This window comes from Leifsonia sp. Leaf336 (assembly GCF_001423695.1).
Lineage (GTDB): Bacteria > Actinomycetota > Actinomycetes > Actinomycetales > Microbacteriaceae > Leifsonia.
Genome location: NZ_LMOZ01000002.1, coordinates 679,309 through 734,668 on the forward strand (window position 1 = coordinate 679,309; position 55,360 = coordinate 734,668).

Below are 55,360 nucleotides of genomic sequence, written 5' to 3' on the forward strand. Positions count from 1 at the left end.
CCGCTCGGCAGCTTCGCGCAGGCCGCCGTCGCCGCCTACCTGGTGCGCGCGCGCCCGGTGCTCTCGGCGCGAGGCCGGGCCACGCCCGCGCTCTTCCTCGGGATGCGCGGCGCCCGGCTGTCGCGCCAGAACGTCTGGCTGATCATCCGCGCGGCCGCGGAGCGCTCCAACCTCGGCATCGAGATCTCGCCGCACACCCTCCGGCACTCGTTCGCCACCCACCTGCTCGCCGGGGGCGCCGACGTGCGCGTCGTGCAGGAGCTGCTGGGCCATTCGTCGGTGGCGACGACGCAGATCTACACGCTGGTGACGGCCGATGCGCTCCGCGATGTGTACGTGTCGGCTCACCCGCGGGCGCGGTGACGCCCCCGCGGCGCCTTGCGGTAGAGCCAGACCAGTACCTTCGGCCCCTCGCCGGTGACCCGTGACGGCGTGAAGCCCAGCTTGTCCAGCACCCGGAACGACGGCGCGTTCCACCTCTCGACGGTCGCCCACAGCACGGGGATGCCGCTCTCGAACGCGGCGTCGGCGACCGCGGCCGCCGCCTCGGTCGCGTAACCACTGCCGACATGACGGCGCAGCAGCTCGTAGGCGAGTTCCGGCTGGGCGGCTGTCGCCCGCCCGATCACCAGGCCGCAGTAGCCGACGGCCTCACCGGTGTCGGCCACCTCGATCGTATAGAGGCCGAAGCCGACCTCCTCGGCCGCGTGGCGCTGAGCGTCGAGCCGGTCGCGCTCCTGGTCGAGCGGCAGCAGCTCGCGCGACGGGGTCTCGGCGATGAGCTCCCGGTTCCACTCGGCGTCCCGACCGTCGCGGAGGCGCAGGCGCAGACGTTCGGTGGTGAGCTCGGGCGGCATCGTCGGCACGCGCACAGCGTACGCCCTGAGGACCCGCCGCCGTCACGCCGACGTAGCCGTGAGCACGCGGATAGGATGGACGGAAGTGAACAGGCCTGCAACGGCCGCCGATCGACAGAGGACGAGGAACAGCCAGGTGACGCGCAACGACGAGGTCAGGACGGAGCTTCCCGGCATGGACACCGCAGCCCTCGCCGCACCGCTCGGACCCACCGGACGACCCCTGCGCGCGTTCCCGGCACCGGCCGAGCTGACCCAGCACGGGCCGGCCAAGATCGTCGCGCTGTGCAATCAGAAGGGCGGGGTCGGCAAGACCACGACCTCCATCAACCTCGGCGCCTCCCTCGCGGAGTACGGCCGTCGCGTGCTCGCCGTCGACTTCGACCCGCAGGGCGCCCTGTCGGCCGGCCTCGGAGCGCAGACCCACGACGTCACGACCATCTACGACCTGCTGCTGAACCGGCACGCCGACGTGCAGGAGGCCATCCAGTCGACCGGCACGCCCGGCCTCGACATCATCCCGGCGAACATCGACCTCTCGGCCGCCGAGGTGCACCTGGTCAACGAGGTGGCGCGCGAGCAGATCCTCGCCGGCGTTCTGCGCAAGGTCTCCGCCGACTACGACGTCATCCTGATCGACTGCCAGCCGTCGCTCGGCATCCTCACCGTCAACGCGCTGACCGCCAGCCACGGCGTCCTCATCCCGTTGGAGTGCGAGTACTTCGCGCTGCGCGGTGTCGCCCTCCTCATCGAGACCATCGACAAGGTGCGCGAGCGGCTCAACCCGGCGATCGAGCTCGACGGCATCCTGGCCACGATGTACGACTCCCGCACGCTGCACTCGCGCGAAGTGCTCGAGCGCGTCGTCGACGCCTTCGGCGACCGCGTGCTCGAGACCGTGATCTCGCGCACGGTGAAGTTCCCGGACGCGTCGGTCGCGGCCACCCCGATCACGCAGTTCGCGCCGGAGCACCAGGCGGCGGAGGCCTACCGCCAGCTGGCGAGGGAACTGATCTTCCGTGGCGCCGTCGCCTGACGACCTCCCCGCCGAACCCGCGGTGACGCCGAAGGGCACGTCGTTGTCACTTCCGGAGGCCGAAAGCGACAACAACGTGCCCCTCGCCGAGGCCGACAGCGGGTTCCGCGTCGCGGTGGGAACCTTCGAAGGGCCTTTCGACCTGCTGCTGTCGCTGATCAGCAAGCACGAACTCGACATCACCGAGATCTCGCTGAGCCGCGTCACCGACGAGTTCATCGCGTACCTGCGCCGGCTCGACGCCGACGAGAGCCTCGACGAGGCGAGCGAGTTCCTGCTCGTCGCGGCGACCCTCCTCGACCTCAAGATCGCGGGCCTCCTGCCGCAGGGCGAGCTCGTCGACGCGGAGGACGTGGCGCTGCTGGAGGCGCGCGACCTGCTGTTCGCGCGCCTGCTGCAGTACCGCGCGTTCAAGGAGGCCTCGGCCTGGTTCTCGGCACGGCTCGACACGGAGGCCGCTCGGCACGCGCGCACGGTGCGGTTGGAGGACAAGTACCGCCAGCGCACGCCCGAGCTGGTCTGGACCCTCACCGCCGACGATTTCGCGGCCCTCGCGACGCTGGCGATGACGCCGCGCGAGATCCCCGTCGTCGGGCTCGACCACCTGCACGCGCCGCTCGTGAGCATTCGCGAGCAGGCGGCGGTGGTGGTCGGGATGCTGCGCAGCGGCGATCAGCTGTCGTTCCGGCAGCTCGTCGCCGGCGCCGAGCAGAAGGGCGTCGTGATCGCGCGGTTCCTCGCCGTGCTCGAGCTGTACAGGCACGCGGCCATCGCGTTCGAGCAGCTGGAGCCGCTGGGCGAGCTGACGCTGCGGTGGACGGCCGAGCACTGGTCGGAGGAGAACCTGTCGAACCTGGGAGCGGATTATGACGGTTGACGGAACCGAGCTGGAGACCGAGCCGGCAGGCGTGGAGGACGCGCAGATCGAGCGCGCGCTGGAGGCGATCCTGATGGTCGCCGACGAGCCGATGAGCCTCGTGACGCTGGCGACGGCCGTCGGCGCGCCCGTCAAGCGCGTGCGCGCGGCCATCGACACGCTGGTCGCCGACTACGACGGCGAGGCCGACGCCGACGGGAGGCCGGGCGTGCGCCGCGGCTTCGAGCTGCGGGAGGTGGGCGGCGGCTGGCGCGTCTACGTGCGACCCGAGTTCGACGCCGTCGTCTCCGGCTACGTGCTGCAGCAGAACCCGACCCGGCTCTCGCAGGCCGCGCTCGAGACGCTGGCCGTGATCGCGTACAAGCAGCCGATCAGCCGCGGGGCCATCGCCTCCATCCGCGCCGTCAATGTGGACTCGGTGGTGCGCACCCTGCTCGGCCGCGGCCTCATCACCGAGCTGTTCACCGACAGCGAGACCGGCGCGATCAACTACGGCACGACCGACCTGCTGCTGACCCAGCTCGGCATCAACTCGGTCGACGAGCTGCCCAAGATCTCCCCGCTGCTGGCGGACGGCGCAGACGGGTTCGACGATGTCCGGTGACGCGGGCGGCGGCCAGGCCGCGCAGGGCGAGCGGCTGCAGAAGGTGATGGCGGCGGCCGGAGTGGCCTCCCGCCGCGTCTCGGAGGACCTGATCGTCGCAGGCCGGGTGACCGTGAACGGCCAGGTGGTCACCGAGCTCGGCCGGCGCGTCGACCCGGCGACCGACCGGGTCGCCGTCGACGGCACCGCGGTGCAGCTCGACACCTCCCGCCGCTACGTCATGCTCAACAAGCCGGTGGGCGTGGTGAGCTCGATGCGCGACGAGCAGGGCCGCCCTGATCTGTCCCGGTTCACGGCCGGCTACGCCGAGCGGCTGTTCAACGTCGGGCGGCTCGACGCCGAGACCTCGGGCCTCCTCATCCTCACCAACGACGGGGAGCTCGCCCACGTGCTCGCCCATCCCAGCTTCGGCGTGACCAAGACCTACATCGCGCGCGTGCGCGGCACCGTGACCCCCCAGACCATCGGGCGCCTGACGAAGGGCGTCGAACTGGAGGACGGCCCGATCGCGGCAGACAAGGCTCGGCTGCTGCAATCGCGCTCGGGCGGCGGCGACAGCCTCGTCGAGCTGACGCTGCACTCGGGCCGCAACCGCATCGTCCGCCGCATGATGGCCGAGGTCGGGCACCCGGTGATCGAGCTCGTCCGGCGGCAGTTCGGGCCGCTGCACCTCGGCACCCTGAAGATCGGCGCCATGCGCGACCTGACGAAGGACGAACTGGGCGCGCTGCTGACCATCTCGCGCGAGGGGGAGCGCAGCTGACGCGGCCGAGCGTGGCCGTGCCCACTGACTAAGGTGGATCCGTGAACGATTCCCCCTCGCGCCTCGCCGGGCCGGTCCGCGTCGTCGGGGCCGGGCTCCTCGGGGCCTCCGTCGGGCTGGGGCTGCGCGCCCGCGGCGTCGACGTGCTCCTCGCCGACGCCTCGCCCGCCCACCTGCGGCTGGCGGCCGATTATGGCGCGGGCCGACCGGACGACGGGGGAGCGGAGCCGGCGCTGATCGTGGTGGCCGTGCCGCCGGACCTCGTGTCGCGCGTCGTCGCGGAGGAGCTCGCCGCGCATCCCGCGGCAGTGGTCACCGACGTCGCCAGCGTCAAGGGCGCGCCGCTCGCCGAGCTGCAGGAGACCGGGCTCGACCTCTCCCGCTACGTGGGGTCGCACCCGCTCGCCGGCCGTGAGCGCGGCGGCCCGAGCGCCGCGCGCGCCGACCTGTTCATCGGCCGCCCGTGGGTGGTCTCGGCCCGCCCGGAGAACCCGCGCTCCGCGGTCAACCTGGTGGAGGCGCTCATCCTCGACCTCGGCGCGACACCGATCGAGATGGCCGCCGCCGACCACGACGCCGCCGTCGCACTCGTTTCGCACACCCCGCAGATCGTGTCGTCCCTGATGGCGAAGCGGCTCGCGGCCTCTACTGACGCAGCCCTGGGGCTCGCCGGACAGGGCGTGCGCGACGTGACGCGCATCGCCGCGAGCGAGCCAGAGCTGTGGGTGCAGATCCTCGGCGCCAACGCGCCGGCGATCGTGCAGATCCTGCGCGCCTACCGCGACGACCTCGACCACGTGCTCTCGGCCCTCGACGACGTCGACGCCGCCGGCTCCCGCCGCGCCATCGCCGAGGAGATCGCCGGAGGCAACCTCGGCGTCTCCCGCCTCCCGGGCAAGCACGGCCAGGACAAGCGCTTCTCGAGCCTGATCGTCATGGTCGACGACCGCCCCGGCGAGCTGGCGCGGCTGCTCGCCGAACTCGGCGAGCTCGACGTGAACCTGGAGGACCTCCGCCTGGAGCACTCCCCGGGCGCCCCGTTCGGTCTGGCGGAGATCGCCGTGCTCCCCGAGGTGTGGCAGCGCACCGTGACCGACTTGACCGACCGCGGCTGGAGGCTCGCAGGATGACCGACTCGCACACCCGCATCGACGCAGACGGCCCGATCGTCGTCGCCGTCGACGGCCCCGCCGGCAGCGGCAAGTCGTCGGTCTCGAAGTCGGCGGCGCACCGGCTCGGCTGGTCGTACCTCGACACCGGAGCCGCCTACCGCGCGCTCAGCTGGTACGTCGTGCAGCGCAAGCTCGACCCCACCGACAGCGCGACGGTGATCGACTCGCTCCCCGACTTCGACTACCGCATCGGCACCGACCCCGACACGTACCACGTGTTCGTCGGCGACCACGATGTCACGCACGAGATCCGCGAGCCCGGGGTGACCGCCGTCGTCAGCGCCATCGCGCGCGTCCCGGAGGTGCGGGAGTTCCTCACCGGCCTGTTCCGGTCGATCGTGGCCCGCACGCAGAAGCCGGGCATCGTGGTCGAGGGCCGTGACATCACGACCGTCGTCTGCCCGGATGCGCACGTGCGCATCCTGCTCACCGCGGACGAAGAGGTTAGAATAGCGAGGCGTTCCGCAGAACTCGCAGACCATTCCGCCGCTCACGTGGGCGAGGCGCTGCGCAGGCGTGACGCGGCCGACTCCCGGGTCGTGGACTTCATGAACGCCGCAGACGGCGTGACCACCGTCGACTCCACCGACCTCGACTTCGACCAGACCGTCGACGCGGTCATCGCGGTCGTACAGAAAGAGACCCATGTCTGACATCGACAACGAGCCCACTGGGGCCGACGATCTCGTCGAGCGCCTCGCGGGCCTCGACGACACCCTCGCGGTGCAGCGCGCCGCCGCCCTCCGCAGTGGCCTGGAGGAGTACGAGCTCGACGAAACCGACCTCGACCTCCTCGGCACGGCCACCGAGAACCCGGACGAGATCCGCTATCTGCCCGCCCTGCCGGTCCTGGCCATCGTCGGCCGTCCGAACGTGGGCAAGTCGGCGCTCGTCAACCGCATCCTCGGCCGCCGCGAGGCCGTCGTGGAGGACACCCCTGGTGTCACGCGCGACCGCGTCTCGTACCAGGCCGAGTGGAACGGGCGCCGGTTCACCGTCGTCGACACCGGCGGCTGGGAGCCCGACGCCCGCGGCATCGACGCGTCGGTCGCCGCGCAGGCGGAGGTCGCGATCGATCTGGCCGACGCCGTGCTGTTCGTCGTCGACGCGACGGTGGGCGCGACCTCCACCGACGAGCACGTCGTGCGTCTGCTGCGCAAGACGGACAAGCCGGTCTTCCTCGCCGCCAACAAGGTGGACGATGCGCGCCAGGAGCCGTACGCGACCGAGCTGTGGTCGCTGGGCCTCGGCGAGCCGTGGCCGGTCTCGGCGCTGCACGGCCGTGGCGTCGCCGATCTGCTCGACCAGCTCCTGAAGGCGCTGCCCGAGGTCTCGGCCGTCGCCAAGCAGGAGGTCGGCGGCCCGCGCCGGGTCGCGATCGTCGGCCGCCCGAACGTGGGCAAGTCGTCGCTGCTCAACAAGGCCGCGGGGGAGGAGCGGGTCGTCGTCAACGAGCTCGCCGGCACCACGCGCGACCCCGTCGACGAGCAGGTCGAGCTGGGCGGCAAGGTGTGGCGCTTCGTCGACACCGCCGGCATCCGCCGACGCGTGCACCTGCAGCAGGGCGCCGACTTCTACGCGTCGCTGCGCACCTCCACCGCGCTCGAGAAGGCGGAGGTCGCGGTCGTCGTGCTCGACGTCTCCGAGCCGATCAGCGAGCAGGACGTGCGCATCATCGACCTGGTGCTCGAGTCTGGTCGCGCGCTCGTGCTCGCGTTCAACAAGTGGGACCTCCTCGACGACGAGCGCCGCCGCTACCTGGAGCGCGAGATCGAGCAGGATCTCGCCCACGTGTCGTGGGCGCCGCGCGTCAACATCTCCGCCCGCACCGGGCGGCACCTCGAGAAGCTGGTGCCCGCGCTGGAGCTGGCGCTCGAGTCGTGGGACACCCGCATCCCGACCGGCAAGTTCAACGCGTTCCTCGCCGAGCTCACCGCGGCCCACCCGCACCCGGTTCGTGGAGGCAAGCAGCCGCGCATCCTGTTCGGCACCCAGGCGTCGAGCCGGCCGCCGACATTCGTCGTGTTCACCACGGGTTTCCTCGACCCCGGCTACCGGCGTTACATCATCCGCCGCCTCCGCGAGGTCTACGGCTTCGAGGGCACCCCGATCGTGCTGAACATGCGGGTGCGCGAGAAGCGCAAGCGTTAACCCGCCTGCCGTGCCGGTCGGCTCGTCAAATCGACGCGCCGACCGCAATGGTGAACAGATGGGTACACGTCACCCCCAGTGAGGGGGCGACCATATTGGGGGTATTTGTACCCCGGCTTGTCCTCACTAATGTGGACAATCGACGGAGCTACCCGACCGCGCTACCCGAAGGCGCGGGCTCTGTCCAATAGAGGACGCATACCCGACCATGAGTTCTACAAGTACATATTCGCCTGCCCGGAAACGGCAGTGGGGCTCCGAGCGCCGCACCGAACCGCTTCCGACCGTCCACCCGAAGCCCTCCGATCGCACGATCACCTGGAGCCGTGTCGCCATCGTCGCGACCATCGTGTTCTGGGCCATCTACGTCGTGACGACGGTCATCCGTCAGTTCCTCGTGCTCGGCACGCAGGACTTCCGGTTCACGATGGAGGCCATCGGCTACACCGTCGTCGTCACCTTCCTCACGTTCTCCGCGCTGATGTACCTCGTCGCCCGTCAGGGCGCGCTGCAGCGGTTCCAGAAGCACGTGCGCGTTCCCCGCGCCGAGCTTGACCGCCACTTCGCGCAGAACCAGCCCTCCATCACCGTGCTCGTGCCCTCCTATGCGGAGGAGCCCGAGGTCGTGCGGATGACGCTGCTCTCCGCCGCCCTGCAGGAGTTCCCTTCCATGCGGGTCGTGCTGCTGGTCGACGACAACCCGAACCCGACCGACCCGGCCGTCGCCGAGAAGCTCGACGCCACCCGCGACCTCGCCGACAGCATCACCGGTCAGCTCGCGGAGCCGCGCTTCCGCTTCTCCGACGCCTTGATGCGGCACGAGCTCGGCGACGAGCGCGCCTTCGTCTCCGACGAGACCGCCCTCGAGCTGGCCGAGCACTACCGCTGGGCCGCCGAGTGGCTGTACGCCCAGGCCGACGCGCACGGCATCGACGACCACGTCGACGTCTTCTTCGCCGACCAGGTGCTCCGCGCCCTCGGCGACGAGCTGGCGCTGACGGCGGAGGCCGTGAAGGCCGCCGTCGCGGAGGGCGCCGAGCTGTCCTCCGAGCGGGTCGCCCAGCTGTACCGCCGTCTGGCGTGGACGTTCGACGCCGAGCTGATGGTGTTCGAGCGCAAGAAGTGGGCCTCCCTGTCGCACGAGGCCAACAAGGCGATGAACCTGAACGCGTACATCGGCCTGATGGGCGGCACCTACCGCGTCGAGCAGACGCCGGACGGCCCCATCCTGAACCCGGTGCCCGCCGGCTCGCGCAAGCCCGGCGACATCGAGATCCCTGACAGCGACTTCCTGCTGACGCTGGACGCCGACTCCATCCTGCTGCGCGAGTACTGCCTGCGGCTGACTTACTTCTTGCAGCAGCCGGACAACGCGCGCGTCGCCGTCACGCAGACGCCGTACTCCTCATTCCGTGGTGCGGGCACCCGCATCGAGCGCCTCGCCGGGGCGACGACCGACATCCAGCACATCCTCCACCAGGGCAAGAGCTACTACGGCGCGACGTTCTGGGTGGGCGCGAACGCGGTGATCCGCAAGCGCGCGCTGGAGGACATCGTCGAGACCGAATGGGTCGGCGGCTTCGAGGTGCGCCGGTACATCCAGGACCGCACCGTCATCGAGGACACCGAGTCGAGCATCGACCTCGGCACCCACGGCTGGACGCTCGTCAACTACCCGGAGCGCCTCAGCTACTCCGCCACCCCGCCGGACTTCGGCTCGCTGATCGTTCAGCGCCGCCGCTGGGCGAACGGCGGTCTGCTGATCCTCCCGAAGCTGTGGAAGCAGGTTCGCGAGCGCAAGCGCCGCGGTGAGAACGTGTCGCGCATCGAGCTGCTGCTGCGCGTGAACTACATGGCCTCCATCTGCTGGGCGAGCTTCGGACTCGTGTTCCTGCTGGCGTACCCGTACGACGGGCGGCTGCTGAGCCCGATGGTCCTCCTGGCCGCGCTGCCGTACTTCATCAGCCAGGCCAGCGACCTCCGCTACGCCGGCTACAAGGGCACGGACATCTTCCGGATCTACGGCTTCAACCTGATCCTGCTCCCGGTGAACCTGGCCGGCGTGCTCAAGTCGATCCAGCAGTCGCTGACCGGCAAGAAGATCCCGTTCGCCCGCACGCCGAAGGTCAAGAACCGCACCGCGTCGCCGCTGCTGTACGTGATCGCGCCGATGGCGATCATCGCCTTCTCGCTGTTCACGCTGTGGCGCGACTGGAATGCACACAACTGGGGCAACGCCGCGTTCGCCGCGTTCAACGCCACCCTCGCGATCTGGTCGCTCGTCGCCTACATCGGCATCTGGAACTCGATCGTCGACATCTGGCTCGGTCTGACCAAGCCGCTGTACGTCGACAAGAAGCGCAAGCGCTCGGCCCCGGCTTCCGCTCCGGTGACCGAGTCGATCGACTGGCGCTCGGTGCTATACCACGGCCACGCCGGCGGGGAGGTGCCGCACCTGGAGCGCACCGCGCTGCGGGACGGCGCCGTCGTTGCCTCCGACGCCCCGGTCTCCGACGCTCCGGTCTCCGACGGCCAGAGACAGGCCGCCTGATGGCTCGCTCGGACAAGAAGGCGGCCAAGAAGGCCGCCGCCGCCGAAGCCGCCGCCGCTCAGACCGACCGGCTGCAGGCTCCCGAGTCGGACTCCGGCCGCCGGCTCTCGCCGTTGCGTGTCATCGGTGCCGCCCTGGTCGCGATCGTCGTCGTCTCCGGCGGTGTCGTCGGCTTCCAGTGGTGGAGCGCACGCGCCTCGGTCGACCTGAAGCCGTGGTTCGCCTCCTTCGTGGATGTGACCGCGACCCCGAAGTACGCGTTCGAGAACCTCGGGTCGACCTCCACCAAGGACGCCGTGCTGTCGTTCATCGTCTCCAGTCCGTCGGACGCCTGCACGCCTTCGTGGGGCGGTGCCTACACGATGGACCAGGCGCGCGGCTCGCTCGATCTGGACCGCCGGATCGCCCGGCTGCAGCAGCAGGGCGGCGACGTCGCGGTGTCGTTCGGCGGCCAGGCGAACGAAGAGCTCGCCCTCGGCTGCACGGATGACGCCGCGCTGAAGAAGGCCTACGCCTCGGTCGTCGAGCGCTACAAGGTCGGCACCATCGACCTCGACCTGGAGGGCGACGGCCTGGTGAACGCCGACGCCGCCTCCCGCCGGGCCACCGTCATCGCCGAACTGCAGAAGGAGCGCCGTGCGGCGGGCAAGAGCCTCGCCGTCTGGCTGACCCTGCCGGTGGCGCCGACCGGTATGACCACCGACGGCACCAATGCCATCGAGGCGATGCTGAAGGCCAAGGTGGATATCGCCGGCGTCAATCTGATGACCATGGACTACGGGCAGGCCAAGGACGCCAAGAAGTCGATGGCCGCCACCGCGGAGGCCGCCCTGACGGCCGCGCAACGCCAACTCGGCGTGCTCTACAACCGCGCCGGCATCCACCAGTCCGACCCGAGCCTGTGGGCGAAGATCGGCGCCACCCCGATGATCGGCCAGAACGACGACCAGGACCAGATCTTCGGCCTCGCCGACGCCAAGGCCCTGAACGCTTGGGCCGTCTCCACCGGCCTCGGCCGGATGTCGATGTGGTCGGCGAACCGCGACAAGACCTGCGGATCCAACTATGTGGACCTGACCGTCGTCTCCGACGCCTGCAGCGGTGTGAACCAGGGCAAGCAGACCTTCGCCGGTCTCCTGTCGAAGGGCTTCGACGGCCGCATCGCGCTGGGGGAGGGCGCCGTGACCACCGCGGAGCCGACCTCCGCCGCCACCACCGACGACCCCGCGCACTCGCCGTACCCGATCTGGACCGCCACCAACTCGTACCTCAAGGGCACCAAGGTCACCTGGCACCACAACGTGTACCAGGCCAAGTGGTGGACCAAGGGCGACGTGCCGGACAACCCCGTGCTCAACCAGTGGGAGACCCCCTGGGAGCTGGTGGGCCCCGTGATGCCCGGCGAGACGCCGATCCCGCAGCCGACCCTCCCCGCAGGCACCTACCCGAACTGGGCAGGCACTGCCGCTTATGACAAGGGCGCGCGCGTGCTCTTCGACGGCGTGCCGTTCGAGGCCAAGTGGTGGACGCAGGGCGACAGCCCGGAGGCCGCCAGCTCCAACCCCGACTCGTCCCCCTGGGCCCCGCTCACCCAGGACGAGATCGACACCATTCTGGGCGGTGACACCGCCCAGAAGTGACTCGGCGGCGGGATGCAGCCTCCCCGCGCATCCCGTCGCCGACCCACTCGGACCAACCGCTGCGGGGCGGGACGTCCGTGGCGCGTGCGCACCACCGCTCGTCGGGAGGGATGTGCGCGGCGCCGGTGCTGGCGGGGCCAACAGTGGCTTTCGGGTTGGTCACGACCGGCCTCGCCAGCACGCTAAGATAGACGAGTTGTCTCATTTGGCGCCCCCCGGCCTGGGTGGGACAGCAACGGGCTGTGGCGCAGCTTGGTAGCGCACTTGACTGGGGGTCAAGGGGTCGCAGGTTCAAATCCTGTCAGCCCGACCAACAAAAAGCCCCGGAATTACGCGGATCTCGCGTGTTCCGGGGCTTTCCTTTTTGTCGCGGTTAGGCCTTCAATTCGGGCTGTGTGTGCAGTGTGTGTGCATCGCCGGATTTGCGGGGGATCATTGCCGCTGCTCGTTCGGATGCGTCGAGAGCTGCGGACCCGATCAGGTGAGAGTAGATGTCGGCCGTCACACTCACCGACGAGTGTCCGAGCATCTTCGACACGACTGCGATGTCAGCTCCGCCCGACAGCAGCAGGGAGGCGTTCTCGTGCCTCTGGCCGTGGAACGTCATCCTGGGCAGTCCTGCCGAAGCCCTGATCTTGTCGAACAGACGCGTGGCGTACTGCGGCTTCAGCGGCTGCCCGTCCTCGTAGGTGAACACGTAACCGGTGTCAGTCCACACCTCTTTGAAAGCTTCCGCCTCCTCTTGCTGTCGAAGCTTCCACGCCACCAGGGCACCCACTACAGCGTCAGACATGCTGAGTACCCGATTGTCGCCCGCATCCGTTTTGGCGGTGCCCTCAACGATGGTCCGGCCAGCCTGCGTGCGGTTGTTGCGGACCGTGATGGTGCGGCGCGTCAGGTCTACGTCGTCCCATCGAAGCCCGATCGCCTCGCCCCGACGAAGGCCGGTCAGGATTGCGAGTTCGAAGAGCGCACCGAGGCGATGCTGGGAGGCGGCGTCGAGGAAGGTACCCACCTGTTCGGGCTGCCACGGCTGGAACTTCTTCTTGGGCACCACTGGCAGTTTGATGCCTACTCCGGGGTTGTGGTCGATCAGATCGTCATGCCAGGCGGCCTTCAGCGACCCCTGAACCACTGCGGCGATGCGGCGTACGGTCGTCGCCCCTCGGCCTGCTTCGGTCAGGTCTGACACGAAGTCGTTGATGTGGAACCGTCGAATGTCGGTGAGCTTCATGCGTCCCAACGAGCTGGGCTGAATGTCGTCTCTGATGTACCTGGCGTAGTTGTCCGCCGTGGTGGGTTTGAGGCCTCTACCGGTCGTCTGACGGCGCTGGAACCACTTGTCCAGGTACTCCGCGTAGGTCTGCTTTGTGGGCGCCACGTAGGTTCCGGAGTCGACCTTGCTTGCGGCAGCGTTCCGCGCCTTTTGGGCGGCTTGTTTGGTGGCGAAGCCTGCGCGCCTTACCTGGCGTCGTCGACCGGTCTTGGGGTCGATGCCGGCAGCCAGGTAGAACGCCCAGGTTCCGTGTTTGGGGTCGGTGGCGAGCTTCGGGCATGTGGTCCCGTACTGTCGGCCCGCGTCGTCGCGGCAACCGCAACGGCGATAGATATCAGCCATTGGTGTTCCTTTCGGGGTTGGTCCAACTCCAGGAGTCGTTCCAGTCGTGAAGCGTGTAGAAGCGCTCAACGGGAATTTCGAAAATGGCGGCGATCGACCAAAGCTCTTCGGCGGATACCTTGCGCTTGTGGTTCCAGATCGGGTGCACGGCGTTGTAGCTGATACCGAGCATCGTGGCGAGGTCGCGTCGTGTGACTTCTCGCGTGCAGCAGAGGATGCGGATGTTCTCGCAGACGATTTCACGCATTGAGGGCGTGGGGGTTCGGAACTGAACCCCCACGCTTGGAGCGACCGTCGCGGTGTGGAGCAGGCGCGGGGTCGAGGGCATCATTGGCTTACTCGGCCGGAAGCACCTGGAGGGTGCGGAGAACCAGCTTGGAAGGCTCGAGGTGCAGCTTCTTGGCCGCCCAGTACACGTCGCCCAACGTGTCCTCGCGGGTGAAGGTGCGTGCCGCCTTCTGGTAGCGTGCGGCGGTCGGAAGGTCAGTGAGAGCACGGATGCCGTCGTTGGCCCGGGCGGTAGCCTTGTTGGTGTTCATGATGCGTTCCTTTCATGTTGTGCATCGTGGGCTGCCCTCGTGCCTGTTCCAGCAGGCGCGAGGGCCTTTTTTTATCCGCGGATCAGTCGTCCGTGGAAGTTGTTGTTTCGCCGCCCCTAGAGCCGTCAGCCGGCCCGAGGTGGCCGCGCTTGCGGGATTCACCGACCCAGCGAGCAGCGGTCGAGTAGGGCTTCTGGTAGTGGCGGGCGACAGCTTGTGTTGGATTCTCGCCAGCCTCCCAAGCGGTTCGGTAAATCCCCGCAATTTCTTCGCTGAACACGTCCGACATTCGTCGGCGAGACTGGCTGCCAGACTGCGAAGGGTGGCGCTCTTTCGCGTACTCCTTTGATACCTCCTCTCGGCCGACCTCCTCTTGGTCCAGGTCAAAGATCGCGCCTAAGAAATCGCGCTTGTCGTCGGCGGAAACACGGTCCTTTGAGAACGCAAGGCCAAGAATGCCCTGCTGCTTCCACCAGGCGAGGGGTCGAACAGAGCTAATCCTGTCGATCGCGTCGTCAGTGTCCATGGCTGACGAAAGGACAGCAGCCAAGTGGATGTCGTTCGAATTGGTGTCAGCCAGGAACATGACCAGGCAAGCAAAGTCATCAGCGGTCGAAGTCACGTACGTCTCGAAGCGCTTGGGATACGTTGCGGCCCCTACTTGGACGTCGATCACATCCGTCTTGTCTCCCGGGACGACCGTCCATCCGCGGGATACGAACGTGAGGTAGTCGTCCGGATCTCCGAAGTCGTATGCGAAGTCAAGAGGCTTTGCCATGCGCCCATGCTCTCACATGACGCGCTACTGGTAAAGAAGTGAACCTGGGAAAATGCCCATAAGTGGTAAGGAAAGGCAATAAGCGGCACGTTAATGGGTAGGTTCTGGTAAGGTAAAAATGTGGACACCAGCGACCTGCAAAAAATCGCGGAGGCGCACCAAGCGCTAGCGACTGGCGATGCGCGAGCGCTGCGCCAGTCGCTACGCATGAGCGTGCTTGACCTCGGCGCAACTGTTGGCGTCTCCGGAGCAGCTATTTCGCGATGGGAATGCGGCAAGCGCACACCCCACGGCGATACGGCTCTGAGATACGCACGAGTGCTGGACATGCTCCGAAGGGTTGCAGCATCGGTGGAGGTGCAGAAATGACCTTCGAGCGGACGAAGCCCACTAACACCGCTGACGACACGGCCGAGTGGCTCGGCGTCGACCGAAAGACCGTTTACGCAGGCGTCAACGCCGGCACCATCCCGGCAATAAGGCTGGGCCGGAAGGTGCTCATCCTCACCCAGCCGCTCATAGAACTTGTCGGTGCGTGAGGAGCACCGACAGCTAACAGCAGGGAACCGACAACAGGCGGTCGTGACAGCTCTCGTCAACACCCAGACGACTTGCCTCACCGATGAACCGGAGAGCAAGAACCGCAATGAATACAGGCCCCATCGTCCCGTTGGGACGCTTCTACGCCGAGTTCGATGAAGTAACTGGCGAACCCCTACCCACCCCCGAAGAGCGCGAAGCTCCCGCTGAGGACATCGCTAGAGCATTCGCCACCCACAAGTTTCTCGAGCACCTAGCCGCTGCACGCGGCAAGCGAATCGACCAGCTCGCACGCAACGAAGTTCACCCCGACGACATCACCAACGCGCGTGCAGATCGTGGGACACACGCAGACCCGGTGCTAGACGAGGTGATCGCCCGCTGGAACAACTGGCATAGGCGCCCAACGCGCCGGCTGCGCTTCAAAGACGGCCGCCTCGCCATCACTCTGGACGACATCCAACGTCTTGCGGAGGCTGGCTACCGCAGTCCTCACGACAGAATGAACGTCACTCGTGCGCAAGTGCGCGCCTTTCTCTCTGGGCACGGCTGGTGAGCGCGGGCTTCATGACGCGCGCTGAGCGTGCGGCGCTCCAAGGTGCCGACCCCCTGACGTGCCGATCATGTGGTGAGGGGCTTCAGGCGTGGCAGGTGCCGATCGCTATGCACCCGACGTGTGCGCGCAGCGCTATCCGCAAGGTCGACATGAGCAGTCTGAGCATGCGCGAATCGCTCATCTATTCGGCTGCATACAGCGAAGCGATTGCGGACCACGCGGCTCTATTCGAACAGGTCATTACTGCATACGCCGCAGCACTCGCCCAAGCGGAAGCCGATGCCGCCCGCTACTACCACCAGGCGTATTGCGACTGCGTGCAGCGCACTAGCAGGCAGATCGTGCACGCAGTCGACGTAGGCGAGCGCCGCGAACAGTGGAGGAGCAAGTACGGACTGAACGGGGCAGTCGCTTGACCAAATACGAGTACGCCAACGTCGGCGCAATCCTCAACGGAAGTCACCTCGCGGCGCCGGCACCCACGGTTGGGCTTCGCGATGACGGCGTGGGCCTGTTCTACAGAGGGCAGGAAAACCAGATCATCGGTGACCCCGAGACGGCCAAGACGCTGATGGTGCAATGCGTACAGGCTGACATGCTCTCCGTGGGTGGCAGTGCGCTCATCGTCGATATCGACCACAACGGCGTAGAACCAACGCTCGCGCGGCTCATCAGCATGGGCGTCGACCCAGACGTGCTCTCGGATCCGCAACGGTTCAGGTACGCGGCACCGAATGATGCCGAGGAAATGCTCGCAGTCGTCGCAGACCTCAAAGACTGGGTGCCTGACATTGCGCTCGTCGACTCCATCGGTGAACTGATGGTCATGTTCCACGCGTCCTCGAATAGCCCCGATGACTACACGGCCATGCACTCGGCGGCGCTGAAACCTTTCGCCGTCCACGGCAGCGCCCTGGTCACCATCGACCACCTAGCCAAGAACTCGGAATCGCAGTCATATGGCGCCACCGGTACGGCAGCGAAGAAACGCGCAGTCGGGGGAGTGATGCTCCGATCGACAGTGCTCGACAGGTTCACCCCCGGCAACGGCGGACGCGCACAGCTCACCATCGTGAAAGATCGCCACGGCGGCCTCCGTGCAGCATCGCCCAAAGATGACAGAGAACCCTTGGCGGCGATCTTCAAAGTCTGGAGCGACGACAGCGACGACACCCGGTGGCAGTTCAAAACACCGGACGGCAGCGACAAGCCAGTGGGAATCACGGTCAGGGAAGGCGACGTGGACGCGCTCGCCCAGCTCGTGCCGTCGCCTATCAGCCAACGAGACGTGAAAGAACGCCTCAGCTGGGGGTCCACTCGAGCACTTCACGCCCTCCGAGCATGGCGCGACGCCGGATCACCAACAGTCGCTCTCGTCGCGCTCCCTGCTCCCCAAACCCCTATGTCAGGAGCACGGGAGCACGTCGCATGAACCGCTCCCAGGAGCGCTCCCGGAGCAACCAGGAGCAGACGACCAAGGGACACCAAAACCCTTACAACCACTCCATTTCATACCCCTACCCCCTACGCTCCCCTGCTCCCACACACAGAGGTCCAGGAGCAAGGAGCGCACGCAGGAGCACCCCATGAAGACCTACCGGCAACACAACTGCCAAAGCAAACACCGCACCAACCACACCTTCCTCAACTGCGCACTACACAACATCAACTGGATCCACGGAAACGGGAACTACGCAGTCATCGCCTGGTGCAACCGAACAATCACCCTCTGGCACGAACGCCCACTAGCCCAACAAGCACTCGACATCATCAACGCAGACGCCTGCGGACACCGATGCCGCCACAACCACGAACTCATCACCATCGACAGGGGCACCAAATGACCACACCAACCAGTCGTGAGCGGTCTGTCCGCGTGGCTTCGGTGGTCTGCTCGAACTCCCCGCGCACGCGTTGGGATGGTGTGCACTCACGTTGTGATCACGCCACGGAGTCCCTTGCTATGACTGGCCTGTTGAGGCGAGCACATGACGGCGTGTCAAGTGTGCGAGCCGTCGCCGGCTACGGGCAAGGCACAGCGCAGGTGGTCGAGCTTGCCAATGATGGGCGCCTACCAAGGGGGGTGGGGGAGGGATTTTCCAGCATTGCCACCCCCGCCATATGCCGAGAAATCTGCAGAGAAATCCTGAAATCCGGTTTTGGTGGGAGGGCGTTGTGAATCTGGATGGTGCGCGGGCTACGCGTAGGGAGCATGCGTTGCGTGATGAGTTTGAGGCGGCGTTGTTGCGGATTGGGTTGGTGGATGAGCCTGGTGCGGAGTTGGTGCGCCAGTATGTGGCGGCGTTGCGGGGTGAGTGTTCGTCGCGGCGTCGGGAGGCTCGAGAACTGCGTTTGGAGCTGGATCGGAGGATGTTGTGATTCAGCAATCTACGGGTCAGGGGAGCGCCTGGGTTCTCGGGGTACCTGGAATCTTTGACGTGATCGCACCGACTGTTTGGTTGAGTTCTTCGGCGGTTATCTCGCCTCTGTACCAGCGGGGCAGCTGGTCGGCCAGAACGACTGAGATCCAGCTGGTCTGTTCGGCCGTTGTGGCTCTCATGGCTGCTTTGACCGCGTTGGTTACGGCGTTTGCTGCGGCCTCGTCGCCGTTGAGGACTAGCAGCCCGAATTCAACTTGGCTGGACGTTGCTTCATCAAAAGCTCGTCTCAGTCGTTCCGCGTTGTTCTTGTCGAGCGCGAATGCGTTGACTGAGTTTTGCACTCTGACGATGGTGGTTCGGAGGTTGTCGCGTCGGATGATTTCGCGCGCGGCGGCGTCGCGACTGCGCTCATTTCGCCGTCTGAAATGTTCCGTGATGAGTGTGGTTCCGGAGACTGCGAGCGCGCCGATGACGACGCCGATCAGTCCGAGCCACGCGCTAATCCACGAAGCGTCCATGGGACGCACTTTAGCGGAGGTGTTGTCGTGAGCGAGGATCGCCCGTTGAATCCGGATGGTTCCGTGTGGGTGCCGGCGTTTCCTGGTCAGCGTCCGCCGTTTCAGAGGGGGAATCGGGTTTCGGTGGGGAATCGGGGGCCGTTGAAGCATGGGGCGAAGTCTCCGCGCGTGTATTTGCCGTTGGCGAGGGAGATTGAGTCGGATCTGCGGCAGCATGCGCAGCTCGAGTATTTGTGGGAGCCGGAGTTTCGGGATCTGACGTCGGCGTATTGCACGGCGTTGGCCCGTGAAGAGTTGTACGCGGCGTGGATTGATCAGATGGAGTCTGTCGAGGAGTGGGCGCGGCCTTCGGAGGGACGCGTTTCCTCGCCGGCTGAGGAGCACTTGGAGTTGCTCTCGCGGGTCGCGCATTTGGCTGAGGCTTTGGGCTTGACGCCGGCTTTGCGTGATGAGGTTCGGGAGGCGATCGCGAAGGCTCGCACGCGGATTGAGTTGCGCCGTCAGCGGGCAGCGAAGAAGCCTTCACGTGAGGAGCTGCTAAAGGCGATTCGCGACGCGAACTATCCAGGTGAGCGTAATTCGGACAGGGACGGGCTTAGGTGAGTCCTTCGGTGGCTGAGATTGTGTGCTCGAAACTACTCGGCAATTGCTCGTGCAAGCCAATCCAGACAACTCGAACCGTGATGCGGGCGGGCGAAGTAAATCGACGAATGAACGTAAAACCCGCGCTTCCGCCTGCGATGACAGTGCGCATGTTTGTGCCCTCGTCCTCCACGATCCAGGATGAACCGTCAGAGGCAGTGATGCTGAGGAGCCGCACCGGCTCGCCCATGTTGTTCCTGATCTCCCAGTGCTGGTCAGTGTTTGCTGGGCCGAAGTTTCGGAATGTCCACGAATCTTGGCGCGCCGCCAGGTCGCGGGCGATCTCAGCTTGCTGTTCTGTGGCTGCTGCTATCCGTTGGTGTGCCGTTGCGGAGTCTGCCGCGCTCGCGGCCGCATCTTCAGACGCTTTCAGGCTTCGGGCCTCGTGGTCTTTAGCCGCATCGCGGGCCCTCACGGATTCATCTCGGGCCTTTCGAGCTTCGACCACTTGCAAGATTGCGACGATTGCGGCTATCGCTGCGACCACGAGGATGCCGAGATTGATCCAATTGGATTGGTCCACGGCTGAACCCTACCGGGTGATCGATGACTGAGACGGGGAGAGAGGCCGACTTTCGGCGCCTACGAGCGTTTCGCGCGGCGGATGGTTCTGTGGCGGTGCCGCCACAGCTAGCGGGGTGGGTTTTGCATGTGCTCCTGACCGATCTTGGCGAGCAGCGCCGACGCCGCATGGGAACAATCCGCTCAGACATCCTCGAACTATTAGATGCCCTTCATCCGGTCGCTTCCGACATCGGAAGTCTTTCTATACCACAAGATAGAATGTTAATGGCTGAGGTTGGGGATAGTCAGCCGGTTCTCCTTTCGGTGACCCGTGTGGCCGACCGACTCGGATTGAGCACGCGTGCCGTCACGAACATGCTCACGAGCGGTCGGCTGCACGGGTCAAAGGACATCGATGGACGCCATTGGGTTGTGTCCGAAGAAGACTTAAACAATTACATGAATGGGAAGGCGGCCTGATGGCTAAGCCACAGTTGAAGCCGGTTACCGCCGAAGACATTGAGGATGCTCAGCTGGCGCTTGAGCAGGGGCGGCTGGCGCTTGAGCAGGCGCATGATGCTTTCGTTCGCGGCGATGGTGAGTGGTCGGCCTATAAGGACCAGCAAGCCGTGGTGGAGTATGCGGAGGCGTCGATTCTTCGCCTTGAGCACGCCAAGCGGGAGTACGAATCAGAGGTTCGTCAGCGTGAGGTGCAGGCGTTGGCGGACAAGGTTTCGGCGTACTGCCCGGGTCCGAATCTTTACGAACTCGGCAACGAGGTCTATTGGAAGGTCCGTGAGTTAGTTCTCGCGTTCGTGAACCACAACGCTGCCGTTGCGGAGCTTCGCCAGCAGGCCATTGACTTGGGCGTGCCCGCATGGTCGGCTGACAGGTTCGCTTCCGCGAGCGATGCGTACATGGAGGTGGCCTCTGATGGCGTCCTTCGGGCGCGCGATCGAGAACTCGCCCCCGTCTCTTCGGGCTATTTCCTGGATCGAATCTTGGGTTCGGTCTGGGAAGACCTGCACTCAACCAACTCGAGCGTTGATCGCAGCTACATCACCCAAGCGGAATCGTTGACGGTCACTCCTTGGGCTGAAACGCAGGAGGCGTTGAAACAGATTGCAGCCGTCCACAAGGCAAAGGCCGAACCGCATTTCTACTACCGTCACGCGGAGTGGCGGACCAACAACCCAAACGCGAACGTCCCTACGTACGTGGTCAAAGTGACCCCAGGTGGTGCTGTGTTCCGATTCCCGGAACAACTCTCAAGGGACGAGCAAGTAACGCGCAGCCTCGTGGAAATCAGTGAGGATGAGGCCCGCGGTGACGCTTGAGCAACGCGGGCCGGAATGGGTGAAGTCGGCGTCCCCGGACCAAATCACGGCCGCGCTTCAGGCTGGCGAGCTGGCGCATTACATGGGCGGGAAGACGCCTGACGAATTGGCTCACGATGCGCATGTTGAGGACAGCCCCAATCGTCTTCTATCTGAGGCGTATGGCTTTGCGTCCCATCGGCAGATGAGCGCCGTTGCGGGTGCATACGGTTCGACACTCCTAGAGAGCAGAAGGCGCGACATGACCGCGGAGCAGCTGGAGAAGCTGACCTGGCTTGAGACGGCATCCCCTGAACAGGCTTACGCGGCGGAAGCGGCCGGTGAACTGAATAGCCTGTTGGGTCGCGACGTAACGAATGAGGCTGAACGTATCTCCACGGTTGCCGCGAACGTGGAGGCTCGAATCCGCGCAGCTCTCTCGGGCGACTCTTAAAAAGAGTCCCGAGCAAAGCAATCTTTGACCCGCTGTCATGGCGGGCTTCTTCATTTAAAGCCAAGCCCTCCGGGGCTTTTCTTCGTTAAGGACAGCCAATTGACCCCTACAGAGAACGCATCCGATGGTCAGCCCCGGTTTCTTCGCGTCATCCACTTCTCTGCGAGCGGCCCAGAGGCCGAGCAGACACCTGAGGCGACGGACGGCTGATGCCGGCGCCTACACCTGTTGTTGGCGTTACCTACACGGCGGGGACAAGCCAATGGGATAGCCCCGGACGGTTGTCGCTTCCCGCGGGAAAAGCGACCACTGGGCCGCGGTTGCGGGTGAATGGTGTTCGTGCGACGGGTGCAGCTATTGTTCCGCCGACTGACCCGGCGGACTGGTCTGACTCGAACCCGCCGTACGCGTTCTCCGACCGCGCCGTCCTCACAGCGAACTGGCCTTCGGGCACGAACATTGTGCCGCTGAATACGTCCGGGACGACGGACTTCTACCAGCAGGTCATCAACACGGTGGCCGCACAGGGGAAGCGTACCGTCATCCAGCTCACCGGGTATGACGCCTTCGGGCAGCCGAGCGTCTATCACCTGAACCAGTTCCGGTTGATCGGTTCCTCCGGGGACCCGACGTACGCATTCGGTCTGTGGCACTCCAACTTGCAGGGCTTCCTCTGCACTGATGGCCCGTTGGCCTGCAAGATCCAAATGGACGCCAACTCGATGACCACCGCGCAGTTGAATGCGATGGCGTCGATGACGGCCGCCAGTTTCGCGCCCCTGCAAATGGGCATGATGCGTCTCGACGGCAGCAATCCCAGCTCGCCGATCCTCATTGCCGGTGTGACGTTCCAGGCCGAGGACCAGCAAATGTTGACCGCGACCGCCTCCGACACTGGCATTGTTGTGCCGCAGCCGGCACCCCACCAGGGGATCGTGCTGTATTACGGCGCGTACAGCGATATCGGGTATTGCCGGTTCTTGGCGGCTGGGCGCGCGTGTATGAGCGCACCGCCGTTCGAGATGGCGAACCTGTCGAGCGCTCGCGGCTATCACAACATCCACAACGTGGAGTCTGACGGGCGACTCCCTGCGGACCTAAACCCGGCTAGGCCACGCCGCTCTGACGTGATCATGGGCAACAACGAGCTGACCCACAGCCTCACCGACTCGTGGCTGCATCACTCGAACGTTTCCCATTACGCGGTCAACGACCAGAACTCGAGCACCTCCGGCGTGTACTCGCTGACCCGGGTGAAGTTCGAGCACATCACCGACAACCAGAACACTGACCCTGCCCTGAATAACGGGCAGTCGTTGGGTGGTTGGTCGAACGGCTCCATCCTCGGATACGAGTCCGTCAACGGCACCGTCAACATCACCGACTGCAACTTCGCCATCGACAACACGTCGACCAACCCTTCCTGCGCGGACATCAAGTTCACGTGGGTGGGTTCCCGGAACCCGCAAGGCGGTCGCCTTCACGTGAAAGGCGGCGTGTGGCATCACCACACGTTCCCGCAGCTCGAAGGGTTCTTCATCGCCGCCATTCTTCAGTCCACGTACTGGTGGACCGATGGGCCAGCGACCACTCTCGACGTTCGCCGCTCCGACAACACGCCTCTGACGGGGTACAACGTGACCACATCGTGGCCGCCTTCGGCTGCGCAACTGTCTGCTGCGGGCGTCTCCCCATCAACCCACTACCTCTACAAGGGAGTCTGACTTGACCAACGTGACTAACAATTTCGAAGGTGGCACGAGTGGTGTAGCCATCACCGCCGGCAACTCCGGTGGCGGGTCAGGCTCAGCGTTCGATTCCGTTGGCAGCACTGGGTTCAAGTACGACTCTGCGTCCGCGTTCCAAGGCTCGATGGGCGCTGTTGTGGCCGGCGGCGTCGGCGGATACGGCTCTTGGCTCTTTTCGAGCACGAAATGCTCCGCGAAGATGTACTTCAAACCGGACGCCACTGCGACCTCTGACACCCACCTGATGCGAATCCACTCGGGTGGGACCCGAGTATTCAGCGTTCACCTCGTCGGGTCCGGGGTCAATTCGGGCAAACTGCGGGTCGACGATGCCAGCGGTACCGGCGGTGTAAACACGTTCGCGACCGCGTGCGGAAACGGCACCTACTACCGGTTGGAAGCGTACGTCGTGGCCGGGTCTACGGCCACGAACGGAACGATCAAGGTTGCGTACTATTTGGGCAACTCGACGACGCCACTAGACACGGTCTACGTGAACAACGCTGCGAATGTGGGCACCGGTCTCACTCTGGATCAGGTCATCGAGGGTAAGTACAGCGCCTCTGCAGAACAGATCCACTTCGATGCGTTCGCCTATGACACGTCCCTTTCGGACTTCATCGGCGTGTCTTCTGGGCCACCCCCGACAGTCACCATTTCAGCGAACTGGAACGCCGCCCCAGGAACGTACATCACCCCTTCGGTAACTGCCTCGTCGTCATCCAGCACGATCGCCTCGTACGCGTGGTCGTACGTCTACCCTGCTTCCGGTGGACCCACGCTGACGGGCGCGACCACCAACACGGTCAGCCTCACGACGGGGTCCGCAGGTGATTTGTACGTCCTGCAATGCGTCGTCACCGATGCCAACGGCCAGTCCACGACCGCGACTACCGAGGTGCGCGTGCCTACCTCCGGTGACGCGACAGTGCTCCCAGGCGCGCCCACCGCGAATGTGGGTTCGTGGGCGAACGTTGGCGGAGCTGCCACACCCGGTGACGCCATGTCGGACAGTTCCGACACCACCTTTATTGAGTCCGCCGTTTTGACCTCGACAGAAACATCGGAGCGGTTCCGGTTGCAGCCGATGACTGCCCGGTCGACGTTCAACCTCACGGTGCGTCTTGAAACGGATACGTCGGGGTCGACTTCTCCGAAGGTGCGCCTGTTTGAGGGTACGACGCAACGGCAGCAGTGGTCGCAGGCAATCACGAACTCCTGGGGTGACTACGTCCTCGCGTTCACGCCGAGCACCATTTCCGACTGGGGGAATCTGTATGTCGAGTTCGCCGCCACCTCACCGTAACAATCACCGGCACCCAGCCGATCAGCTCGCCCACTCCGAAAGGACGCCCCACATGTCAAGCACGGGAGTCAATGACCCCATAGGACTGATCTACCGCGAGGTAATCCAATACATCAACGGGTCGAGTACTTCAGTACCGGCCGTGATCGATTTCGTTGCTACTGACGATCAGCCGTTGGAAACGCTCGCGGCGATGCTGGATGCCTGTCTGTGGCGTATGGCTGTCGAGCTTATTGAGGCTCGTGGCAGGGACGGCGCAGTTGAGTATGCCCGAGGCATGTTGCTCCATAACGAGCTGTCGCGAATAGAGAACAAAGCGGCCTGATCGCCGCTGAATCTGAAGCATCGGATAACCCCCGCAGTTGCAGCGGGGGTTTCGTATTTAAGGGGTAACGGATGGCGGGGGAATCTCCGACGACGGCGGGTTCGATCGTTGGCAAGCTGAGCCTTGACAAGTCTGAGTGGGACCGTCAACGCGCTGAAGTAACTGCTGAGGCGCGCGAGTTGGGGAGTTTGTCTCCGTCGATTCGTGTTGACACGAACGCGGGTGAGGCTGTCGCCCAGCTTGAGGCTGTGCGGGGTGCTGAGGCCGGTCTGGGGAACCAGGGCGGTATTACCGCGAACCGGACGATGCTGATTGCTGCGGCGATCGCTGCGCTGATCCCGTTGCTGGCCCCGCTATCTGGGTATGCGGTCGGTGTGGCTGGTGCGCTGGCGGGTATGGGTGCGGCGGGTGTGCTCGCCATTTTCGGCATCAAGAACGAAATGGCTGCAGGCACCTCTGTTGGTAACCAGTATGCGGCGGGCATCAACCTGCTGACGGGTTCGTTCAAACAGTTGGCGAACACTTCTGCCGAGTCGGCGTTGAAGGGTTTCACTGTTTCGTTGGCGGCGATTCAGGCGGCGATGCCGAACCTGAACAGTCAAATGGCGATGTTCGGTAAGCAGCTCGGCGGGACAACGATTTCGGTTGTCAAGATGGTGATTGATGCGTTCCGCATCCTGAACCCGCTGTTTGTGCAGGCCGGGTTTTATGTGCAGCAGGTGGCGGCGGCGTTGCAGCACTGGACGTCTGATGGCGGGTTGCAGCAGTTCACGCAGATGGCGGTTTCGTCGTTGCCGCAGGTTGCGGATGCGTTGGCGTCGCTGGTGAAGGGTGCCCTGGATTTGGTGGGCGCGTTTGCGCCGCTGGGTTCGATCATGCTCACCGTCGTCACCGTTATCGGACAGTTGCTGTCTCTGATTGCTCCGCTGCTCGGCAACCTGACCCCGTTGGGTGTCGCTGTTGGTGTGGTCGCTGGCGGGTTCGCCCTGTGGAAGCAGATCAGCCCGATTCTTGACACGGTGCGCACCGCTATCCGTGGTGTCGGCGTCGACCTGTCAACCATGATGGGTGTCGCCGGTCTGGCTGTTGCTGTTATCGGTTATTTGGCGTCCGCGTTCGTGACGCAGCGGATGCAGGCTGCCGCCGCAGCTCAGGCGTTGCAGAATTACACGGCTGCGGTTGAGCAGGATAACGGTGTTATCGGGCAGAACGTGAAGTTGCAGGCGGCGAAGTGGGCTGCCGATAAGCAGTCCCTTGGCAACTACACGACTATGGGTAAGTCGGCTGTGGATGTTGGCCGTGAGCTAGGTGTGAGCGCAAAGACCGTCACCGATGCCTCTCTCGGGCAGCGAGACGCACTGAACCAGGTGGCCAAGGCCATGCAGGCATACTCGGACGATTCGTCGCATTCGACCGCCAAGGTCGCCGCCCTGCGCGCCGAGTTCAATGATCTGGCGGCAGCTTTCAGCGACAACAAGCGGCAGATTGATTCGCAGATCAAGTCGTACAACGATGTTGCTGCGGCGCAGGGGCTTTCCACGATAAGCACTCAGGGCGAGTTGGCGGCGCAGCAGCACCTTGCGAAGTCGTATGGCATCTCCGTTGATGCCATGTTGGGTGCGGAAGCGGCGCAGAAGCAGAACGCTGACCAGGCCGCCGCCACCACCAGGCAGCTCCAGTTTGAGAATGATGCGGCAACCCTGCTGAAGAACGCATTCGACCTTCTGAACGGGACGAACCTGTCTGTCGCGCAGGCGCAGACCGCCTCGGCTGCTGCGACTAACTCGCTGACCGATGCGCTGGCTCAGAACGGTTTGGTGATCGACGGCAACTCGAAGGCCGCGGTCACCAATCAGCAGGCACTTCAGCAGAAGGCTGCTGCTGATCAGCAGGCGGCAGAGGCGATAGCTAAGCAGACAGGTTCGACCGAGGCGGGCACGCAGGCGTTTGCGGCTTCACGGCAAGCCCTGATCGACCAGCTCACGGCCACCCATCAGTTGACGCCCGCCATTCAGGCGCTGATTGATAAGTATTACGCGGTGCCGCCTGTGGTGAAAACCAAGGCCGAAATGGATGCTGACGCGGCCTTGGCTACGGTCGCGAACTTGAAGGCGCAGTTGGCGTCTATCCGGAACCAGACAGTCACGCTAACTGTTGTGACCAACAACGTTGGTGCTCCTGCGACCATGCCGGCGAACACCACGAAGGGCTACAAGTACGCGGACGGTGGCACGGTGATGGGTCCGGGTGGTCCGAAGTCGGATCAGGTGCAGGCGTGGTTGTCGGTTGGTGAGGAGGTCACTCCTCAGCCGCAGGCGTCGAAGTTCCGGCCCGTGTTGAAGGCGCTCAGCCGTGACGATGTTGCGGGTGCGCGTAACGCGCTCGGTGCTGGCGGTTCGCACGCCGTAGCGCCGTCCGTGACCATCGATGCGCCGATCTATGCGGACGGCATCGGCCTCCTTGGTTGGGTTCGCATGGAGGCAGGCAAGCAAGCCCAGCTCGTTTGGGACAAGGGTCAGATGCGGATGGCGCAGGAAATGCAGGGGGGACTCGTTTAACACCCGATTGGTTACGACGAACGGGCGACCAGCTTCGGTGGCTCTACGCCTTCAATCAGTTCAAACGCTTCGCACTCGAGAGTGATTGCGAGGGCTAGAAGCGTCGTCAGCGTGGGGTTCAATTCGCCGCGCTCGAGCCGGGAAACGGTCGATGTGTCGAGCCCGGAGAGTGCGGCGAGGTCGGCCTGGGATAACTGCGCCGCCTTCCTGCGATCTCTTACGTTTTCGCCCAGGCGCTTGCTTGCTTCAAACATAAGAAATGAGCGTAGTGCTATCCGGCCGGGTGCGGGTTCGGCGGGCCGTCCCAGTACCCGTGCGCATGGTTGTCGTACCGCACCAGTTCGTCCGCCCGCTCAAGGGATTGGCAGACCGCCATTAGCCGGCGCTCTGCCGGGTCGAGATTCCAGCGGATCAAGAGGTATTGGTCGTGACCGCCCTTATCGACGTAGCGACGAATAACCGCCTTGGGGAGCACTTTGTCGTCGCGCATCACAAGCCAGGTGTCCCTGTCATAGCGGATAGGCTTCGGGCGCGTCACGCCTCAATTAGAACATATGTTCGAATCGGCGTCACGTGGTGAGTGCCGCCTGCCCAGCCCTCAGGTGCTGTGCAATACTGACGTCCAACAGGGCCAACAGAGAGAAGACCGCACATTGTCGGACACGGTTACCCAAAGCCAAGATCCCCTCGAGATTGCGCAGGCGCAGTACGAGGACTATCTCGAACTGGTCCAACTCGCTTCCGTGTCTAAGCCAAGCAATACGGCCTATGCGGGCTTTTACGCTCCTCTTCCGGCGCCTCTGACGCTATCCGGGCGATAAGGTCACGTGCGTGTCCACCTGGATCGAACTGCTCGAGCAGGTCACCCGGCTCGAACCAGGCCCGCCGCGCGATAACTGGTTCAATGATCACCTAAGATCCGGGCTTGAAGCGATCGGCACGATACGCGGCGGCCGAAACGTCATGTTGTACGCATCAGCGTTCCTGCAGAAGCCGCAGGTACCTGGTGAGATGATCATGATCACCGCCGAGGACCTAAATGGCCTCATGGCCACCATCAAAGGCATGGATTGGGCGAATGGGCTAACCCTATTGCTCCACACCCCAGGTGGTGTAACGATGGCGGCGCAAACGATGGTCGAATATTTGCGCAGCAAATTCGATGACATTGAAGTCATCGTTCCCACCTTTGCTATGTCAGCCGGCACAATGATCAGTTTGGCTGCCGACAGAATAGTAATGGGCAACCATAGTCAACTCGGTCCGATTGACCCCCAGCTTGCTATCAACGGACGCCAGTTCTCGGCCAAGTCCATTGTTGACCAGTTTAAGAAGGCACATGACGAGATCCTTGCTAATCCGGTAGCCGCACACGTGTGGGCGCCCATCCTCGCATCGCAGGGTCCCTCATTACTTCAGTACGCCGAAGACCAGCTGGCGTTCTCCGAGCAAATGGTTTCCGAATGGCTCGCTAAGTACATGATGGCTAGGGCAGTCGATCCAGCGGCCGAAGGAAAGCGCATTGCGGCCTTCTTCAATGACGCGTCAAATCACAAGAGTCATGACAAGCGAATCGGCATTGAAGAGGCGACCGCGTCGGGCGTGGTCGTGGAGAAGCTCGAGGACGACCAGGCGCTCCAGGAAGCGGTGCTAACTCTCTATCACGTCGTTACTATCCTGATTGAACAGTCGGCTATCACGAAAGTAATCTCGAGCACGACAGGTCAATCTTGGCTCAAGAGCTGGACTGGCTCGCAGACCTAGTCGTGTTCGGCCTTGTACTCTCGATAGCTCTTGGCTTGGCTGTCGTCGCGCGGGTTCGTGATCTGCCAGTTGATCGCCTGCGCTACGGCGCCCCCAACGATCGCGAGTAGCCCAGCGCTGGACAACCCGTACCCGAGGGTCTGGATCGTCAGCGCCACGGTGTTGACGCTCGCGGTTCCCGATAATGGGTTGTCCGACACAGAGGCGGCGCCGGCAATTATGGCGGTGATGATTCCGACGCCAACAGCGATGCCACCAATGACATAGAGGTAGTGAAGGGAAGGGTTGTCAGAGACGCTGGGTCGCTTTATCGTGCTCATGGCGGCATAGTAGAGCGATTGTCACTTTTATGGCATGGGTGCCAGCACGCACTATCGCAAGATCATCGAGTCCTCGGGGAAACGAGTCGTGAGGGCGCGCGAACACTCATATAGGTGAGTACACGCTGTGCATAGGTGGGTCCACCAGAACGCCCGATCCAGCCGGGATACTTCGGGCATGACAGAATTCTTGCCGCTCCAGATCGGCCAGGTCACTTTCGGGCAAATAGCTGATGCGTCCCGCATCCTGGGGATAGACGCGTGCGACCTCGCCCTAATCCTGATGAAGGCCCGCCGCGATGGAATTTGAGCCTTGGGTGGATGTGAATGCGGTTGCTACTCACCTCGGGAAGGCCGCGTGGACTGTACGGGAACTGGCCAAATCCGGGGCGATACCTGGAGTGAAGGTCCTTCGGAGTGGCGGTTCAAGCTCTCCCTGATTGACGCGCATTTGACTGCGAAGCCTGACCCTTGGGCGCAGAGCAACAGATCCAGAGGACGAAAGCGAGCCGGATGAACGTCAGAGCCCGGAGGATCCAAGTGTGTGTGCGCTCGTGTGTGCACACACCACGGGACACCCTGGAACGAAGAGGCATGAGTGCGCTCGCCCGCCCCTGAACTTCCGCGATTTTGCGGGCTAGCTGGCATCCCACGGAACGCCAGGGAACGTAGGTCATTTCTCTGGGGGTCAAGGGGTCGCAGGTTCAAATCCTGTCAGCCCGACGTTCTGAAAAAGCCGGTGGGCACGTGGTCGCAAAGCGACCTTCGTGCCCACCGGCTTTTTCAGAACTCGCTGCTGTCTAATGGGGTCCCCGCGTGCGTCTGGGGGAGCGGGTGGGGCGCAGCCTGGTGACGGGCGTGGAGATTTGTGGGCGGCCGAGAGAAGTCACTGCTGATCATCGCGGTGCGGCCTCACCGCATCCACAAAACGAGACTGGGACTGCTCGTCGATTGTGTCAGATGCGCCTATCCCTGGCCGTTGCCGGTAGGTTCTGCTCGTGAGCTGCTACGAATTCGCCATCCTGTCGAGAAGGAGCGTCTTTTCTGCAATCGCTAATTGAGCTCTCCTCAGCCTTCGACCTGCTCGCAAAGGCACTTGGCGTGATAACGGCTGCCACTGCGATTATCGCGGCGCTGGCGCAGATCACTTTGCCCGTATCGCTCCGGCGAAGAGAGCGCCTACTTCGGGAATTCATCGACCATGAACAAGTCCCGCACCGGAAGGAATTGTTGGTCGAGTTGCATGGGGCGGTCTCAGCGCGGATTCTTGGCGGGCTTCTAGTTCCCGGATGGCGCTTCATCGAGCCTCTTTGGCTGATGGTAGCCGGGGCGGCGCAATACTTGGTTTGGCAGCGCTCTGCGAGCGTGTGGAACCTCGTGTTGGCTGTTCTGATTTCGCTTGTGATAGTTACGACGCCAGCGCGCCGAATCATTCGCCTATCCTGCGAACGTGCGCGGGTCATCCATGAATACGAGATTGCTTCGAGCGAAATACGGCGTCCGCGCTTGGGGATACTCAGCCAGATGGAGGGCGGGACTCGCGTTGAGTTCGTATATGCCCTCTTTGCTTCGGCTGCAATAAATCTCGTCGCCATTGGCTCCGCGTTGGCAATACTGAATCTTCCGGCAGTGGGATTGGGTATAGGAATCCTGGGACTTATAGGTCTGATCGTTATCTTCCGCCGAATCCAAATGTACGTTCGGCGTCGGGTGACAGTTTTTGGCCCCTGGTCCACAGACGACACGAGCGACTGAACTCTGATGTCATAGGCAAGTGCTATGGCTGCTGCCGCCAAAACCATGCCTTACCCAATGAGCAGGATTGCTAGGAATTGCGGCATAACTCTCTGGCGGCCACGAAGGTTGGCGCCTAGCGTCAAAAAGTTCAGGATGGCTCCTGGTCCACCGCGGCAATGCTTGCTAGTTCTTCGTGTACAAGTTCGGGGACGGCATGGAGTGCCGAATCCAAGATGAACTCAACCCGAGATGCTATTCGGCTATGAGTAATCGACATCGTGCGTGTCCAGTGATGCGGGGAGTATCGAGCGAGCATCGAGAGCGCAAAGAGAACCATCCACCAGGAAGCCAAGGGACGAAGTTCTCGAGGCGATTCGCCGAGTTCGGGCAGCAGCACGGAGTGACGACGGTAGGTCTGTGTTCCAAGCGGCACGTAGGGGCCCGAGCGGGACAGCTGGAGCTGGTCGATCCCGTCGATGACAAATAGGCATCGGCCGCGGTTGTGGCTTCGTCGGGCCGTTCCTGGCTCTGAAGTCGAGACCCGGAGCGGCCGAAGCGCCGGATATCTGTCCGCAAGTGCCCGCACTACTGCTTCGTCCATTGGCCCTTCCATCGGTAGACCCGGGAGCTGTACTTCCAACTCAACCGGGAAAGCTGCGGGCGCCGCGTACACCCTCGTGTCGTGAATCGGTCGACCAATGGCGGAAGGATCGGGAAACTCCATAGCGTAGTCAGGAATCTGCTCAATCAACTCACCGAACGTTGCAGATCGGACATCAGTTGGTGAGCCAATTGCGATTGACAAGCGGGAGAAGAGGTCAGCATTCCCGTTGTCCACCCTGATTCGAGACCCGATGAGCCCATGCGCCGAAATGTCGGGGTCAAAATGGAGTCCGTGTCCTGAACCTTGCCAGCGATTTTGGGTGCGCCCGCCCAATCGCGGGCTGGCCGCCGCTATCGCGCGACCCGCCTGAGATAGCCCATAGAAGAGATTCAAGGGCCTGCTTTCGTAACCGACCTGAGCCGCAGCAACGAATTGCTGCTGCGCCTGTTCCAGCGCCATCTGAAAGTCGCGCGCACGCGCTGATGATGACGCCAACGTTTCCTCGAGCCGTCCGGCAGGCTCTGCGCGCGCGGTCCGGATCATTCGCCATGACTCGTCCGAAGTGAGGAGACCGACTGAATAGTTCGTTTTGGCCACGTCGTGATCTTTCGCCGGTTCGCCCGTCGCGATACGACGACACGCGGGCGCGGTGCGAGGGCGCGTGACAGTCCTTGATCGTTCCGCATTGCCTCGACTCGTCGCGCGCGGCTAGCATCCGGCCATGTCGGATGAAGAGCTGCCTCCCTCGCTGAGGGAGGCATATGCCAATCGAAAGGCCTTTGGTCGCGGATTCGAGACACCCCCAAAAGCCGCCGCGGACCCAATCTTCCGTTGACTGTCTTGTCCACGATCTACATCGTGGCGCTTGTTGCCGCGGTCGTCCTGTACTTCATCGGGTTTGCCACGTACGCTAACGATCCGCTTGGAGCAGCTGGATTCTTCCTCTTTGGAAACAGCTTTTGCGCTATTGGGGTCGTAGGTGGCCTTCTGCACCTCGCAGTCGCTGCCATTCGAAACGTTGTAGAGGGAAATGCGCGCTGATCACGCTCGCGCGAAGAGCAGTACTTGGCGCAAGTCGAATTGGTGCTGTCGACGTGCTTGCTGCACTAATGATCACCGTTATCGTGTCAAGCTATTTGGCACGTCGCATTAACGTGTAAAGAATCGGGTCTATTTTTTACACGTTATTGACGCCTTGAACTATTCTTTACACGTGACTTGGGAAGCAGATAAGCCCTACGACGAACTACCCGCGTTGCCGCCTTCTGCGGATCTCGAGACAAAGGCGGTTCTGAAGGCGACCATAGCGGCGCGTGCTTCACTCGCAGCTCTGGATCAAGCATCGAAACGGATACCAAACCCCACAGTCCTCATAAACTCCATACCGCTCTTAGAGGCTCAGGCGAGTTCGGAGATTGAGAACATAGTCACGACTGCCGACGAACTCTTCAAGTTTGCGCAAGAGGACTCTGGCAACGCGAGCCCTGCCGTCAAGGAAACGCTCCGCTACCGCACTGCACTATTCGCTGGTTACGAAAGCGCTAAGTCGCGGCCACTTTCGGTTACTACCGCAGTTCAAATCTGCTCAATGATCAAGCAGCGGGACATGAATGTTCGGAAGCGCCCGGGAACTTACATAGGAAACCCCGTGACGAAGCGGGCGATTTACACGCCGCCCAGCGGGGAAGAGACAATTCGCGACAAGCTCTCCAATTGGGAGCAGTTCATACACTCTTCACTTGGGTTAGACCCGCTCGTCGTAATGGCAGCGGCACACTATCAGTTCGAGGCAATTCACCCATTCGAAGACGGAAACGGCAGGACTGGACGCATTCTCAACGTCCTTTTACTAATAAACGCTGGACTGTTGGAGTCGCCGATACTTTACCTCTCGCGGTACATCATCGAGAACAAGACAACCTATTACGACCTACTTCTGCGGGTCACGACGGATGGGGATTGGGAGCGCTGGCTGCTCTTCATACTTGAGGGTCTGCGAGTGACAGCGGAGGCTACCGTGCAAAAGATTGACGCCATCTACGACCTTCAGAACAGCACCCAAAATGCTATCCGAGCCGTGACCAAATCGAACAACGCGGATTTGCTGGCGGTACTTTTCGAGCAGCCATATTGCCGAATTTCGAATGTCATGGCGCGGTGTAACGTTTCGCGCCCTACTGCGACAGCTTGGCTGAACGGCCTCGTTGCCGCGAATGCTCTGATGGACGTGCGAGTGGGTCGGGAACGGCTATTCATCAACACGGCCTTCTTCGAGCTACTAACCCGCGCTGAAAATATCTCAGCGAGACCCTAAACAGAGAGGCGCGCAGCCGAGTCGAACCACGAGGAGTTCCCGCGACCGCTGTCGAGCCGTTACCATCCGGCCATGTCCGATCGCGCATCCAAGCCGTCACGCCCTAGCCGCCGCGGCCCCAACCTCCCGCTGACGGTACTCGCCGCGATCTACATCGTCGCGTTGATCGCAGCCATCGTCCTCTACTTCATCGGGATCGCGACGCTTGGTGCTGACCCTCGAAGCGCAGCCGGCTACTTCCTCTTCGGCAACGCGATCGGCGGGATCGGCGTCCTCGGCGGGATGCTGCACCTCGCGGTGGCCGCGATTCGGAACGTGATTGAAGACAACGCCAGGTAGCTAACCCGCTGCCCGCCGCACGACCTCGCGCACCCGCTCCCACGCCTCCTCGGTCGGCTCGATGAGCGCATACGACGTCGGCCAGAACCCGCTCGCGTCGTCGAGCGCCGCCTCCGTGCTCACGCCGAACGTCGAGTACCGCGTCTTGTCGAGCTGCCCGCTGCGGAAGAACACCACGACCTTGCCGTCGCGGGCGTAGCCCGGCTGGCCGTAGTACAGCTTGGGGGAGAGGTCCGGCCCGACCTCGGCGACGATCGCGTGGAGGTGTTCCGCCATCTCGCGGTCGCCGGCGGGCATCTGGGCGATCTTCGCGAGCACGTCCGCCGCCTCGGCTGCGGCCTTCTCGGCGCCTTTCGCGCGTTTGGCCTCCGCCTTCAGTTCAGCGGCTCGTTGCTTCATGGCGGCTCGCTCCTGGGCGGAGAAGCTTCCGTCGGGTGTCGTGTTCGTCATTCCCCCATCTTCGCGGGAGCGTGCCCGATCGAGGAGGGCCAGATCCCCGGCGTACAGTGACCCCCGTGACCGACGACACCCCCATCGCGTACACCGCACTCCAGAACGGCACCCCCGTCTTCACCTCTGACGGCATCGAGATCGGCCGGGTCGAGCATGTGCTGCAGGACCCTTCGCTCGACCTCTTCGACGGCATCGCGGTGAAGACCGAGAAGGGCCTCCGATTCGTCGACGCCGACCGCGTCGGGCGCATCACGGAGGCCGCAGTGGAGACCACTCTCACCGACGACGAAGCGCGAGCGCTGCCCGAGCCGCAGGGCAGCGAAGTGCTCGACGCCGACCCCGACGAGTACGGCGGCAACGGGCTCAGCGCTTGGTTCGGGCGGATGTTCATGCGCGAGCACTGGATGCGGCGCAAGGACTGAGGTCTACGCCTCCTTCTGCGCGTTGCGCAGCATCGCTTCGAGCACACGCAGTGTCGTCTGGATGTCGGACTCCGGAATGCCGGCGGCCAGTGATCCGCCGACCCGCTCGAAGACCCCGGGCAGCAGCGGGATGACGGCGGCGCCCTCATCGGTCAGGGCGACCACGATCGCGCGCCGATCGGCGGCGTCCCGTTCCCTCCGGATCAGGCCCTTGGATTCGAGACGATCCAGGAGGCGGGTCATCCCCGCGGTGTCGGTGCCGAGGAGGTCGGCGATGCGGCGAGGGCTCGACTCGCCGCCGTAGACGCGGATGAGGGCGCCGGCCTGCTGGGATGTGAGGTCGTGGGCCGCGAACTGCTGGTCCAGCGCCGTTCGCGCATCTCGCGCGAGCCGCACGATCACACTCGTGAGGGTCACCACCGGACCGGGCATGTCGTCCTCCTATAGCTGTCGCGACAGTTACTGTCTATACTTCCATCGTAGGTGCCCGTCGGCCGAGCGACGGGATTCACGAGAGGAGTACGCCGATGGGCGCAGCCACCGCGACCGCGCAGGGGGATGTGAGGCCCGACGTCCGTGATTTCGTCGCCGCCTTCGCTGCGGCCGGCGACAGCGATCCCGCAGCTTCGGCCGAGTTATTCTGCGACGACTTCCTGAGCCTCGATCCGACCTCCGTCCGACCGGTCACCTCGCAGCAACTGGCCGCGACGCTGCCGCGGCGCGCGGAGCTGTTCGCCTCCATCGGTGCGCAGGGCACCGAACTCGTCGAGTTCTCCGAGCAGCCGATCGATGACCAGCACACGCTGCTGCGGACCGCGTGGCGCGTGCGGTTCGCCGACACGCACGCGGAGCCCCTTACGTTGCGTTCCAGCTACCTGCTCCACCGCGATGAGAATGGCTGGCGCATCGCCGTCTACCTTAACCACGCGGACATCGTGGCGATCATCCAGGACCGGAAGGCTCGCCAGCAGCCGCAAATGTGAGTGTGGGGTCACCCCTGGCCCGGCACGGCGTAGAGCATCATCGGCGTGCCGTTCGCTTCGCACTTCGTCTTGACGTCGGCCAACGCTGCCGCGAAATCCGCGCCGTGCGGGTCGAACGTCGCGCCTGGAACCGTCGGCGGCGAGGTCTTGACCGCTTCTTGGAGGTTCCACACCTCCGACTGCATCCCGGCCGCCGAGTTCCGGCGGAGCCCCATGAGCGTGTTCGACGTCGTGTTGATAACCGCCGCGTAGCCGGAGGCGTCGGTCTGTCCGGAGTGCTGCTCTATCGCAGTGTCCTCCAGCGAGGTGTCCAACGAACCGAGAACTGCGCAGGTGAGCGCGATCGAAGGGTCGCTGTGCGGTGTCGGCGAGGCGGCTACCCGCGCTGACGTGGAGGTCGGCGCAGCAGAGCCGGTCGAGCTGCAGCCGGTGGCGGCCGCGGCGAGCAGCGCCGCGCCGCCGAGCGCGATCGCGACCTTCAGGTGAAGCGGTCGACGTGTCATGTGGTCACCCTTCGAGCAGATCGAGCCGGATCACCTTGCGGACCGCGTCGATCCGGGAGGTGGCGCCGAGCTTGGCGTAGATGTTCGTGGTGTGGCGTTTGACGGTGCCCTCGGTGATGTTCAGGCGCGCGCTGATCTCGCGGTTCGTGTAGGCCTGCGCGATCATCCTGATCACCTCGAGCTCGCGGTCGGTGAGGACGCGGTCGGAGGCTGCGGGCACGTCCGCAGGCGCAGCCTCCTGAGCGGGCTTCGCCGAGGCGAGGAGGTCGATGAGGGAGCGCTCGTCGATGTTCTTCGACGCGAACGCCGACGCGCCCGCGCGCAGCAGTTGGCGCTGGAGCACCGCGTCGGTGTGCATGGTGAGGATGACGACCGCCGTCGACGGCGACCGCCGGCGCACCGTGGTGATCGTGCGCTCCGCCGAACCGCCCGGCATCTCGACGTCGAGCAGCAGGACGTCCGGCCGGGCCTGCTCGACCAGGGCGACCGCCTCCTGACCGTCGGCGGCCTCCGCGACGACGTCGAAGGAATCCTCGATCAAGGCGCGCACGCCCTTGCGGAAGAGGGCGTGGTCGTCGGCGAGCACGATCGTCCGCTTCGCGGTCGGGCCACTCACCGGCGGCCGCCCGGCTCGGAGATCGTCAGGGTCACCGTCGTCCCTGATCCGGGCGTGCTCGCGATCGTCAGCTCGGCGCCGATCAGCTCCGCGCGCTCCTGCGCGGCGATGAGGCCGAGCGCGCCCGGCCGGATCCGGTCGCGCTCGAACCCGATCCCGTCGTCCGAGACCGAGATGATCAGCCGGTCGACGAGCCAGTGCGACTCCAGGCGGATGCGCTCGCCGCGGGAGTGACGGCGCGCGTTGTGGACGACCTCCCTCACGATGATGAACGCCTCCTCCTGCACGCCGGTCGGCAGCGATCGCGCGGTGCCGTAGCTGTGGGCGTCGACCGTCGGCGGTTCCGGGCTCAGGTCGGCGACGTAGTCGTGGATCGCCTCGTCGAGGTGCTTGTCGCCGACCGAGTGCCGCAGATCCAACGCCAGCGAGCGCGTCTCGTCGAGCGCGGCCTCCAGGAGCCGGAGGGCTTCGTCGATGCGCTCGGAGGCCGCTCCTTCGTGCTGCCGGCTGAGCTGAACGCGCTGGATGCCGGCGGCGATGCTGTGCGCGACACGGTCGTGGAGTTCGCGCGAGATGCCCAGCCGCTCCTCGGTGTGCGCGACGGCCAGACGCTCGATGAGCACGTCGACGTAGGTGAGGGAGGCCGGCACCACCTGGTCCATGATCGACGCGTTGAGCGCGCGCGCGACCTCGGCCGGGTCGCTGTCGCCCGTGGCGAGCTCCGCGAGCGCGATGTCGAACAGCAGGGTGGCCGCGATGAGACTGTCGGCCGGGTGGATGTTCTGCCGCGCTCGGTCGCGGCCCACCTTCGAACCGGGGGAGGCCGGGGCAGCACCCGAGGGCGCCGCCTCGCCGCCAGGTGCCGGCCCTGCCGCAGCGCCGAGGCGCTCACGCGTCCGCCGGAGCACGACGTGCACCTGGGCGCGCAGCTGCGCGGCGACCGTGGAGTCGGTCGCCAGGGCGCTGCCGCGCACGCGGAGCTCGCGGATCAGCGCGTCGGCGACGCGCGCGTCGACCGTCGCCGCAGCGTCGTCGACGTCGACCGGGCGGATTCTCGGAACCACAGCACCATCATGGCGCGCGGCGGCGGCGATCGGCGGGAGGGCGGATGTGACCTTCGTCACATTCCCTCCGCACGCCGGTCTCTCTAGGCTGTTCGTGCGCGTCGCGTTCGGGGGACCGCGACGCTCGGGTGGCAGGTGCGCGGGGCCCTGCCACCCCGATCTCCCGCTGGCCCACCCGCCGTGCGCCCCCAACTGGTGGCGGACATCCCGCACAGCAACCTCATAGACTCGTCCGCATGTTCGTCTTCTACCTGCTCACGTTCGCGTTCTTCGTCGTGGCTCTGCTGGACGTCATCCTGCGGCGGGAGGACCAGATCAAGCACCTGCCGAAGATCACGTGGGTGTTCATCGTCATCTTCCTGCCGCTGGTCGGCGCGATCCTGTGGTTCGCGATCGGGCGCGAGTACGAGTCCACCCCGCGGCCGCGACGCGCGCCGAGGGCGGCGAGCAGTGCGACGCATTCTCACGCTCCCTACGCGTCCAGCACGGAGGCGCAGCTCGCCGCGCTCGAGCACGAGATCGAGCTCGCCGAGCGCGACAAGCGCATCCGCGAGCTCGAGGAGCAGATGCGGCGGCAGTCGGAGGGGGAGACGGCCTAGGCCTCCCTCGCAAACGCCGCTGAGGAATGCTCGGATAGACATTGTCGTAGACGATGCGGTCTGCCACACTTCTGCCCAGCAGGGGTTGATGTCCTCCGCCGCGACGGCGGCCCGAGAGGGAGGCCTGGCATGATCCTGTCGAAGCTGTCCACCGATACACCGACGCCCACGCCTGCGCCGAATCCCGCACCGGCGATGTCGGCCGAACTCGCGCCCTGGCTGCCGACGGTCGCGCTGCTCGTGGCGATGATCCTGGCCTTCATCGCGTTGCTCTTCTACATGGCCCGGATGACCAAGAAGAAGAAGGATGCGGACACGAGCGTGGTCCGGGCCTGGATCGCGGTGACGCTGATCGCGGGACTGCTCATCCTGACGGCCGTCACCTTCGGGGGAACGGACTCCAGCCTGCGGAACACCCTCGTCGGCGGGATCGTCGCCGCCGCAGGAACCGCTGTCGCCTTCTATTTCGCGACCAAGGCCAACGAAGCTTCCAACGCCGCGGTACTCAAGGCCGCGGGGATCGACGGGGGAGGAGCCTCGCGTGCCTCCCTGGCACTGACACAGATCGCGGTTCCTGCCATCAGCGAGCCGCCCTCGCCCACGGACGTGATCGTGTTCCACTTCAAAGTCACGAACAACTCGAATCAGACGCTGCGCGACGTCGTGCTCGTGGACTCGCTGCAGCCTCCGACGGCGATCACCTACGTGTGGCCGACCCCGTCCCAGCCGGGAGTGTTGAAGGGCGGCGAGTCCGTGTCCGCCTCGACGACCTACACGATCCAGGACAGCGACATCACTGCCGGCGCCGTCAAGAGCCGCACTGTCGCGACGGGCGCACCACCCGCCGGGGCCGTCATCACGTCCGCTCCCGAGACTTGGACGACGGCGCTGAAACCACCACCCGCCGGTGCGTGAGGCCTTATTCCTGGAACACCCCCAGCATCCGCTCCCGGTTGTCGCCGAGCGCGCGCTCGCAGCCGGACGCGCAGTGCACGTCCTGCGGGGCCGTGCGGAATCCCGCCTGGCCCGGGTTGCCGAGCATCTTGACCGTTCCGTCCATCCGCTTTCCGCAGATCGGGCAGTTCGCCGAACGCAATTCGATCCTGATCGCCATGACGACACGGTAAGCCCGATCGTGTCCCCCGAATGCGGGGCACGCGGTCGTGCCTCCAGATCGCGACCTCCATTGCCGTAGACGACCCGGTTTGGGACACTTCTGGCGACAACCCGAGACCGCATCAGCGAGAGGGAGTTCATCATGGCGAATCCAGGACAGCCGACCGTGCAGCAGGGCGACACCGGAGGTGTGGTCAAGCGAGTGCAGCGGGCGCTGAGACGGACGCCGAACCTCTCCATCGCGGTCGACGGCATCTTCGGGCCGGCCACCCATGCGGCCGTCGTCGAGTTCCAGCAGGGAGCAGGCCTCACGCCGGACGGCATCGTCGGCCCGCTCACCTGGGCGGCCCTCCCGGACGGCGGGCCGATGCCGGTGCTGCAGGAGGGAGCCTCCGGGCCGGTGGTGTCGAGCCTCCAAACCATCCTCACCAATGGCGCCGACCAGTGGGGCGGGGTGACCCCGCAGGGCATCGACGGGATCTTCGGGCCGCACACGCGCGCGGCGGTGGAGGCCTTCCAGGGCTGGGGAGGCGTGACCGTCGACGGCATCGTCGGCGACCAGACGTGGAGCGTCCCCTTGCACGCGGCCAGCGCGACGCTCGAATCCGCGGTCGGATTGCAGTACGTGGAGTCCTGAGCCCCGCTGGGCCACCGCGTGAAGTGACCATTGCTCAGATCGCTCGGCGGGACTACCGTGTGCCGAGCCGGTCGGACGACCGGTTTGGACATCGGCTGAGGAGGACCGACATGAGTGATCGCACTGAGTCTGCAGGCGTTTCCGGCACCACGGCAGGGGCGGGAGGCTCGACGGTCGCACCGCCGCCGCAGGTGAACACGGCGTTCTGGCTCTACATCGCCGGCGCCGCGCTGAGCCTCGTCGCGCTGATCATCTCCCTCGCGACGGTCGGGTCGCTGAAGTCGACGCTGATGCAGCAGCAGAGCGGTCTGTCCGACAGCGCCGCGAACGCGGCCATCGGCATCTCGGTGACGCTCGCCGTCGTCTTCGGCATCCTGTACATCGCGGCGTACGTGCTGTTCGCCGTCTTCATGCGTCGAGGGGCCAACTGGGCGCGCATCGTCCTGCTGATCGTCACCGTCCTGTCGCTTTTCGGCGTCCTCGGCGGCTACGGCGTGGGCGCGGCCCGGGCGATCGTCGGCGTGATCGCGACGATCCTGATCTTCCTGAAGCCGGCCAACGAGTACTTCCGCTCAGGGCGGGCCGGCCGCGCCGGGCGCGCCTGATCCGTTCGCCCTCCGCGGCGGCGTGTCGCCCGTTCTGGAGGCGGGCGTGCGCCGCCGCGGAAACATAGGCTGACCGGGTGACCTACGCTCCACCTCTGCTGCCGCCGAGCGGCTGGTACCCGGACCCGTACGACCCGCGCATGCTGCGCTGGTGGAGCGGCGCCGAATGGACCGGGTACACCTACCCGGCCGTTCCCGTGTACGTGCCCAAGAAGCGTGAGCCCCGCAAGTGGATGGGCCGGTTCGGCGGGTGGATCATCGCCGCGGCCAGTGCGGGCGTGTGGCTGTGGGTGTTCGGCTTCAGCCTCCTGTTCGCCGCGATCGCTCCGCACGCGCGCGCCGAGGGGCCCAGCGTGCTCTCTCCGTTCCTGCTGCTGACCGGGGCCGCGACCGTGGGTGTCGCCCTGCTCTACACGATGATGTACAAGCTGCGTCCCGACGACAAGCTCTCGGCCCCGCGGTTGCTCCTGATGGCCGGGCTGGGCGGGTTCGCCGCGACTCTGGTGGCGGCTCCGATCAACTCGATCATCGATCTCGCCAGCGGGGGCACCTCCACCCATCCCAGCGAGCTCGCGCTGGTGATGGCCGGGGTGGTCGAGGAGACCGTGAAGCTCGGGTTCGTCCTCCTCCTGGCGCTGAAGCTCCCCGTCAAGGACGCCCGGATCGGCCTGTTCGTCGGCGGCGCCGTCGGCATCGGCTTCAGCGTCATCGAGAACCTGGGCTATCTGCTGGAGGCGTTCGCCCGCGGCCAAGCCGACGGATACGGGATCGGGCTGTTCATCGGCACGACGATCGGTCGCCAGCTCACCGGGCCGTTCCTGCACCCGGTGTTCTCGGCGCTGCTCGCCGCCGCAGTGTTCGCCGGGGCGCGGGAGGGCCACTACCGCTTCTCGATCGGGGCGGTGCTGGCGTACCTGGGCGTCGTCGTCGCGCACGGAGGCTTCGACGGGTTCCTGGGATGGATGCAGACCGTGCCGTTGAACGCCGCCGCTCGCGGAGGCCTGGTGCTGCTCTTCGAGTTCGTGTTCGTCGTGGCCAGCGGCCTCACGTGGTTCTTCATCGCACGGCACATCCGGAGGACCGTGCGCCCGGCGCCTGCCGATGTAGAGGGGACGCAACACGCCGTTTGACCCGCGCCGAAACGGCGTGTTGCGTCCCCGCGTCAGCTCGCGGCCTCCGCAGCCGCCTGCTCGGTCGCGGAGGACGCGATGGGCGCCGGGCCGATCGCCGCCATCCCGGCTGGTGTGAATAGCTGGTCGCTCAACGACTCGATGCACATGCGCAGGCAGCCGGTGAGCACGCTGGCGTCGCCGTACTGGGAGCCGCGGAGGCGCACCTCCAGCGGGCGGTCGTTCGTGGCGAGCTCGCGCTCGAGCGCGGGGATGAGGAGGTCCTGGATGGTGCCGAGCGAGCCGCCGAAGATGATCTCCTCCGGCGCGAGCAGCCAGGCGATCAGGGTGATGCTGGCGCGGAGTGCGCGTGCGAGCCGGTCGACCTCCTCGAGCGCGTGCGACTCCCCGGCGCGCGCCGCGGTGACGAGCTCCAGCGTCGCCGCGTGGCCCGGCGCCAGCTCGTCGGCGAGATCGACGAGCAGCGGGCTGACCAGGTCGTGGAGGCCGAGGTCGCGCGCCCAGCTGACCTCGCCGGCCGCGCCGTCGCGCCCCCGGTAGAGCTCGCCCCGCAGCACGAGCCCGATGCCGATGCGCTCGCTGTCGGAGAAGATGTAGGCGAAGTCCTGCACCTCGCCGTCGCGCGACCACTTCTCGCCGAGCGCGGCGATCTTCGCGTCGTTCTCGACCCGCACCGGGCAGTCGAACAGCTCGCCGACGGCGTCGCTCAGCGAGAATCCCGTCCACTCGGGCATCGTCATCGGGAGGTCGACCATGCCGTCGTCGCGCACGATGCCCGGCGTCGAGACGGTCACCGCGACGACCGCCGAGCGGTCGACGCCCGCCGTGTCGAGGAGTTCGGTGACGCTGTCGTCGAGCAGCGAGAGCCGCTCGGCGCGGGAGGTCTTGATCGGCAGCGGAACGCGCAGATCGGCGAGGATCTCGGTCGCCAGGTCGGCGACCGTCGCGTGGATCTGGCCGGCCTCCAGCTGCAGGGCGACGACGCACGCGGCGTCGTAGCGGAACGCGTAGCTGCGCGCGGGCCGGCCGACCGGCCGGGCGGCGGGGCTCGCCGAGTGCACCTCGGTCACCCAGCCGCTCTGCATGAGGTCGTCGAGGATGAGCTCGATCGTGCGCCGGGAGAGCCCGGACTCACGCTGCAGCGCCGTCATCTTCGCCGGGCCGGAGCGATAGAGGATGCCGAGCGTGCTCGCAGCGTTGCGCTGCCTCATGTCCTGATGGTCCATAGCGGTCTACCCCTTCGTGCCGAGGCCGATACTACGGGATCGGAAAAAGTTTTGCTATCAATCAGCATAATTGTTTTGCTATCACCTCGCATAATTGATACTGTCCCCTTCAACAGCCGATCGCGAAGCTCGCGAGCAGGCTTCCCGGCTTCAATGTAGAAGGGCGAACGTGACTCGCAACTCAGATCGGATCGGCGTCGGCATCGTCGGTTGCGGCAACATCTCCGGCGCGTACTTCCGCGGTCTCGACCGGTTCGCCGGCCTGCGGATCGTCGGCTGCACCGACCTCAGCACCGACCTCGCGCGAGCCGCGGGAGAGCGGTACGGCGTGCGGGTCTTCGACTCCGTCGAGGCGCTCGCGGCCGACGACGAGGTCGACATCCTCGTCAACCTCACCCCGCCCCTGGCGCACGAGAGCGTCACCCGCGCCCTGCTCGCCACGGGCAAGCACGTCTTCACCGAGAAGCCGCTCACGGCCTCCTTCGCGACAGCGGCCCCGCTCGTGGCCGAGGCCGAGGAGCGCGGCGTGCTGTTCGGCTCCGCACCCGACACCTTCCTCGGCTCGGCCGGGCAGACCGCCCGCGCCGCCGTCGACGAGGGCCTGATCGGCGAGGTGATCGGCGCCACCGCGTTCGTCACCCACAGCAAGGCCGAGCTCTGGCACCCGGACCCGACCTTCCTCTTCACGCCGGGAGGCGGCCCCGCCCTCGACATGGGCCCCTACTACATCGCCGCGCTGGTCAACCTGCTCGGACCGGTCGCCAGCGTGTACGCCAGCGCCCGCATCGGCAGCACCGTCCGCCCGGTGTCCACCCCGGGCCGGCGCGTCGAGTCCATCGACGTGACCATCCCCACGCACGCCTCGGCCACGCTCGACTTCGCATCGGGCGCCATCGGCACCGTGCTCGCCAGCTTCGACGTCTGGGACCACCAGCTCCCGTTCATCGAGCTCTACGGCTCGAAGGGCACCCTCAGCGTGCCCGACCCGAACAACTACGACGACACCGTGAAGGTCCGCCTGCATGGCGAGCCCGCGTGGCGCGAGCTGGCGCCGGTGATCGACGGCTTCACCGACGGCGTGCTCGAAGACCTCCTGCCGCTGCGCGGCCCCGGCGTCGCCGACCTCGCCGGCGCCCTCGACGGCGAACCCTTCCGCACCAATGCGGGCTTCGCCCTCCACGTTCTGGAGGTGCTCGACGCGATCGCGAACGGCACCGACGGCGTCCACACCCTCACCACCACCTGCGAGCGTCCGGCGCCCTCCACCGCGACCTGGACCTCCGCGACAGCCAAGGAGACGGCGAACGCATGACCACCACCACCACCGCCCCCGTCACGACCCGCGCCTTCGGGGTCGACCTGATCACCTTCTTCGACCCCGCCTTCTACGGCGTCTCCTCCCGTGAGGAGCTGGAGTCGCTCGCCGCCGCCGAGCCGCGCCAGGTCTGGAGCCGGATCCTCGACGCGCTGCAGGAGGCCGGCATCGCGGAGTTCGAGATGACGTTCGCCCCCGCCGACCGTCTCACCGCGATCGCCGCCTACGGCTCGGCCGAGGCCTTCGCCGCCGAGGTCGCCTCCCGCGGGCTCTCGGTGGTCAGCGCCTACTTCGCCGACATCGAGCACGCCGACGACGTCACCGACCCCGCCACCCGGGAGGCCATCCTGGCCGCCGCCGAGACCGAGTCGGCGTTCCTCGCCGAGATCGGCGCCTCCTACCTCGTCGCCGGGCTGCCGATGCGCCGCAACAACGCGCAGGGCGACAATCTCGCCCCGGTCGACCTGGCCACGGCCCTCCCGATCGCCGACATCGCCAACGAGGTCGGCGCGATCGCCGCCCGTCACGGCGTGACGCTCGCCCTCCACACCGAGAGCCACTCGGTGTTCTGGACTCCGCGCGACGTCGACCTGTTCCTGCTGCTCACCGACCCCTTCCTCGTGGCGTTCTGCCCCGACACCGGCCACATCGTGCTCGGCGGGGGAGACCCGGTGCAGCTCGTCTCGCGCCACCGCGAGCGCGTCGTCATCGCGCACTGGAAGGACGCGGCAGGCGCCTTCCGCGAGAAGGCGCTCGTCGACGGCGACATCTTCGACCGGCATCGCCCCTACTTCCGCGCGGCCGGACAGGGCATCGTCGACTGGCCCGCGTTCGCGCGCACCCTCGCCGAGATCGGCTACGAGGGCGGCATCCTGCTCGAGCTCGATGTCGCCTCGGACCCCGTCGGGCAGCTCATCGCGGCCCGCACCTACCTCGAGGATGTCACCGCCGGCATCCTCTGACCCCCGCCCCCACCCGCCAGGAGTGGATCATCAGCACCACATACAAAGGAGAGAAAGACGTGAACGACTCACGCAGCAGCAAAGGGCAACGACGCCGCTCCATCGCACGACGGGCCACCATCGCCGTCGGAGCAGCCGTGGCAGCAGCCGTCGCCCTGACCTCGTGCTCGCTCTCGCCGAGCGCATCGGGCAGCGACAGCAACACCCTGACGGTCGCCATCTGGAAGGGCTACGGCGCCGACCTGCCCTGGGTCGCCACCGACTTCAAGAAGGAGACGGGCGCGACCCTCAAGTTCCAGTACATCGACTCGGAGGCCAACGAGCTCCAGCTCGTGAAGAAGGCGAACGGCGGCATCGACGTCGCCCTGCCGAACATCCAGTACATCGGTCAGGGGATCGACGACGGGATCTTCCACGAGCTCGACACCTCCAAGCTGACGAACTACACGGACTACTACTCGGACCTTTCCGGTCGCAAGGAGATCCGCAAGGACGGCAAGCTGTACGGGGTGCCGTGGACGTGGGGCAGCACCGGCCTCTTCTTCGACAGCAGCAAGGTGTCTCCGACCCCCGACTCGCTCAGCGTGCTGTGGGACCCGAAGTACAAGGGTGAGATCGCCCTGATCGACGACCCGAACGTGCTCGTGCCGATCACGGCGCTGTACCTCGGCGAGGACCCGCAGAACCCCGACATGACCAAGGTCACGCCGGCCCTCCAGAAGCTGAAGGACAACGCGAAGCTTCTGTACTCGTCGACCGACGACCTAGCCAAAGGCATCGCGAGCGGCTCCATCGTCGCCGGCATCAGCAACTCCGACGCCATCGGCGGCCTGATCTCGAGCAAAGCGGCGGGCACCGACAACTTCAAGTACGAGATCACCAAGGAGGGCGCGGTCGGCTGGATCGACAACTGGGCGATCGCGGCCAAGACCCAGCACCTCGACCTCGCCTACAAGTGGCTGAACTACATGACCGGCAAGGAGTTCCTCACCAAGTGGGCGAACACCCCCGCGGACGCCTCGCCGGCCCCGGCCAACAAGTCCGTCGTCGACGCGCTCGAACCGGCCACGCTCGACCGCCTGCAGGCGAACCCGGACAAGATCTCGAGCCTCGCCCTCCAGCTGCCCCAGCCCGCCGATCGCCTCCAGTCGTGGCTGGACGCCTGGACCCAGGTGAAAGCCGGCTCCTGATGACCACAGCCCCTCTGTCCCTGGCCCGCCGTCCCCGGCGGCGGGCCAGGGGGGCCCTGGGCACGGGCTTCCTGCTCACGCCCGGCGGCATCCTCCTCGTCCTGTTCGCCCTGCTGCCGCTGATCGCCCTGCTGGTGATCGGATTCACCAACGGCGCGGGGAGTCTCACCTTCGAGAACTTCGCGCAGATGTTCGGCAGCCCGGTGTACATGTCGCTGCTGGGCCGCACGCTGCTGATCGCGTTCTGCGTGACCGTTCTCAGCATCGCGCTGGCCTGGCCGGCCGCGTGGGCGCTGGCGCGCTACACCAGCCCGAGGGTGAAGCCGCTGATCCTGGGCTTCGTCATCATCCCGTACATCACGTCGCAGCTGCTGCTGATTTACGGATTCGTGAGCCTCATCCAGGCGGGCGGACCGGTGATGTCGCTGCTGTCGGGGATCGGTNCCTGGACGGTGACGATCCCGTACACCAGCCCGAGGGTGAAGCCGCTGATCCTGGGCTTCGTCATCATCCCGTACATCACGTCGCAGCTGCTGCTGATTTACGGATTCGTGAGCCTCATCCAGGCGGGCGGACCGGTGATGTCGCTGCTGTCGGGGATCGGTGTCGCCGACCCGCAGGCGTCGATCATGTACACGCCGACCGCCAACATCCTGATGCTGGTGCAGGAGTCGATCCCCACTGCCATCCTGGTGATGTACTCGGCCTCCGAGCAGATCAACGGCTCGGTGCTGGAGGCCTCCCGGACCCTCGGCGCGAGCAAAGGCTTCGTGTTCACCCGGGTGATCTGGCCGCTGTCGACCGCGATGATCGGCGTGAACTTCGCGCTCACGTTCGTGCAGACCGTCGGCGCGTTCGCCGAGCCCGCCATCCTNCACCCGGGTGATCTGGCCGCTGTCGACCGCGATGATCGGCGTGAACTTCGCGCTCACGTTCGTGCAGACCGTCGGCGCGTTCGCCGAGCCCGCCATCCTSGGYGGCCCGAACGGGCAGATGCTCGGCAACACGATCTCGGCGCAGCTGCAGGCCGGCGTGCATCAGCAGTTCGCCGTGGCGATGTCGCTGGTGCTGCTGGTGGCATCGCTGATCGTGGTCGGAGGGGTGACCGGCCTGCTCACCTGGTCGCGCAACGCGCTCTCCGGCGTCTCGAAGGCCGGCCGGCCCCGCGCCGAGCGCGTCGTCGCTCAGACCCGCATCGCCGAGGATGCGCTGACCACCGAAGGGGTGCTCCGATGAAGACCGCCGTCCTGCCCCGGCTGATGAAGGTCTGGCTCTACGTGGTGCTCGTCATCCTGGCGCTGCCGCTGCTGGCCATGACCGCGCTCAGCCTGAACCAGTCGCGCTACGGCACGTTCCCGTTCCACTTCACCTTCGACTGGTACGCGAACCTCGCCCACGACCAGGCCCTCGTCGACGCCCTGCTCACCAGCCTCAACCTGGCGACGCAGGCGACGATCTTCGCCGTCATCGTCGGCACGCTGCTGGCGCTCGGGATGGCGCGGGCGCGCGTGTTCATCACGGTGCCGATCAACGGCCTCCTGCTGGCCCTGCTCACCGTGCCCGCCCTGATCCTCGCCGCCGGCTTCGTCGTCGTCTTCGGCTGGCTGGGTCTGGGGTCGAGCACGCTCGGGCTGATCCTGGCGTCGATCGTGACCNCCCGCCCTGATCCTCGCCGCCGGCTTCGTCGTCGTCTTCGGCTGGCTGGGTCTGGGGTCGAGCACGCTCGGGCTGATCCTGGCGTCGATCGTGACCTCACTGCCGTTCGTCGTCCTGATCGTCTCGGGCCGGCTGCGCGACCTGAATCCGAACTACGCGGAGGCCGCCCACTCCCTGGGCGCGGGCCCGGTGCGCACGTTCCTCACCATCACCATCCCGCTGATCGGACCGTCGATCATCGCGGGCGGACTGCTGGCGTTCGTGATCACGTTCAACAACTTCGCGATCCAGCTCTTCCTCGCGCCGATCGGCGTCTCCACCCTCCCCGTGCAGATCTACTCGATGGTGCGCCTCGGCGTGACCCCCGACGTGGATGCGCTCGCGACGATCATCATCCTCAGCACCGTGCTGCTGGTCGTCGTGCTCAACTGGCTCTCCGGCAACGCCGCCAAGCTCTTCACCACCTCCACGAACAAAGGAAAATGATGGCCGAGCTCACCGTCTCGCGCGTCTCCAAGACCTTCAACGGCACGCGCGTCCTCGAACCGCTGGAGAAGCGCAACATCGGCTTCGTCTTCCAGAACTACGCGCTCTTCCCGCACCTGAGCGTGCTCTCGAACGTGATGTACGGCCTCCGCGCCCGGCGCACCCCACGCTCGGCGGCGCGCGCCAAGGCGGAGGCGATGCTGGGCCTGGTCGGCCTCGGCGACTTCGGCGGCCGCTCACCCGCACAGCTCTCCGGAGGCCAGCAGCAGCGCGTCGCGCTCGCCCGCGCCCTGGTCACCTCGCCCGACCTGCTCCTGCTCGACGAACCGCTCAGCGCGTTGGACAAGAAGATCCGCGGCGAGATGCAGCGCGAACTCAAGCGCATCCACCAGGAGACCGGCCTCACCACCATCATGGTCACCCACGACCAGGAAGAAGCCATGGACCTCGGCGACCAGGTGATGATGCTCGACCACGGCGTCGTGCAGCAGAACGACACCCCCGAATCCCTGTACCGCGCCCCGGGCAACCGGTTCGTCGCCCAGTTCCTCGGCGGCCAGCTGCTCGGCACCGGAGTGGTCCACGGCACCGGGCCATCGGCCACGGTGGAGATTGGCGGCCTCTCGCTGACCACCGCCCAAAACGACCTGCGCGAGGGCGACCGGGTGGACGTGCTGGTCATGGCCGAGCGCGTGCGCATCGTCCGCGACGACGCGGTAACCCCTGCGGGAACCGCGACCGGGATCCTGAGCGCGATCGACTTCTTCGGGCCCTTCGCCCGCGCGGAGATCGCCGCCGGCGACCTCCGCATCCCCGTCACCATGCTGTCCCAGGAGGCCGAGACCCTGGTCGCCGGCCAGCAGACCCGCTTCACGATCTCGCCCGAAGGCCTCCACGCCTTCGCGGGAGAGCGGGCCGCCTGACCCGCGCCGCCGCCGCCGCCGAGACGTGAGTATTCGTGGGAATCCCTGGTCCGATTACCGCGATTACTCACGTCTCGGCGCGGTACGCGCGGCGCCGGGCCTCCGGGTTCATGAGCAGGTCGACGTTGTCGGTCCACTGGTCGATCGATCCGCGGCCTCGGGGGAGGTCGCGGATCCCGGGATCGACGATCGGATCGAGCAGCTGGGCGATGATCGCCGGGTCGGGATGGAGGAAGGGGCGATCCCAGAACGGGATCGTCGCGCGTGACACGTCCGTCAGACCGCGTTCGTTCTGTCGTTCGAGGAGACGCTGCAGCGCGTCGGCGAGCGCGTGCTGTGCGGCGCCCGGCTCGGCCGCCGTGAGCACGGTGTCGATCGGCAGCTGCAGCTCCTCTGCGCCGGGCAGCGCGGCGAAGGCCGTGCCGAACCATTTCGAATACGGAGGCCAGCGGCGCTCCAGCAGGAACGCCAGGTGCATCGCCACGTGTGCCAGACGAGCCGCGATGATCCGTGCGCCCGTCTCGTCGCCCAGCTCGGCGGCGCGGCCCATCAGTGGAAGCTCCTGTGCCAGCCGCATCCAATCGCAGGCCAGGACGTACCTCCAGACCTCCTCCGGATACCAGGCGAGGTCGCGACGGGCCGTGTCGAGTTCGCCGTCCGCATCGATGAAGACCGGCCCCGCGACGACCTCCAGCACGGCCTGACCCGTGAGCGAGAGCCAGTCTCGCGCCGCGATGCCCGCTCGGGGATCGAAGCCGAGCCGCGACCGCAGGAAGCTCCCGACCGAGCTCACGTCGACGTGGTTGCGGGGATCGCTCTCGCTCGTGAACGCGAAGCGCGTCGGCAAGCCCGCGAACGACTCGGGCAGCGCCTCGTCGAGGTACCGGGCGACGTCGTCGACGGCGTCAGCCGCGACGAAGAGCTGCAGCCGGAGTCCCCAGTCGTGGTCGCGCGACGTCCGGTCGTCCAGTCCGAGCACATCGGATCCCTGCCCCAGCCGCCCCGCAGAGAACGGGAGGCCGGGGAATTGTGAAGAGACGAGCGGCGCGACGACCTCGTCGCAGTAGGCGCGCGCGAGCTCGATTCCGGTGGTGGTGTCATCGATCACACGCTCCATCGTGCCCGATCGGCCGCTCGTCGGCCCGTCGGCTGGGCCGATTAGATCGGTCGAAGCGCTCAGGCGCGGTAGACGCTCCGCCCATCCACGAAGGTCTCGGTCACGCGGGCGGCGTCGAACGAGCGGCCGTCGGAGATGTCCCGGTCGAGGAGGACGAGGTCGGCGGCAAGCCCCGGTTCCAGCCGACCGGTGGTCGCCTCCAGGCGTCCGACCCAGGCGGCGGTGCCGGTGTACGCGTCGAGCACGGTCGCCGCGGGCAGCGCTTCGGAGGCCAGCAGCGGCTCGGTGAGCGCGAGCCCGGTCGCGTGCGGGTCGGTGGAGGGCGCCAGCCGCGTGGTTCCGGTGTGCATCGCCCACAGCGGGTTCGGGTCGGACACCGGCCAGTCGCTGCCCGCGACGATGCGGGCTCCGCGGGTGCGCAGCGTCTCGAACGGGAAGTGCCGCGTCGCCCGGTCGTCGCCCATCATCGGCAGCTTGCGCTCGACGATCTCGGTGTCGGTGCGCGCCCACAGCAGTTGCGCGTTCACGGTGACGTCGAGTTCGGCGAACCGGTCGACGTCGGCGGTGTCGACCACGTCGAGGTGCGCGAGCTGGTGGCGGCCTCCCGCCGGCCCGTTGACGGAGCGGGCGTGCGCCACGGCGTCGAGGCACTCGCGCACGGCGCGGTCGCCCACGGCGTGGAGGTGCACGTCGAAGCCGCGTGCGTCGAGTTCGGCGACGATCGTCGCGAGCTCCTCCGGCGGGATGAACGAGTCGCCGCGCACTCCCGGCTGGTCGGTGTAGTCGTCGAGGAGGGCGGCCGTGCGGTTCTCGATCATGCCGTCCTGCATGATCTTGACGGTGCTCGCGACGAGGCGCGAGGTCTGCGCGACCCGGTCGCGCCGCGCCTCCAGGTCGGCGAGCTGGTCGAGGCCGCGGTCGCGATCCCACCACTGGCAGAGCACGACCCGGGCGGTGAGCGCACCCTGCGACTCCAGGCTCAGGTAGGCGTCGAGGGAGTCGGGACCGAGCTCGCTCTTGCCCACGGCCGCGTCGTGCCACGTCGTCACGCCCACTGCGTGGAGGCGCTGCTGCGCGGCCAGGATGGCCTCCTCAAGGAATCCGGGCGCGGGCTCAGGGAGGATCGCGTCCAGCGCCTGCATCGCGGTGTCGAGCAGCACGCCGGTGAGCTCGCCGTGCTCGTCGCGCACGAAGTGACCGCCCGACGGGTCGGCGATGTCGGGGGCGATCCCCGCGGCCTCCAGCGCCCGGGTGTTCACCCAGACGCCGTGGCCGTCGTGGCTGGTCAGGATCACCGGGCGGTCGCCGACGACCGCATCGAGCAGCGCACGCGTCGGGAAGCCTCCGTCGAAGACATCGCCGTACCAGCCGACTCCGACGATGGTGCCGAGCTCGGGATGCGCGCTCGCGTAGTCGGCGATGATCCGCAGGTAGGCGTCGGCGTCGTGCACGGGCATGAGGTCGATGCCGAGCAGGGAGCTCCCGGCCATCGGCGGGTGCACGTGCGTGTCGTGGAAGCCGGGGAGAAGGGCGGCGCCGCCCGCGTCCCGCACCTCGGTGCCGGGGTCTCTCAGCGCAGTGAGGTCGTCGTCGACGCCGACGGCCGCGATGACGCCGTCACGGACGAGCACGCCGCCGTCCTGCCAGCGGCCGTCGCCGAGGAAGAGGCGGGCGTTCATGATGTGCAGACTCGTCATCGGCGTCCCTTCGCGTATCCGACCAGTCTCCGTTGCACGGTATGGATCACGCAAATAGGTTCGAGTGGATCACTTCATCAGCACGCTAGATGTGTGACTCGCGCGAAACGCCGGCGTCATCCGCGCCGGCGATCAGGCTCGCGACGGCGCCGGATTCAGCGACTCGGCGACCACCTGTGCGGCGATGTCGCTGACCGCCCGCGCCCGCGCCGTCGCCCGGACCGAGCGCATCGCGGCGAGCACCACCGGCAGCGCGGGGACGCTGTCGGCGATCGGGAGGGCGGCCACCCGTTCGCCGTCGTAACTGAGGTCATGCCGCGGCCGCTGGTTGAGGATCGAGAACCCGTGGCCGTGCGCGACGAACGCGCGCACGGTCTCATAGTTCAGCGAGCGGTGCCGGATCTCCGGCTGCAGGCCGGCGCCGGCGAGGATGCCGAGGAAGTACTCGCGGCTGTGCGGCAGGTCGAGCAGGATCATCGGCTCACGCGAGAGCTCGCGCAGGAACACCTGCGGGGAGGCCGCCAGCGGATGATCGGCCGGCAGGATGACGTGCGGGGGAGCGTCCGACAGCACCGCCGTGCGGATGTCGTTGCCGAAGCCGAAGTCGTAGCCGATCAGCAGTTCGACACGGCCGCTGCGCAGCGCGGCCCGTGCGCCGTCGGTGTCGAGCTCGTCGACCTCGATGTCGAGGTAGGGGTGCTCCGCTCGCACCCGGCTCACGATCGCGGGGAGGACGAACGGCGCGAGCGTGACGAAGCAGCCGATGCGGATGGTGCCGCGCACCTGGTTGTCGATGCCGCGCGCGGTGTCGAGCGCCTCCTCCAGGTTGAGCAGGAGGGCGCGCGCATCGCCGAGGAACTGCTGCCCCGACGGCGTGAGCGTGAGGCCCCGCGAGCGCTGGCGGATGAAGAGCTGCGCGCCGACCTGCTGCTCGAGCTGCGCGATGGCCGACGAGACCGCCGACTGGGCGACGAACAGCTCCTCCGCGGCGCGCGTCATGGAGAGGTGCGTCGCGGCCTCGATGAAGTAGCGCAGCTGCGCCAGGGTGACGTCGGGCTTCTTGCTCATCGGAGGCCTCCCGGTTACGACGATGTTTCCGCTCTGTTTCCTCCGGCGCGGTATCTGCCGAAGTGATGCAGTGCTTCAGGCAACCTTAGTTGATTGATGCGGAAAAGCAGCAGAGGCTTCTATGCCAAACGACGACGAGGAGCACACCATGAGCACAGAGGCCCGCATCGAGCCACGCAGCGACGCCCTCGGCGTCGAGACGCGCACCATCGACTACATCCCCGAGAACGAGCGGCACGGCAAGGCACGCAACCTGTTCACGATCTGGTTCGGCGGCAACATCATGATGCTGTCGATCGCGACGGGGCTGCTCGCGACCGCCGTGTACGGCCTCCCGATCTGGGCGGCGATCATCGCGCTCATCGCGGGCAACCTGATCGGCGGTGTCGTGATGGCGCTGCACGCGGCGCAGGGGCCGCAGATGGGCGTGCCGCAGATGCTGCAGACGCGGGCGCAGTTCGGTTCGTACGGCAGCCTCCTGGTCGTCGTCATCGTCGTCGGCATGTACGTCGCGTTCTTCGCCTCGAACGTGATCCTGGGAGGCCAGGCGCTCGACTCGCTCACCCATATCGGCGACTTCTGGTCGACGGTGCTCGTCGGGCTCATCAGCGTGTTCGGCGCTGTCTTCGGCTACCGCCTCCTGCACGTGTTCGGAACGGTGATGAGCATCGTCGCCGGCCTCACCATCGCGCTGGTCTTCGTCTACATCTTCGCGGCGGGGACGCTGCCGGCCAGCGCTCTCAGCTACGGGTCGGTCACCGCCACCGGCATCATGGGCACCATCTCGGTCGCCGCGCTCTGGCAGATCGCCTACGCTCCGTACGTCTCCGACTACACGCGCTACATGCCCAAGGACACCGGCGTGCGGGCCGCCTTCTGGGCGACCTTCGCAGGCTGCGTCCTCGGCTCCGTCATCCCGATGGTGCTCGGCTCGATCGTCGGCGCCGCCTTCCCCAAAGACGACGTGGCGACCGGCCTGAGCGCCCTGATCCCCGGGATCGCCGGGCTCGCGATGCTGGTCTTCGGAGTCGGGATCAGCGTCAGCAACGGCATGAACCTGTACTGCGGCAGCCTCGCGAT

63 protein-coding genes, 1 tRNA gene and 1 pseudogene (2 of these 65 running past the window's edge) are annotated in these 55,360 nt (G+C 65.9%); 44 read left to right on the top strand and 21 right to left on the bottom strand.

Translation table 11 applies throughout. The features are described from left to right. Positions 1-363: the 3' portion of a site-specific tyrosine recombinase XerD gene (xerD, locus tag ASF88_RS12085; protein WP_055918571.1), read on the top strand. Its footprint begins 543 nt before the window's first position; 363 of the gene's 906 nt are visible here — the last part of the coding sequence; its start codon lies off the left edge, out of view; its stop codon occupies positions 361-363. Here xerD and ASF88_RS12090 read toward each other — a convergent pair. Further along, complete coding sequence (locus ASF88_RS12090; protein ID WP_055918574.1) at positions 345-857, bottom strand: GNAT family N-acetyltransferase; 513 nt, start codon at positions 855-857, stop codon at positions 345-347. The two genes, xerD and ASF88_RS12090, sit on opposite strands and share 19 nt — an antisense overlap. 136 nt (positions 858-993) lie before the next feature. Here ASF88_RS12090 and ASF88_RS12095 point away from each other — a divergent pair, with 136 nt between their 5' ends. The 10 genes from ASF88_RS12095 to ASF88_RS12140 all read left to right on the top strand — a co-directional run bounded on the left by ASF88_RS12095 (position 994) and on the right by ASF88_RS12140 (position 11,964). Then, on the top strand, positions 994-1,893 hold the full coding sequence (locus ASF88_RS12095) for a ParA family protein (RefSeq protein ID WP_055918577.1): 900 nt from the start codon (positions 994-996) through the stop codon (positions 1,891-1,893). After that, positions 1,877-2,770, top strand: coding sequence for a segregation and condensation protein A (locus ASF88_RS12100; RefSeq protein ID WP_442915026.1), 894 nt, complete (start codon positions 1,877-1,879; stop codon positions 2,768-2,770). Before ASF88_RS12095 ends, ASF88_RS12100 begins: the two co-directional genes overlap by 17 nt. After that, positions 2,760-3,374 carry an SMC-Scp complex subunit ScpB gene (gene scpB / locus ASF88_RS12105; protein WP_055918581.1) on the top strand — a complete coding sequence of 205 codons (615 nt, stop codon included), beginning with the start codon at positions 2,760-2,762 and terminating at the stop codon, positions 3,372-3,374. The genes ASF88_RS12100 and scpB overlap by 11 nt, the downstream gene beginning before the upstream one ends. Next, positions 3,364-4,137 (top strand): pseudouridine synthase, encoded by a 774-nt coding sequence (locus ASF88_RS12110; RefSeq protein ID WP_055918584.1) that lies wholly within the window; start codon positions 3,364-3,366, stop codon positions 4,135-4,137. Before scpB ends, ASF88_RS12110 begins: the two co-directional genes overlap by 11 nt. Before the next feature lie 41 nt (positions 4,138-4,178). After that, the gene (locus ASF88_RS12115; protein WP_055918588.1) at positions 4,179-5,267 is read left to right on the top strand and encodes a prephenate dehydrogenase; all 1,089 of its coding nucleotides are present in this window, start codon (positions 4,179-4,181) and stop codon (positions 5,265-5,267) included. Beyond that, positions 5,264-5,962 (top strand): (d)CMP kinase, encoded by a 699-nt coding sequence (cmk, locus tag ASF88_RS12120; RefSeq protein WP_055918591.1) that lies wholly within the window; start codon positions 5,264-5,266, stop codon positions 5,960-5,962. Before ASF88_RS12115 ends, cmk begins: the two co-directional genes overlap by 4 nt. Next, positions 5,955-7,460: a ribosome biogenesis GTPase Der gene (gene der, locus ASF88_RS12125; protein WP_055918594.1), complete on the top strand. Its 1,506-nt coding sequence runs from the start codon at positions 5,955-5,957 to the stop codon at positions 7,458-7,460. Before cmk ends, der begins: the two co-directional genes overlap by 8 nt. A gap of 208 nt (positions 7,461-7,668) precedes the next feature. Next, positions 7,669-10,011 (top strand): glycosyltransferase family 2 protein, encoded by a 2,343-nt coding sequence (locus ASF88_RS12130; protein ID WP_082518927.1) that lies wholly within the window; start codon positions 7,669-7,671, stop codon positions 10,009-10,011. Beyond that, on the top strand, positions 10,011-11,651 hold the full coding sequence (locus ASF88_RS12135) for a chitinase (RefSeq protein ID WP_055918597.1): 1,641 nt from the start codon (positions 10,011-10,013) through the stop codon (positions 11,649-11,651). Before ASF88_RS12130 ends, ASF88_RS12135 begins: the two co-directional genes overlap by 1 nt. Before the next feature lie 236 nt (positions 11,652-11,887). Next, a tRNA-Pro gene (locus ASF88_RS12140) sits at positions 11,888-11,964 on the top strand. A gap of 60 nt (positions 11,965-12,024) precedes the next feature. Here the strand turns inward: ASF88_RS12140 and ASF88_RS12145 are convergent. The 4 genes from ASF88_RS12145 to ASF88_RS12160 all read right to left on the bottom strand — a co-directional run bounded on the left by ASF88_RS12145 (position 12,025) and on the right by ASF88_RS12160 (position 14,586). Further along, on the bottom strand, positions 12,025-13,269 hold the full coding sequence (locus tag ASF88_RS12145; protein ID WP_082518928.1) for a site-specific integrase: 1,245 nt from the start codon (positions 13,267-13,269) through the stop codon (positions 12,025-12,027). Then, positions 13,262-13,597, bottom strand: a complete 336-nt coding sequence (locus ASF88_RS12150; RefSeq protein WP_235493423.1) for a helix-turn-helix transcriptional regulator — start codon at positions 13,595-13,597, stop codon at positions 13,262-13,264. Before ASF88_RS12150 ends, ASF88_RS12145 begins: the two co-directional genes overlap by 8 nt. 7 nt (positions 13,598-13,604) lie before the next feature. After that, a complete protein-coding gene (locus ASF88_RS12155; protein ID WP_055918606.1) occupies positions 13,605-13,808 on the bottom strand; it encodes a hypothetical protein in 204 nt (67 codons plus the stop codon). Between the two features lie 82 nt (positions 13,809-13,890). Next, positions 13,891-14,586 carry a hypothetical protein gene (locus tag ASF88_RS12160; RefSeq protein WP_055918608.1) on the bottom strand — a complete coding sequence of 232 codons (696 nt, stop codon included), beginning with the start codon at positions 14,584-14,586 and terminating at the stop codon, positions 13,891-13,893. A 120-nt stretch (positions 14,587-14,706) separates the two neighbouring features. On the opposite strand from ASF88_RS12160, the gene ASF88_RS20100 reads away from it, so the two are divergent. The 6 genes from ASF88_RS20100 (at position 14,707) to ASF88_RS20400 (ending at position 17,526) form a co-directional block, all read left to right on the top strand. Further along, positions 14,707-14,955, top strand: coding sequence for a helix-turn-helix domain-containing protein (locus tag ASF88_RS20100; RefSeq protein WP_157498320.1), 249 nt, complete (start codon positions 14,707-14,709; stop codon positions 14,953-14,955). Then, positions 14,952-15,125 (top strand): helix-turn-helix domain-containing protein, encoded by a 174-nt coding sequence (locus ASF88_RS20675; RefSeq protein WP_162242574.1) that lies wholly within the window; start codon positions 14,952-14,954, stop codon positions 15,123-15,125. The genes ASF88_RS20100 and ASF88_RS20675 overlap by 4 nt, the downstream gene beginning before the upstream one ends. A 107-nt stretch (positions 15,126-15,232) precedes the next feature. Beyond that, positions 15,233-15,682: a hypothetical protein gene (locus ASF88_RS20395; RefSeq protein ID WP_157498321.1), complete on the top strand. Its 450-nt coding sequence runs from the start codon at positions 15,233-15,235 to the stop codon at positions 15,680-15,682. 164 nt (positions 15,683-15,846) lie between these two features. Next, the gene (locus ASF88_RS12165) at positions 15,847-16,098 is read left to right on the top strand and encodes a hypothetical protein (RefSeq protein WP_157498322.1); all 252 of its coding nucleotides are present in this window, start codon (positions 15,847-15,849) and stop codon (positions 16,096-16,098) included. Beyond that, the gene (locus tag ASF88_RS12170; protein WP_200935274.1) at positions 16,095-17,114 is read left to right on the top strand and encodes a hypothetical protein; all 1,020 of its coding nucleotides are present in this window, start codon (positions 16,095-16,097) and stop codon (positions 17,112-17,114) included. Before ASF88_RS12165 ends, ASF88_RS12170 begins: the two co-directional genes overlap by 4 nt. Positions 17,115-17,268: 154 nt before the next feature. Continuing rightward, on the top strand, positions 17,269-17,526 hold the full coding sequence (locus ASF88_RS20400; RefSeq protein WP_157498323.1) for a hypothetical protein: 258 nt from the start codon (positions 17,269-17,271) through the stop codon (positions 17,524-17,526). Positions 17,527-18,077: 551 nt separating this feature from the next. Here the strand turns inward: ASF88_RS20400 and ASF88_RS20405 are convergent. Continuing rightward, entirely contained in the window at positions 18,078-18,581 is a 504-nt protein-coding gene (locus tag ASF88_RS20405) for a hypothetical protein (RefSeq protein ID WP_157498324.1), read from the bottom strand. Between the two features lie 27 nt (positions 18,582-18,608). On the opposite strand from ASF88_RS20405, the gene ASF88_RS12175 reads away from it, so the two are divergent. Continuing rightward, the gene (locus tag ASF88_RS12175; RefSeq protein WP_157498325.1) at positions 18,609-19,184 is read left to right on the top strand and encodes a hypothetical protein; all 576 of its coding nucleotides are present in this window, start codon (positions 18,609-18,611) and stop codon (positions 19,182-19,184) included. Here ASF88_RS12175 and ASF88_RS20410 read toward each other — a convergent pair. Beyond that, complete coding sequence (locus ASF88_RS20410) at positions 19,177-19,746, bottom strand: hypothetical protein (protein WP_157498326.1); 570 nt, start codon at positions 19,744-19,746, stop codon at positions 19,177-19,179. The two genes, ASF88_RS12175 and ASF88_RS20410, sit on opposite strands and share 8 nt — an antisense overlap. Positions 19,747-19,874: 128 nt before the next feature. Here ASF88_RS20410 and ASF88_RS20110 point away from each other — a divergent pair, with 128 nt between their 5' ends. The 7 genes from ASF88_RS20110 to ASF88_RS12205 all read left to right on the top strand — a co-directional run bounded on the left by ASF88_RS20110 (position 19,875) and on the right by ASF88_RS12205 (position 27,434). Beyond that, positions 19,875-20,207 (top strand): helix-turn-helix domain-containing protein, encoded by a 333-nt coding sequence (locus tag ASF88_RS20110; RefSeq protein ID WP_162242575.1) that lies wholly within the window; start codon positions 19,875-19,877, stop codon positions 20,205-20,207. Then, positions 20,207-21,064 carry a hypothetical protein gene (locus tag ASF88_RS12180; protein ID WP_055918615.1) on the top strand — a complete coding sequence of 286 codons (858 nt, stop codon included), beginning with the start codon at positions 20,207-20,209 and terminating at the stop codon, positions 21,062-21,064. The genes ASF88_RS20110 and ASF88_RS12180 overlap by 1 nt, the downstream gene beginning before the upstream one ends. Next, entirely contained in the window at positions 21,054-21,497 is a 444-nt protein-coding gene (locus ASF88_RS12185; protein ID WP_157498327.1) for a hypothetical protein, read from the top strand. The genes ASF88_RS12180 and ASF88_RS12185 overlap by 11 nt, the downstream gene beginning before the upstream one ends. A gap of 326 nt (positions 21,498-21,823) precedes the next feature. Continuing rightward, positions 21,824-23,221 carry a hypothetical protein gene (locus ASF88_RS12190; protein WP_157498328.1) on the top strand — a complete coding sequence of 466 codons (1,398 nt, stop codon included), beginning with the start codon at positions 21,824-21,826 and terminating at the stop codon, positions 23,219-23,221. Between the two features lie 10 nt (positions 23,222-23,231). After that, positions 23,232-24,551, top strand: coding sequence for a PKD domain-containing protein (locus ASF88_RS12195; RefSeq protein ID WP_442915031.1), 1,320 nt, complete (start codon positions 23,232-23,234; stop codon positions 24,549-24,551). A 52-nt stretch (positions 24,552-24,603) separates the two neighbouring features. Next, entirely contained in the window at positions 24,604-24,876 is a 273-nt protein-coding gene (locus ASF88_RS12200; RefSeq protein WP_157498330.1) for a hypothetical protein, read from the top strand. A gap of 71 nt (positions 24,877-24,947) precedes the next feature. After that, entirely contained in the window at positions 24,948-27,434 is a 2,487-nt protein-coding gene (locus tag ASF88_RS12205; protein ID WP_157498331.1) for a hypothetical protein, read from the top strand. A gap of 11 nt (positions 27,435-27,445) precedes the next feature. Here the strand turns inward: ASF88_RS12205 and ASF88_RS20115 are convergent, their stop codons facing one another. After that, on the bottom strand, positions 27,446-27,688 hold the full coding sequence (locus tag ASF88_RS20115; RefSeq protein WP_082518931.1) for a helix-turn-helix domain-containing protein: 243 nt from the start codon (positions 27,686-27,688) through the stop codon (positions 27,446-27,448). 17 nt (positions 27,689-27,705) lie between these two features. Next, a complete protein-coding gene (locus ASF88_RS12210; RefSeq protein WP_055918636.1) occupies positions 27,706-27,972 on the bottom strand; it encodes a hypothetical protein in 267 nt (88 codons plus the stop codon). A 293-nt stretch (positions 27,973-28,265) separates the two neighbouring features. Between ASF88_RS12210 and ASF88_RS12215 the strand changes: the two genes are divergently transcribed. Continuing rightward, complete coding sequence (locus ASF88_RS12215) at positions 28,266-29,198, top strand: SDH family Clp fold serine proteinase (protein WP_157498332.1); 933 nt, start codon at positions 28,266-28,268, stop codon at positions 29,196-29,198. Here the strand turns inward: ASF88_RS12215 and ASF88_RS20415 are convergent. Then, on the bottom strand, positions 29,195-29,518 hold the full coding sequence (locus ASF88_RS20415; RefSeq protein WP_157498333.1) for a hypothetical protein: 324 nt from the start codon (positions 29,516-29,518) through the stop codon (positions 29,195-29,197). The two genes, ASF88_RS12215 and ASF88_RS20415, sit on opposite strands and share 4 nt — an antisense overlap. A 1,101-nt stretch (positions 29,519-30,619) precedes the next feature. On the opposite strand from ASF88_RS20415, the gene ASF88_RS20420 reads away from it, so the two are divergent. Further along, positions 30,620-31,273, top strand: coding sequence for a hypothetical protein (locus ASF88_RS20420; RefSeq protein ID WP_157498334.1), 654 nt, complete (start codon positions 30,620-30,622; stop codon positions 31,271-31,273). A 130-nt stretch (positions 31,274-31,403) separates the two neighbouring features. Here ASF88_RS20420 and ASF88_RS20425 read toward each other — a convergent pair whose 3' ends face one another. Then, positions 31,404-32,456, bottom strand: coding sequence for a YaaC family protein (locus ASF88_RS20425; protein ID WP_157498335.1), 1,053 nt, complete (start codon positions 32,454-32,456; stop codon positions 31,404-31,406). Positions 32,457-33,072: 616 nt separating this feature from the next. Between ASF88_RS20425 and ASF88_RS12220 the strand changes: the two genes are divergently transcribed. Both ASF88_RS12220 and ASF88_RS12225 read left to right on the top strand, forming a co-directional pair. After that, positions 33,073-34,173 carry a Fic family protein gene (locus ASF88_RS12220; RefSeq protein WP_055918642.1) on the top strand — a complete coding sequence of 367 codons (1,101 nt, stop codon included), beginning with the start codon at positions 33,073-33,075 and terminating at the stop codon, positions 34,171-34,173. A gap of 72 nt (positions 34,174-34,245) precedes the next feature. Next, positions 34,246-34,512, top strand: coding sequence for a hypothetical protein (locus tag ASF88_RS12225; protein ID WP_055918645.1), 267 nt, complete (start codon positions 34,246-34,248; stop codon positions 34,510-34,512). Here the strand turns inward: ASF88_RS12225 and ASF88_RS12230 are convergent, their stop codons facing one another. After that, the gene (locus ASF88_RS12230) at positions 34,513-34,962 is read right to left on the bottom strand and encodes a DUF1801 domain-containing protein (RefSeq protein ID WP_055918648.1); all 450 of its coding nucleotides are present in this window, start codon (positions 34,960-34,962) and stop codon (positions 34,513-34,515) included. A 65-nt stretch (positions 34,963-35,027) separates the two neighbouring features. Between ASF88_RS12230 and ASF88_RS12235 the strand changes: the two genes are divergently transcribed. After that, a complete protein-coding gene (locus ASF88_RS12235) occupies positions 35,028-35,387 on the top strand; it encodes a PRC-barrel domain-containing protein (protein WP_055918651.1) in 360 nt (119 codons plus the stop codon). A 3-nt stretch (positions 35,388-35,390) separates the two neighbouring features. Here ASF88_RS12235 and ASF88_RS12240 read toward each other — a convergent pair whose 3' ends face one another. Then, positions 35,391-35,819 (bottom strand): MarR family winged helix-turn-helix transcriptional regulator, encoded by a 429-nt coding sequence (locus ASF88_RS12240; protein WP_055918653.1) that lies wholly within the window; start codon positions 35,817-35,819, stop codon positions 35,391-35,393. Between the two features lie 95 nt (positions 35,820-35,914). Here ASF88_RS12240 and ASF88_RS12245 point away from each other — a divergent pair, with 95 nt between their 5' ends. Continuing rightward, a complete protein-coding gene (locus tag ASF88_RS12245) occupies positions 35,915-36,370 on the top strand; it encodes a DUF4440 domain-containing protein (RefSeq protein ID WP_055918657.1) in 456 nt (151 codons plus the stop codon). 8 nt (positions 36,371-36,378) lie between these two features. Here ASF88_RS12245 and ASF88_RS12250 read toward each other — a convergent pair whose 3' ends face one another. Genes ASF88_RS12250 through ASF88_RS12260 form a run of 3 tightly spaced genes read right to left on the bottom strand, consistent with a single transcriptional unit; the run spans position 36,379 to position 38,553 of the window. After that, entirely contained in the window at positions 36,379-36,873 is a 495-nt protein-coding gene (locus ASF88_RS12250) for a hypothetical protein (RefSeq protein WP_055918661.1), read from the bottom strand. Positions 36,874-36,877: 4 nt separating this feature from the next. Continuing rightward, complete coding sequence (locus ASF88_RS12255) at positions 36,878-37,489, bottom strand: response regulator (RefSeq protein WP_055918663.1); 612 nt, start codon at positions 37,487-37,489, stop codon at positions 36,878-36,880. After that, positions 37,486-38,553, bottom strand: coding sequence for a sensor histidine kinase (locus ASF88_RS12260; RefSeq protein ID WP_235493424.1), 1,068 nt, complete (start codon positions 38,551-38,553; stop codon positions 37,486-37,488). The genes ASF88_RS12255 and ASF88_RS12260 overlap by 4 nt, the downstream gene beginning before the upstream one ends. Before the next feature lie 236 nt (positions 38,554-38,789). On the opposite strand from ASF88_RS12260, the gene ASF88_RS12265 reads away from it, so the two are divergent. Beyond that, the gene (locus tag ASF88_RS12265; protein ID WP_055918665.1) at positions 38,790-39,152 is read left to right on the top strand and encodes a PLD nuclease N-terminal domain-containing protein; all 363 of its coding nucleotides are present in this window, start codon (positions 38,790-38,792) and stop codon (positions 39,150-39,152) included. Positions 39,153-39,281: 129 nt separating this feature from the next. After that, positions 39,282-40,067 carry a DUF7507 domain-containing protein gene (locus ASF88_RS12270; protein ID WP_055918667.1) on the top strand — a complete coding sequence of 262 codons (786 nt, stop codon included), beginning with the start codon at positions 39,282-39,284 and terminating at the stop codon, positions 40,065-40,067. Between the two features lie 4 nt (positions 40,068-40,071). On the opposite strand, the gene ASF88_RS12275 is transcribed toward ASF88_RS12270, so the two are convergent. Beyond that, the gene (locus ASF88_RS12275) at positions 40,072-40,266 is read right to left on the bottom strand and encodes a hypothetical protein (RefSeq protein WP_055918669.1); all 195 of its coding nucleotides are present in this window, start codon (positions 40,264-40,266) and stop codon (positions 40,072-40,074) included. A gap of 144 nt (positions 40,267-40,410) precedes the next feature. Here ASF88_RS12275 and ASF88_RS12280 point away from each other — a divergent pair, with 144 nt between their 5' ends. From ASF88_RS12280 to ASF88_RS12290, 3 genes are all read left to right on the top strand, one after another. Then, positions 40,411-40,905, top strand: coding sequence for a peptidoglycan-binding domain-containing protein (locus tag ASF88_RS12280; RefSeq protein WP_055918671.1), 495 nt, complete (start codon positions 40,411-40,413; stop codon positions 40,903-40,905). A gap of 110 nt (positions 40,906-41,015) precedes the next feature. Beyond that, entirely contained in the window at positions 41,016-41,510 is a 495-nt protein-coding gene (locus ASF88_RS12285; protein ID WP_055918674.1) for a hypothetical protein, read from the top strand. 77 nt (positions 41,511-41,587) lie between these two features. Further along, on the top strand, positions 41,588-42,640 hold the full coding sequence (locus ASF88_RS12290) for a PrsW family glutamic-type intramembrane protease (protein ID WP_055918678.1): 1,053 nt from the start codon (positions 41,588-41,590) through the stop codon (positions 42,638-42,640). Between the two features lie 32 nt (positions 42,641-42,672). Here ASF88_RS12290 and ASF88_RS12295 read toward each other — a convergent pair whose 3' ends face one another. Next, the gene (locus ASF88_RS12295; protein ID WP_162242576.1) at positions 42,673-43,851 is read right to left on the bottom strand and encodes an ROK family protein; all 1,179 of its coding nucleotides are present in this window, start codon (positions 43,849-43,851) and stop codon (positions 42,673-42,675) included. A 184-nt stretch (positions 43,852-44,035) separates the two neighbouring features. On the opposite strand from ASF88_RS12295, the gene ASF88_RS12300 reads away from it, so the two are divergent. From ASF88_RS12300 to ASF88_RS12335, 7 genes and pseudogenes are all read left to right on the top strand, one after another. Further along, positions 44,036-45,178, top strand: coding sequence for a Gfo/Idh/MocA family protein (locus ASF88_RS12300; protein ID WP_055918684.1), 1,143 nt, complete (start codon positions 44,036-44,038; stop codon positions 45,176-45,178). Further along, complete coding sequence (locus ASF88_RS12305) at positions 45,175-46,143, top strand: sugar phosphate isomerase/epimerase family protein (protein WP_055918687.1); 969 nt, start codon at positions 45,175-45,177, stop codon at positions 46,141-46,143. The genes ASF88_RS12300 and ASF88_RS12305 overlap by 4 nt, the downstream gene beginning before the upstream one ends. Positions 46,144-46,202: 59 nt before the next feature. Then, the gene (locus ASF88_RS12310; protein ID WP_055918690.1) at positions 46,203-47,333 is read left to right on the top strand and encodes an ABC transporter substrate-binding protein; all 1,131 of its coding nucleotides are present in this window, start codon (positions 46,203-46,205) and stop codon (positions 47,331-47,333) included. Continuing rightward, positions 47,333-47,776: pseudogene (locus tag ASF88_RS20970) on the top strand (hypothetical protein); the annotation flags it as partial. The gene ASF88_RS12310 and the pseudogene ASF88_RS20970, both read left to right, overlap by 1 nt. 789 nt (positions 47,777-48,565) lie before the next feature. After that, positions 48,566-48,988 (top strand): ABC transporter permease (locus ASF88_RS20975; RefSeq protein WP_442915027.1); only part of this gene is annotated, 423 nt, incomplete at its 3' end. A gap of 10 nt (positions 48,989-48,998) precedes the next feature. After that, positions 48,999-49,475, top strand: coding sequence for an ABC transporter permease (locus ASF88_RS21170; protein WP_442915032.1), 477 nt, complete (start codon positions 48,999-49,001; stop codon positions 49,473-49,475). Continuing rightward, positions 49,475-50,398 (top strand): ABC transporter ATP-binding protein, encoded by a 924-nt coding sequence (locus tag ASF88_RS12335; protein WP_055918706.1) that lies wholly within the window; start codon positions 49,475-49,477, stop codon positions 50,396-50,398. The genes ASF88_RS21170 and ASF88_RS12335 overlap by 1 nt, the downstream gene beginning before the upstream one ends. Before the next feature lie 67 nt (positions 50,399-50,465). Here ASF88_RS12335 and ASF88_RS12340 read toward each other — a convergent pair whose 3' ends face one another. The 3 genes from ASF88_RS12340 to ASF88_RS12350 form a co-directional block, all read right to left on the bottom strand. Continuing rightward, positions 50,466-51,506 (bottom strand): DUF4037 domain-containing protein, encoded by a 1,041-nt coding sequence (locus ASF88_RS12340; protein ID WP_235493426.1) that lies wholly within the window; start codon positions 51,504-51,506, stop codon positions 50,466-50,468. 68 nt (positions 51,507-51,574) lie between these two features. Next, positions 51,575-53,212 (bottom strand): amidohydrolase, encoded by a 1,638-nt coding sequence (locus ASF88_RS12345; protein ID WP_055918713.1) that lies wholly within the window; start codon positions 53,210-53,212, stop codon positions 51,575-51,577. A 132-nt stretch (positions 53,213-53,344) separates the two neighbouring features. Beyond that, positions 53,345-54,280: a LysR family transcriptional regulator gene (locus ASF88_RS12350; protein WP_055918716.1), complete on the bottom strand. Its 936-nt coding sequence runs from the start codon at positions 54,278-54,280 to the stop codon at positions 53,345-53,347. 148 nt (positions 54,281-54,428) lie between these two features. On the opposite strand from ASF88_RS12350, the gene ASF88_RS12355 reads away from it, so the two are divergent. Further along, positions 54,429-55,360, top strand: partial view of a purine-cytosine permease family protein gene (locus ASF88_RS12355; protein ID WP_055918719.1) — the 5' portion only. The gene runs 526 nt beyond the window's last position; 932 of the gene's 1,458 nt are visible here — the first part of the coding sequence; it begins with the start codon at positions 54,429-54,431; its stop codon lies off the right edge, out of view.

Coding starts and splice junctions, on each gene's coding strand:
- ASF88_RS12350 (WP_055918716.1), bottom strand. CDS start 54,280: ATGAGCAAGAAGCCCGACGTCACCCTGGCGCAGCTGCGCTACTTCATC.
- ASF88_RS12225 (WP_055918645.1), top strand. CDS start 34,246: ATGTCCGATCGCGCATCCAAGCCGTCACGCCCTAGCCGCCGCGGCCCC.
- ASF88_RS12250 (WP_055918661.1), bottom strand. CDS start 36,873: ATGACACGTCGACCGCTTCACCTGAAGGTCGCGATCGCGCTCGGCGGC.
- ASF88_RS12180 (WP_055918615.1), top strand. CDS start 20,207: ATGGCTAAGCCACAGTTGAAGCCGGTTACCGCCGAAGACATTGAGGAT.
- ASF88_RS12335 (WP_055918706.1), top strand. CDS start 49,475: ATGGCCGAGCTCACCGTCTCGCGCGTCTCCAAGACCTTCAACGGCACG.
- ASF88_RS12280 (WP_055918671.1), top strand. CDS start 40,411: ATGGCGAATCCAGGACAGCCGACCGTGCAGCAGGGCGACACCGGAGGT.
- scpB (WP_055918581.1), top strand. CDS start 2,760: ATGACGGTTGACGGAACCGAGCTGGAGACCGAGCCGGCAGGCGTGGAG.
- ASF88_RS12155 (WP_055918606.1), bottom strand. CDS start 13,808: ATGAACACCAACAAGGCTACCGCCCGGGCCAACGACGGCATCCGTGCT.
- ASF88_RS20405 (WP_157498324.1), bottom strand. CDS start 18,581: ATGGACGCTTCGTGGATTAGCGCGTGGCTCGGACTGATCGGCGTCGTC.
- ASF88_RS20415 (WP_157498333.1), bottom strand. CDS start 29,518: ATGAGCACGATAAAGCGACCCAGCGTCTCTGACAACCCTTCCCTTCAC.
- ASF88_RS12240 (WP_055918653.1), bottom strand. CDS start 35,819: ATGCCCGGTCCGGTGGTGACCCTCACGAGTGTGATCGTGCGGCTCGCG.
- ASF88_RS20115 (WP_082518931.1), bottom strand. CDS start 27,688: ATGTTTGAAGCAAGCAAGCGCCTGGGCGAAAACGTAAGAGATCGCAGG.
- ASF88_RS12265 (WP_055918665.1), top strand. CDS start 38,790: ATGTTCGTCTTCTACCTGCTCACGTTCGCGTTCTTCGTCGTGGCTCTG.
- ASF88_RS12245 (WP_055918657.1), top strand. CDS start 35,915: ATGGGCGCAGCCACCGCGACCGCGCAGGGGGATGTGAGGCCCGACGTC.
- ASF88_RS12345 (WP_055918713.1), bottom strand. CDS start 53,212: ATGACGAGTCTGCACATCATGAACGCCCGCCTCTTCCTCGGCGACGGC.
- ASF88_RS12130 (WP_082518927.1), top strand. CDS start 7,669: ATGAGTTCTACAAGTACATATTCGCCTGCCCGGAAACGGCAGTGGGGC.
- ASF88_RS12285 (WP_055918674.1), top strand. CDS start 41,016: ATGAGTGATCGCACTGAGTCTGCAGGCGTTTCCGGCACCACGGCAGGG.
- ASF88_RS20675 (WP_162242574.1), top strand. CDS start 14,952: ATGACCTTCGAGCGGACGAAGCCCACTAACACCGCTGACGACACGGCC.
- ASF88_RS12205 (WP_157498331.1), top strand. CDS start 24,948: ATGGCGGGGGAATCTCCGACGACGGCGGGTTCGATCGTTGGCAAGCTG.
- ASF88_RS12275 (WP_055918669.1), bottom strand. CDS start 40,266: ATGGCGATCAGGATCGAATTGCGTTCGGCGAACTGCCCGATCTGCGGA.
- ASF88_RS20400 (WP_157498323.1), top strand. CDS start 17,269: ATGAAGACCTACCGGCAACACAACTGCCAAAGCAAACACCGCACCAAC.
- ASF88_RS12110 (WP_055918584.1), top strand. CDS start 3,364: ATGTCCGGTGACGCGGGCGGCGGCCAGGCCGCGCAGGGCGAGCGGCTG.
- ASF88_RS12160 (WP_055918608.1), bottom strand. CDS start 14,586: ATGGCAAAGCCTCTTGACTTCGCATACGACTTCGGAGATCCGGACGAC.
- ASF88_RS12135 (WP_055918597.1), top strand. CDS start 10,011: ATGGCTCGCTCGGACAAGAAGGCGGCCAAGAAGGCCGCCGCCGCCGAA.
- ASF88_RS12230 (WP_055918648.1), bottom strand. CDS start 34,962: ATGACGAACACGACACCCGACGGAAGCTTCTCCGCCCAGGAGCGAGCC.
- ASF88_RS12270 (WP_055918667.1), top strand. CDS start 39,282: ATGATCCTGTCGAAGCTGTCCACCGATACACCGACGCCCACGCCTGCG.
- ASF88_RS12145 (WP_082518928.1), bottom strand. CDS start 13,269: ATGGCTGATATCTATCGCCGTTGCGGTTGCCGCGACGACGCGGGCCGA.
- ASF88_RS12090 (WP_055918574.1), bottom strand. CDS start 857: ATGCCGCCCGAGCTCACCACCGAACGTCTGCGCCTGCGCCTCCGCGAC.
- der (WP_055918594.1), top strand. CDS start 5,955: ATGTCTGACATCGACAACGAGCCCACTGGGGCCGACGATCTCGTCGAG.
- cmk (WP_055918591.1), top strand. CDS start 5,264: ATGACCGACTCGCACACCCGCATCGACGCAGACGGCCCGATCGTCGTC.
- ASF88_RS12295 (WP_162242576.1), bottom strand. CDS start 43,851: ATGAGGCAGCGCAACGCTGCGAGCACGCTCGGCATCCTCTATCGCTCC.
- ASF88_RS20395 (WP_157498321.1), top strand. CDS start 15,233: ATGAATACAGGCCCCATCGTCCCGTTGGGACGCTTCTACGCCGAGTTC.
- ASF88_RS12305 (WP_055918687.1), top strand. CDS start 45,175: ATGACCACCACCACCACCGCCCCCGTCACGACCCGCGCCTTCGGGGTC.
- ASF88_RS12165 (WP_157498322.1), top strand. CDS start 15,847: ATGCGCGAATCGCTCATCTATTCGGCTGCATACAGCGAAGCGATTGCG.
- ASF88_RS12150 (WP_235493423.1), bottom strand. CDS start 13,597: ATGCCCTCGACCCCGCGCCTGCTCCACACCGCGACGGTCGCTCCAAGC.
- ASF88_RS12200 (WP_157498330.1), top strand. CDS start 24,604: ATGTCAAGCACGGGAGTCAATGACCCCATAGGACTGATCTACCGCGAG.